This is a genomic window from Bacillus paranthracis (genome assembly GCF_024296885.1).
In the GTDB taxonomy this organism is placed as follows: domain Bacteria; phylum Bacillota; class Bacilli; order Bacillales; family Bacillaceae_G; genus Bacillus_A; species Bacillus_A paranthracis.
Map to the genome: position 1 here is coordinate 565,001 of NZ_CP101135.1, position 57,671 is coordinate 622,671.

At 34.8% G+C, this 57,671-nt stretch carries 43 protein-coding genes, 16 tRNA genes, 2 rRNA genes and 3 pseudogenes (2 of these 64 running past the window's edge); 59 read left to right on the forward strand and 5 right to left on the reverse strand.

Going from position 1 to position 57,671, the window contains the following annotated elements; translation table 11 throughout:
* The 31 genes and pseudogenes from NLJ82_RS02845 to NLJ82_RS02995 form a co-directional block, all read left to right on the forward strand.
* Positions 1-415: ribosomal RNA gene (locus tag NLJ82_RS02845) — 23S ribosomal RNA — on the forward strand; it begins 2,508 nt to the left of the window's first position.
* A 100-nt stretch (positions 416-515) separates the two neighbouring features.
* Positions 516-631: ribosomal RNA gene (rrf, locus tag NLJ82_RS02850) — 5S ribosomal RNA — on the forward strand.
* A gap of 8 nt (positions 632-639) precedes the next feature.
* A tRNA-Asn gene (locus tag NLJ82_RS02855) sits at positions 640-714 on the forward strand.
* 2 nt (positions 715-716) lie between these two features.
* Positions 717-808 (forward strand) — tRNA-Ser (locus tag NLJ82_RS02860).
* 17 nt (positions 809-825) lie between these two features.
* Positions 826-900: transfer RNA gene (locus NLJ82_RS02865), tRNA-Glu, on the forward strand.
* Between the two features lie 5 nt (positions 901-905).
* Positions 906-981 (forward strand) — tRNA-Val (locus NLJ82_RS02870).
* A 24-nt stretch (positions 982-1,005) separates the two neighbouring features.
* Positions 1,006-1,082, forward strand: a tRNA-Met gene (locus tag NLJ82_RS02875).
* Positions 1,083-1,085: 3 nt separating this feature from the next.
* Positions 1,086-1,161 (forward strand) — tRNA-Asp (locus tag NLJ82_RS02880).
* 9 nt (positions 1,162-1,170) lie between these two features.
* Positions 1,171-1,246 (forward strand) — tRNA-Phe (locus NLJ82_RS02885).
* 18 nt (positions 1,247-1,264) lie between these two features.
* Positions 1,265-1,340, forward strand: a tRNA-Thr gene (locus tag NLJ82_RS02890).
* A 10-nt stretch (positions 1,341-1,350) separates the two neighbouring features.
* Positions 1,351-1,434 (forward strand) — tRNA-Tyr (locus tag NLJ82_RS02895).
* A gap of 7 nt (positions 1,435-1,441) precedes the next feature.
* Positions 1,442-1,515: transfer RNA gene (locus NLJ82_RS02900), tRNA-Trp, on the forward strand.
* Between the two features lie 19 nt (positions 1,516-1,534).
* Positions 1,535-1,610: transfer RNA gene (locus NLJ82_RS02905), tRNA-His, on the forward strand.
* Between the two features lie 63 nt (positions 1,611-1,673).
* Positions 1,674-1,748, forward strand: a tRNA-Gln gene (locus tag NLJ82_RS02910).
* A gap of 5 nt (positions 1,749-1,753) precedes the next feature.
* A tRNA-Gly gene (locus tag NLJ82_RS02915) sits at positions 1,754-1,828 on the forward strand.
* Positions 1,829-1,842: 14 nt separating this feature from the next.
* Positions 1,843-1,913, forward strand: a tRNA-Cys gene (locus tag NLJ82_RS02920).
* Positions 1,914-1,923: 10 nt separating this feature from the next.
* Positions 1,924-2,005 (forward strand) — tRNA-Leu (locus NLJ82_RS02925).
* A gap of 333 nt (positions 2,006-2,338) precedes the next feature.
* Positions 2,339-3,058, forward strand: a complete 720-nt coding sequence (locus NLJ82_RS02930; RefSeq protein WP_000532946.1) for a YebC/PmpR family DNA-binding transcriptional regulator — start codon at positions 2,339-2,341, stop codon at positions 3,056-3,058.
* A 120-nt stretch (positions 3,059-3,178) separates the two neighbouring features.
* Entirely contained in the window at positions 3,179-3,640 is a 462-nt protein-coding gene (locus NLJ82_RS02935) for an NUDIX hydrolase (protein ID WP_000436092.1), read from the forward strand.
* Between the two features lie 487 nt (positions 3,641-4,127).
* Entirely contained in the window at positions 4,128-4,904 is a 777-nt protein-coding gene (locus NLJ82_RS02940) for a transglycosylase domain-containing protein (protein ID WP_000664704.1), read from the forward strand.
* Between the two features lie 187 nt (positions 4,905-5,091).
* A complete protein-coding gene (locus NLJ82_RS02945; RefSeq protein ID WP_000841314.1) occupies positions 5,092-5,742 on the forward strand; it encodes a DsbA family protein in 651 nt (216 codons plus the stop codon).
* A gap of 114 nt (positions 5,743-5,856) precedes the next feature.
* Positions 5,857-5,930 (forward strand) — tRNA-Gly (locus NLJ82_RS02950).
* A 301-nt stretch (positions 5,931-6,231) separates the two neighbouring features.
* Positions 6,232-7,779 (forward strand): IS200/IS605 family accessory protein TnpB-related protein, encoded by a 1,548-nt coding sequence (locus NLJ82_RS02955; protein WP_000859069.1) that lies wholly within the window; start codon positions 6,232-6,234, stop codon positions 7,777-7,779.
* 249 nt (positions 7,780-8,028) lie between these two features.
* Entirely contained in the window at positions 8,029-9,171 is a 1,143-nt protein-coding gene (gene queG, locus NLJ82_RS02960; RefSeq protein ID WP_000345218.1) for a tRNA epoxyqueuosine(34) reductase QueG, read from the forward strand.
* A gap of 44 nt (positions 9,172-9,215) precedes the next feature.
* Positions 9,216-10,103 (forward strand): amidase domain-containing protein, encoded by an 888-nt coding sequence (locus NLJ82_RS02965; RefSeq protein WP_000260539.1) that lies wholly within the window; start codon positions 9,216-9,218, stop codon positions 10,101-10,103.
* Positions 10,104-10,161: 58 nt separating this feature from the next.
* Positions 10,162-10,650, forward strand: a complete 489-nt coding sequence (trmL, locus tag NLJ82_RS02970; protein WP_000538147.1) for a tRNA (uridine(34)/cytosine(34)/5-carboxymethylaminomethyluridine(34)-2'-O)-methyltransferase TrmL — start codon at positions 10,162-10,164, stop codon at positions 10,648-10,650.
* Positions 10,651-10,777: 127 nt separating this feature from the next.
* Complete coding sequence (locus tag NLJ82_RS02975) at positions 10,778-12,847, forward strand: sensor domain-containing protein (RefSeq protein ID WP_000664307.1); 2,070 nt, start codon at positions 10,778-10,780, stop codon at positions 12,845-12,847.
* Positions 12,848-13,240: 393 nt separating this feature from the next.
* Positions 13,241-15,136, forward strand: coding sequence for a PrkA family serine protein kinase (locus NLJ82_RS02980; RefSeq protein WP_000353279.1), 1,896 nt, complete (start codon positions 13,241-13,243; stop codon positions 15,134-15,136).
* A gap of 447 nt (positions 15,137-15,583) precedes the next feature.
* Positions 15,584-16,759 carry a sporulation protein YhbH gene (yhbH, locus tag NLJ82_RS02985; RefSeq protein ID WP_000503504.1) on the forward strand — a complete coding sequence of 392 codons (1,176 nt, stop codon included), beginning with the start codon at positions 15,584-15,586 and terminating at the stop codon, positions 16,757-16,759.
* 127 nt (positions 16,760-16,886) lie between these two features.
* Entirely contained in the window at positions 16,887-19,952 is a 3,066-nt protein-coding gene (locus NLJ82_RS02990; RefSeq protein ID WP_000827917.1) for an NEAT domain-containing protein, read from the forward strand.
* A 122-nt stretch (positions 19,953-20,074) separates the two neighbouring features.
* Positions 20,075-20,245, forward strand: a pseudogene (locus NLJ82_RS02995) (GNAT family N-acetyltransferase); the annotation flags it as partial.
* 102 nt (positions 20,246-20,347) lie between these two features.
* Here NLJ82_RS02995 and opuD read toward each other — a convergent pair.
* The gene (gene opuD, locus NLJ82_RS03000) at positions 20,348-21,898 is read right to left on the reverse strand and encodes a glycine betaine transporter OpuD (protein WP_000591583.1); all 1,551 of its coding nucleotides are present in this window, start codon (positions 21,896-21,898) and stop codon (positions 20,348-20,350) included.
* A 268-nt stretch (positions 21,899-22,166) separates the two neighbouring features.
* On the opposite strand from opuD, the gene colA reads away from it, so the two are divergent.
* The 7 genes and pseudogenes from colA to NLJ82_RS03030 all read left to right on the forward strand — a co-directional run bounded on the left by colA (position 22,167) and on the right by NLJ82_RS03030 (position 32,113).
* The gene (gene colA / locus NLJ82_RS03005; RefSeq protein ID WP_001036386.1) at positions 22,167-25,064 is read left to right on the forward strand and encodes a collagenase ColA; all 2,898 of its coding nucleotides are present in this window, start codon (positions 22,167-22,169) and stop codon (positions 25,062-25,064) included.
* A 247-nt stretch (positions 25,065-25,311) separates the two neighbouring features.
* A complete protein-coding gene (locus tag NLJ82_RS03010; RefSeq protein ID WP_000242441.1) occupies positions 25,312-25,860 on the forward strand; it encodes an NfeD family protein in 549 nt (182 codons plus the stop codon).
* A gap of 12 nt (positions 25,861-25,872) precedes the next feature.
* Positions 25,873-27,447, forward strand: coding sequence for a flotillin lipid rafts scaffold protein FloT (gene floT, locus NLJ82_RS03015; protein ID WP_000155027.1), 1,575 nt, complete (start codon positions 25,873-25,875; stop codon positions 27,445-27,447).
* Positions 27,448-27,683: 236 nt separating this feature from the next.
* Positions 27,684-28,718 (forward strand): annotated as a pseudogene (locus tag NLJ82_RS28850) (HAMP domain-containing protein); the annotation flags it as partial.
* Positions 28,719-28,799: 81 nt separating this feature from the next.
* On the forward strand, positions 28,800-29,660 hold the full coding sequence (locus NLJ82_RS28855; RefSeq protein ID WP_372465204.1) for a methyl-accepting chemotaxis protein: 861 nt from the start codon (positions 28,800-28,802) through the stop codon (positions 29,658-29,660).
* A 150-nt stretch (positions 29,661-29,810) separates the two neighbouring features.
* On the forward strand, positions 29,811-31,421 hold the full coding sequence (locus tag NLJ82_RS03025) for an ATP-binding protein (RefSeq protein WP_012644181.1): 1,611 nt from the start codon (positions 29,811-29,813) through the stop codon (positions 31,419-31,421).
* On the forward strand, positions 31,421-32,113 hold the full coding sequence (locus tag NLJ82_RS03030; protein WP_000503455.1) for a response regulator: 693 nt from the start codon (positions 31,421-31,423) through the stop codon (positions 32,111-32,113). The genes NLJ82_RS03025 and NLJ82_RS03030 overlap by 1 nt, the downstream gene beginning before the upstream one ends.
* 43 nt (positions 32,114-32,156) lie before the next feature.
* On the opposite strand, the gene NLJ82_RS03035 is transcribed toward NLJ82_RS03030, so the two are convergent.
* Complete coding sequence (locus NLJ82_RS03035) at positions 32,157-33,461, reverse strand: CitMHS family transporter (protein ID WP_000880454.1); 1,305 nt, start codon at positions 33,459-33,461, stop codon at positions 32,157-32,159.
* A 252-nt stretch (positions 33,462-33,713) separates the two neighbouring features.
* Here NLJ82_RS03035 and NLJ82_RS03040 point away from each other — a divergent pair, with 252 nt between their 5' ends.
* The 20 genes and pseudogenes from NLJ82_RS03040 to NLJ82_RS03130 all read left to right on the forward strand — a co-directional run bounded on the left by NLJ82_RS03040 (position 33,714) and on the right by NLJ82_RS03130 (position 54,083).
* Positions 33,714-33,968, forward strand: coding sequence for a hypothetical protein (locus tag NLJ82_RS03040; RefSeq protein WP_000857644.1), 255 nt, complete (start codon positions 33,714-33,716; stop codon positions 33,966-33,968).
* A gap of 131 nt (positions 33,969-34,099) precedes the next feature.
* The gene (locus NLJ82_RS03045) at positions 34,100-34,603 is read left to right on the forward strand and encodes a nitrous oxide reductase accessory protein NosL (protein ID WP_001259404.1); all 504 of its coding nucleotides are present in this window, start codon (positions 34,100-34,102) and stop codon (positions 34,601-34,603) included.
* 289 nt (positions 34,604-34,892) lie between these two features.
* Positions 34,893-35,765, forward strand: coding sequence for an ankyrin repeat domain-containing protein (locus NLJ82_RS03050; RefSeq protein ID WP_000287348.1), 873 nt, complete (start codon positions 34,893-34,895; stop codon positions 35,763-35,765).
* A 219-nt stretch (positions 35,766-35,984) separates the two neighbouring features.
* Positions 35,985-36,593 carry a GNAT family N-acetyltransferase gene (locus NLJ82_RS03055; RefSeq protein ID WP_000878392.1) on the forward strand — a complete coding sequence of 203 codons (609 nt, stop codon included), beginning with the start codon at positions 35,985-35,987 and terminating at the stop codon, positions 36,591-36,593.
* Positions 36,594-36,900: 307 nt separating this feature from the next.
* Positions 36,901-37,467, forward strand: coding sequence for a glycerol-3-phosphate responsive antiterminator (locus NLJ82_RS03060; protein WP_000472009.1), 567 nt, complete (start codon positions 36,901-36,903; stop codon positions 37,465-37,467).
* Positions 37,464-38,561 carry an ABC transporter ATP-binding protein gene (locus tag NLJ82_RS03065; RefSeq protein WP_000571386.1) on the forward strand — a complete coding sequence of 366 codons (1,098 nt, stop codon included), beginning with the start codon at positions 37,464-37,466 and terminating at the stop codon, positions 38,559-38,561. Before NLJ82_RS03060 ends, NLJ82_RS03065 begins: the two co-directional genes overlap by 4 nt.
* Complete coding sequence (locus NLJ82_RS03070) at positions 38,561-39,493, forward strand: carbohydrate ABC transporter permease (protein ID WP_000573565.1); 933 nt, start codon at positions 38,561-38,563, stop codon at positions 39,491-39,493. Before NLJ82_RS03065 ends, NLJ82_RS03070 begins: the two co-directional genes overlap by 1 nt.
* Complete coding sequence (locus NLJ82_RS03075; protein WP_000635932.1) at positions 39,490-40,311, forward strand: carbohydrate ABC transporter permease; 822 nt, start codon at positions 39,490-39,492, stop codon at positions 40,309-40,311. The genes NLJ82_RS03070 and NLJ82_RS03075 overlap by 4 nt, the downstream gene beginning before the upstream one ends.
* 21 nt (positions 40,312-40,332) lie before the next feature.
* A complete protein-coding gene (locus tag NLJ82_RS03080; protein WP_001055008.1) occupies positions 40,333-41,709 on the forward strand; it encodes an ABC transporter substrate-binding protein in 1,377 nt (458 codons plus the stop codon).
* Positions 41,710-42,109: 400 nt separating this feature from the next.
* Positions 42,110-42,814, forward strand: coding sequence for a metallophosphoesterase family protein (locus NLJ82_RS03085; RefSeq protein WP_000821958.1), 705 nt, complete (start codon positions 42,110-42,112; stop codon positions 42,812-42,814).
* 212 nt (positions 42,815-43,026) lie between these two features.
* Positions 43,027-43,698, forward strand: coding sequence for a response regulator transcription factor (locus NLJ82_RS03090; RefSeq protein WP_001238631.1), 672 nt, complete (start codon positions 43,027-43,029; stop codon positions 43,696-43,698).
* 11 nt (positions 43,699-43,709) lie between these two features.
* Positions 43,710-44,945, forward strand: a complete 1,236-nt coding sequence (locus NLJ82_RS03095) for a sensor histidine kinase (RefSeq protein WP_000486862.1) — start codon at positions 43,710-43,712, stop codon at positions 44,943-44,945.
* Positions 44,946-45,167: 222 nt separating this feature from the next.
* Positions 45,168-45,989 carry a hypothetical protein gene (locus NLJ82_RS03100; protein ID WP_000728571.1) on the forward strand — a complete coding sequence of 274 codons (822 nt, stop codon included), beginning with the start codon at positions 45,168-45,170 and terminating at the stop codon, positions 45,987-45,989.
* A gap of 13 nt (positions 45,990-46,002) precedes the next feature.
* Positions 46,003-46,752: a C39 family peptidase gene (locus tag NLJ82_RS03105; RefSeq protein ID WP_000621158.1), complete on the forward strand. Its 750-nt coding sequence runs from the start codon at positions 46,003-46,005 to the stop codon at positions 46,750-46,752.
* Between the two features lie 266 nt (positions 46,753-47,018).
* Positions 47,019-48,032, forward strand: a pseudogene (locus tag NLJ82_RS28860) (HAMP domain-containing protein); the annotation flags it as partial.
* A 120-nt stretch (positions 48,033-48,152) separates the two neighbouring features.
* Positions 48,153-48,971 (forward strand): methyl-accepting chemotaxis protein, encoded by an 819-nt coding sequence (locus NLJ82_RS28865; RefSeq protein ID WP_434088027.1) that lies wholly within the window; start codon positions 48,153-48,155, stop codon positions 48,969-48,971.
* A 78-nt stretch (positions 48,972-49,049) separates the two neighbouring features.
* Entirely contained in the window at positions 49,050-50,651 is a 1,602-nt protein-coding gene (locus NLJ82_RS03115) for a sensor histidine kinase (RefSeq protein ID WP_000746403.1), read from the forward strand.
* Positions 50,648-51,355, forward strand: a complete 708-nt coding sequence (locus NLJ82_RS03120) for a response regulator (RefSeq protein ID WP_000598677.1) — start codon at positions 50,648-50,650, stop codon at positions 51,353-51,355. Before NLJ82_RS03115 ends, NLJ82_RS03120 begins: the two co-directional genes overlap by 4 nt.
* 122 nt (positions 51,356-51,477) lie before the next feature.
* Positions 51,478-52,824: a 2-hydroxycarboxylate transporter family protein gene (locus tag NLJ82_RS03125; protein ID WP_000512726.1), complete on the forward strand. Its 1,347-nt coding sequence runs from the start codon at positions 51,478-51,480 to the stop codon at positions 52,822-52,824.
* A 59-nt stretch (positions 52,825-52,883) separates the two neighbouring features.
* Complete coding sequence (locus NLJ82_RS03130) at positions 52,884-54,083, forward strand: NAD(P)-dependent malic enzyme (protein WP_000892423.1); 1,200 nt, start codon at positions 52,884-52,886, stop codon at positions 54,081-54,083.
* Between the two features lie 293 nt (positions 54,084-54,376).
* On the opposite strand, the gene NLJ82_RS03135 is transcribed toward NLJ82_RS03130, so the two are convergent.
* Positions 54,377-54,901 carry a DUF4871 domain-containing protein gene (locus NLJ82_RS03135; RefSeq protein ID WP_000719653.1) on the reverse strand — a complete coding sequence of 175 codons (525 nt, stop codon included), beginning with the start codon at positions 54,899-54,901 and terminating at the stop codon, positions 54,377-54,379.
* Between the two features lie 115 nt (positions 54,902-55,016).
* A complete protein-coding gene (locus NLJ82_RS03140) occupies positions 55,017-55,943 on the reverse strand; it encodes a DMT family transporter (RefSeq protein WP_001066053.1) in 927 nt (308 codons plus the stop codon).
* Positions 55,944-56,063: 120 nt separating this feature from the next.
* Here NLJ82_RS03140 and pdxR point away from each other — a divergent pair, with 120 nt between their 5' ends.
* Positions 56,064-57,464, forward strand: coding sequence for a MocR-like pyridoxine biosynthesis transcription factor PdxR (pdxR, locus tag NLJ82_RS03145; RefSeq protein ID WP_000891861.1), 1,401 nt, complete (start codon positions 56,064-56,066; stop codon positions 57,462-57,464).
* A gap of 34 nt (positions 57,465-57,498) precedes the next feature.
* Here the strand turns inward: pdxR and NLJ82_RS03150 are convergent, their stop codons facing one another.
* A protein-coding gene (locus NLJ82_RS03150; RefSeq protein ID WP_000351212.1) for a GNAT family N-acetyltransferase crosses the window boundary here: on the reverse strand, positions 57,499-57,671 show its end. The gene runs 340 nt beyond the window's last position; 173 of the gene's 513 nt are visible here — the last part of the coding sequence; its start codon lies beyond the right edge, outside the window; its stop codon occupies positions 57,499-57,501.

The following is a 57,671-nucleotide window of genomic DNA, read 5'->3' on the forward strand; positions in this document are numbered from 1 at the left end:
GGGAGGTTTGGCACCTCGATGTCGGCTCATCGCATCCTGGGGCTGTAGTCGGTCCCAAGGGTTGGGCTGTTCGCCCATTAAAGCGGTACGCGAGCTGGGTTCAGAACGTCGTGAGACAGTTCGGTCCCTATCCGTCGTGGGCGTAGGAAATTTGAGAGGAGCTGTCCTTAGTACGAGAGGACCGGGATGGACGCACCGCTGGTGTACCAGTTGTTCTGCCAAGGGCATAGCTGGGTAGCTATGTGCGGAAGGGATAAGTGCTGAAAGCATCTAAGCATGAAGCCCCCCTCAAGATGAGATTTCCCATAGCGTAAGCTAGTAAGATCCCTGAAAGATGATCAGGTTGATAGGTTCGAGGTGGAAGCATGGTGACATGTGGAGCTGACGAATACTAATAGATCGAGGACTTAACCATATAATATGTAGCAATGTTATCTAGTTTTGAGAGAACATAAAAAACTTGTTGACTTTTAAAGAAAATAAGTTATAATAATGATTGTCTCAAAAGAATAATGTCTGGTAATGATGGCAGAGAGGTCACACCCGTTCCCATACCGAACACGGAAGTTAAGCTCTCTAGCGCCGATGGTAGTTGGGACCTTGTCCCTGTGAGAGTAGGACGTTGCCAGGCAATATTATTCCGCAGTAGCTCAGCGGTAGAGCTATCGGCTGTTAACCGATCGGTCGTAGGTTCGATTCCTACCTGCGGAGCCATTGGAGAGCTGTCCGAGTTGGCCGAAGGAGCACGATTGGAAATCGTGTATACGTCACAAGCGTATCAAGGGTTCGAATCCCTTGCTCTCCGCCATAGGATTTATAATATTTGGCCCGTTGGTCAAGTGGTTAAGACACCGCCCTTTCACGGCGGTAACACGGGTTCGAATCCCGTACGGGTCACCACTTTTGGAGGATTAGCTCAGCTGGGAGAGCACCTGCCTTACAAGCAGGGGGTCGGCGGTTCGATCCCGTCATCCTCCACCATATAAACTATATGAATAATATTATCGCGGGGTGGAGCAGCACGGTAGCTCGTCGGGCTCATAACCCGAAGGTCGCAGGTTCAAATCCTGTCCCCGCAACCAAATGGTCCCGTGGTGTAGTGGTTAACATGCCTGCCTGTCACGCAGGAGATCGCCGGTTCGACCCCGGTCGGGACCGCCATTTTAATAAGGCTCGGTAGCTCAGTCGGTAGAGCAGAGGACTGAAAATCCTCGTGTCGGCGGTTCGATTCCGTCCCGAGCCACCATTTACTTTAATAAAATACGCCGGCTTAGCTCAATTGGTAGAGCAACTGACTTGTAATCAGTAGGTTGGGGGTTCAAGTCCTCTAGCCGGCACCATGTAAGTTTCGGAGGGGTAGCGAAGTGGCTAAACGCGGCGGACTGTAAATCCGCTCCTTCGGGTTCGGCAGTTCGAATCTGCCCCCCTCCACCATTTACATAGGGGCATAGTTTAAAGGTAGAACTGAGGTCTCCAAAACCTCCAGTGTGGGTTCGATTCCTACTGCCCCTGCCAAATATATTTACACAACATGGCGGTTGTGGCGAAGTGGTTAACGCACCGGATTGTGGCTCCGGCATTCGTGGGTTCGATTCCCATCAGTCGCCCCATTTTTATTTTAAAAATTATAAATAATCTAATGGATACTTACATATAATTAAGTAAGAATTCGATGGGCTATAGCCAAGCGGTAAGGCAACGGACTTTGACTCCGTCATGCGCTGGTTCGAATCCAGCTAGCCCAGCCATTTTTGCGGAAGTAGTTCAGTGGTAGAATACAACCTTGCCAAGGTTGGGGTCGCGGGTTCGAATCCCGTCTTCCGCTCCAGAAAAATTTTATATGGCGGCATAGCCAAGTGGTAAGGCAGAGGTCTGCAAAACCTTTATCACCGGTTCAAATCCGGTTGCCGCCTTTTCTTTTGTGCCGATGTGGCGGAATTGGCAGACGCGCACGACTCAAAATCGTGTTCCTTCGGGAGTGTCGGTTCGACCCCGACCATCGGTATCACGAACGGCGTAATAAAAAGACTCTACACCAAATGTGTAGAGTCTTTTTATATTTTCATCACACTACAAAATAAGCATAAATAGTGTGTTGGTGAAATGGTAGGATTTTTTTTGCTAAATTATGTTATGTGCTTCTAAAATTCGTAATAAATGTAGGAATTCATGTATAATATAACTTGTCGAAAGAACAAAATGATAGTAATTTATATTATGTCTGTAATATGAATCAAAAATGAACTTTTTATATTTCTTTTAAAAATGTGTTGAACACACATGATATTTCATATTAATATTTTTATGTAGATTTAAAACGGGAAAGAGAGTGGAAAGTATGGGTCGTAAATGGAATAATATTAAAGATAAAAAAGCATCAAAAGATGCAAATACTAGCCGTATATACGCGAAATTTGGACGTGAAATTTATGTAGCGGCAAAACAAGGCGAGCCAGATCCGGAATCAAACCAAGCGCTTAGAGTTGTATTAGAACGTGCGAAAACATACAATGTTCCAAGAACAATTATCGATCGTGCAGTTGAAAAAGCAAAAGGTGGTTCAGAAGAAAATTATGACGAGCTTCGTTATGAAGGATTCGGACCAAATGGAGCTATGGTAATTGTAGATACACTTACAAACAACGTAAACCGTACTGCAGCAGATGTACGAGCTGCATTTAGCAAAAACGGTGGTAACATGGGTGTAAACGGTTCTGTAGCTTACATGTTTGATGCAACAGCTGTTATCGGCCTTGAAGGGAAAACATCAGATGAAGTTCTTGAGATTTTAATGGAAGCAGATGTAGATGCACGTGACATCCTTGAAGAAGAAGATGCTGTTATCGTGTATGCTGAACCAGATCAATTCCATGCAGTACAATCTGCTCTTAAAGATGCGGGTGTTGAAGAATTTACAGTTGCCGAATTAACAATGCTTGCACAAAACGATGTAACACTTCCTGAAGATGCACAAGCACAATTTGAAAAAATGGTTGATGCATTAGAAGATTTAGAAGATGTACAACAAGTTTATCACAACGTAGACTTAGGAGAATAATACGATAAAAGCCCCTGTTCGTTTAACGAATAGGGGCTTTTTAATAAAGGTATTTTATTGTAAACAGGGAATATGCTTATAGGGATATATGAAATATTCATTATTACTAGGAGGCTTAACCTGGAACAAAAAACACCAAAACATATCGTTGCTGTAGCAGGCTATTTAACAAATGAAAAAGATGAAGTGTTATTAGCAAAGGTACACTGGCGAGCTGATACGTGGGAGTTACCAGGAGGACAGGTAGAAGAAGGGGAAGCACTCGATCAAGCTGTTTGTAGGGAAATGCTTGAGGAGACGGGTTTAACTGTGAAGCCGCTTGGAGTTACAGGAGTTTATTATAATGCTTCCATGAACATTTTAGCTGTCGTTTTTAAAGTAGCATATGTAAGCGGTGAAATAAAAATTCAACATGAAGAAATACAAGAGGCTAAATTTGTAGCTTTAAACGAAGAGAACATAAATGAGTATATAACGCGTCCTCATATGAAATCCAGAACGCTTGATGCGATGAGAGCAACCCATTTCATTCCGTATGAAACGTGGGAAGTGCAGCCGTATAACTTAATAGGAAGATTGTAAAGAAAAGAGTAGCCGATTTGAGATACAGTCAAATCACTACTCTTTTTTGTATACTGTTTAAGAAAAAGGTCAAAATAATAATAGCGTTAGTATTGATTTAAAGAACATTTGTTCTGTATAATATATGATATATTATGTACATTTAGATTACTAGATACTCAAAAGTATATATATTGGTAGATGATATAATGAAAATAGGGCGCTTTAATAGAGAAAGTATAATAGCCTTAAGATCTAATCTGCTATTGATTTAGCATAATCTATATTCAATATTTCAGATGAATAGTAGATAAAAAAGGACTGTGATACAATACTTTTTTATCCCGCTATTTGCCGGGCAGCCAGATTGGTGGGGGTCTGATGAAAGTTTCAATTTATACCTTACAATGATGTAAGGTACGTGTAAGAGAAATCGATGGGATATTTTTTTACAACAAGGTATTCTTAAAGTAAGAGTTATACGCTATGTGGAAAAGAGGTGTTTAAGATGAAAGAACGAGTATTATCTAGGGTGAACTATCATCAAAAAGTTGCATTAAATCCAATGACTAAGTTTTTTTATAAAGCCATTATTTTATTATTATTGTTAAGTTTTACGTTATTATTCATTGGAAATGTAATGATTGAGAAAAGTGATATTAGTAAATTACATGTACCGGCTAAGTTAGAGGTACCAGAATCATTGACACATGCATTTATTGCGACAGAAGATAAAAGGTTTTATCATCATAACGGTTTAGATTATATAGCGATTGTCAGAGCGTCTGTTGAAAATATAAAAGCTGGTGGTGTTGTGCAAGGCGGAAGCACAATTACACAGCAGTTATCTAAAAATGCTTTTTTAACGAATGAACGTACATTTTCTCGTAAGTGGAAAGAGATTTTCTATACGAAAAAAATTGAACGTACATTTACGAAGGATGAAATTTTAAAATTGTATGTAAGCAATATTTATTACGGAGAAGGAGCATGGGGAATTGAAAAAGCAGCAAACCTATACTTCGGTAAAAAGGTAAGCCAATTAACGTTGGCTGAAAGTGCAATGATGGCTGCTGTAGTAAAGGCACCTGCTTATTACTCACCTGCACAAAATTATGATAAGGCCGTAGAGAGACGAAATGTCGTTTTGAGATTGATGGAGAAAGAAGGCTATATCAATCATGATGAGTATGTGCAAGCAGTTAGTGAGAAGTTAGTAATTCGGCATGATATAAAAACAGAGCAGTCAATGTTAAATAGTGCTCGTGAAAAAGCAGTAAGCTAAAGGAAGTTCCTACATAGGAGCTTCTTTTTTTGAATAAATTGTGACAAATTGTGACACAATATCGTCACAATTATTGTGTTTTTGTAATTTATGTGAGCGTGTTCATTGCGTGATGTATATAAGTGTTGATATTATGTGTATTGTGTACAATGCTGTATACAGAATATGAATTTAAAGAGGAATGTATATGAAATCAAATAAACTCATGGCCCTTGGTATAGTTTTTTCTATTGCAGTATTGATTGTAATCGGAACGATTGCGTATAGCATCATAAATGACAAAAAAGATAAAGGGAATGAGATGTTTGCTTATTCCACACAACAATCTTTAGGGAAAGATGATGCTCCGGTTAAGGTAGTTGAATTTGGAGACTTCAAATGTCCCGCTTGTCGTACTTGGGATGTAACAGTATTGCCACGATTAAAAGAAGAGTATATTGATAAAGGTAAAGTGCAGTTATACTTTATTAATTTTCCGTTTATTGGGAAAGACTCTGATTTAGGTGCAGCAGCTGGTGAAGCAATTTATAAACAAGATAAAGATTCATTCTGGACTTTCTATGATGAGATTTATCAAAGTCAAAAGAAAGATACCGAAGAATGGATTACAGAAGAATTACTTCTTAACATTGTGAAAGAGAAGCTTCCGAAAGTTGATGTAGATCAATTTAAGAAAGATTTACACAGTAAAGAAATAAAAGAAAAAGTACGTAAAGATTCAGATCGTGCCCAAAAATTAAAAGTTCAAGGTGCTCCTTCAGTATATGTAAACGGGAATCTTGCAAACCCTGATTTCGACAGTATGAAGAAAGCCATTGATAAAGAATTGAAAAAGTGATGAGTATCTCATCACTTTTTCGACTTTTTTCGATAAAATTCTTGCTTCCGCTTTTTGTACATGCTATACTACTTTACATAAGTTATTCTAATATCTTATATGTATTTCATATTTGCGGGTGTAGTTTAGTGGTAAAACAAGAGCCTTCCAAGCTCTGGTCGAGAGTTCGATTCTCTTCACCCGCTCCAAATTTTATTAAATGTTTTTCTATAAATTGTGATCAACGCAGTGTTTCGTTTCCGAGATAAACGAGGCATTGCGTTTTTTAATGTTTTAAAAACATCATTGTATGCGAAAATAGAAGTAAAGAATAGTATTCCAAAAGTGAATTGCTAACTAATAGATCGTTACATAAAGGATGGATTCATCTGAGGAGGAAATAACAGTAAATAAGAATCTATAAAAAACTATAAAAATTTACAATTACAGGTTTTATATTTTACAGAATTCAACCTATAATATTTTCAGGTGATGAAAAGGGGGAAAAGGATGAAAACAACACGTACTTGTAAAATCAATTCTATTACAAAAGAACAAACGGAAGCTTTAATTACTTTGATCCGTACGTTCGAAAGTGCAAAACGATATAGTTTTAATCGTTTGATTGAGGGCGAAAATGAGAAAGAATTGATAAAAAAACTACAACCTAAATATTTATTAAATAAACGTTTTTGTGAAGATGCAATTTTACAAGTGCAAACGATCCTTTTCTCTCAAAAAGAACTTCTTCCTGTTTACCTAGAAAACAATCAAAAAAAGTTAGAAAAGACGTTACAAAAAATAGATGATTATGAACGCGGCAAAAAAAGACCTAAACAAGTTTCATTAGAAACTTGTTTAATTGGTTTAAGAAAACGAAAACAAAAATTAGAACAAAGAATTGAAACGTATGCAAAACATATTAAAAATAAAACATTACCTCCTATTATTTTTGGTGGGCGGAAAAATTTCTATGAAAGAATGAAAAACAAGATATCCAATCAAGAATGGAAAGATTTACGTACAAGGCAATTATATTCTCGCGGAGATAAAAGTAAAAAAGGGAATTTGAACATGCGCATTACAGTTGATGATTGTGGGCAAGGATGGTTAGAAATTGCAAATCCATTAGGACGAACAAATGGAAAAACAAAGAGCCCCCGAATCAAAGTTCCGATTATGATTCCATATCGTTTTTATCATCAAATTACAAATGTCGTTATGGGAAAGCAAATCGGTGTAAATTCAAAAGGAAAACCGATTATAGAGCATCAAAAATATAGTGTAGAAATCATTCGTAAACAAAATGAATTTTATGTAAATATTACGTTTGATGAAACAGAAATAGGTCGTGTACTAGATTTCAAGGAAACACCACAATCAGATGTAATTGCAGGAATTGATGTAAATCCGGACCGCATTGCAGTTAGTTTATGTACAAAACAAGGTAATTTTAAAGGTTCAAAAATTTTTTATCTACACAATCTGAATACATTTTCAACAAACAAACGCGCAACGATAATTGGACAAATCGTACAACAAATTAAAACATGGTTATTGGAAAACAATGTAGGTGGAATTGTTTTAGAAGATTTAAAGTTTCAACAATCTCATGATACTGATAAATACAGTAATCGTAATTTCTATCAATTTACGTATAAAAAGATGTTGAACAGTTTAATTCGTATGGCTCTTCGTAACGGATTTTCTGTTAAAACAGTAAACCCCGCTTATACAAGTGTGATCGGAAAATTAAAATATAGTAAAAATTTCGGTATTAGCGTTCATGAAGCAGCCGCATTCACGATCGCAAGACGTGGATTAGAATTGCAAGAACAATTACCACAAGAAATTATATTATTATTAAAAAACCAAATTACAACAAAACTGCGTATTCTTGTTGCTTCCATGGAAGAAAGTAAAAAGAATACGCAAAAAGTATATAAAAAATGGTTACAAACAATTCAAACGTGGAAAGAATATCATAATTGGAAATTGTGGAGCATTCTTCACAAAACTGTTTATATGAACAATCAACAATTCGTATTTAAAATTTAAATGAGAAGGGGGGGGACTGGTTTATTTCTTATAACCTCTTGCATACTACTGACTTGGATGAATGGTAGTATGCAAGGACAGATCGTTCCTAACAGGAACCTGCCGTCATTCTTTCACAATAGGTGGATGAAAAGGTCACAACCCTTACGGACAGGAAAAAGGTGAGATTCCTTTTCGGTAGTTGGCATTTGACTTGGTTCGCCAACAATTTATAGATTTTTATAAGAATTTCAAACCAGGCGATTAGGAATGGATTTTGAACAATTAAAGCAAGATGTAATTGCGTATAGTAAAACAATTGGTATAGATAAAATAGGCTTTGCTAGTGCTTCACCATTTGAGGAATTAAAGCAGCGCTTAATCCAGCAGCAACAATTAAATTATCAATCTGGATTTGAAGAGCCTGATATAGAAAAGAGAACGAACCCACAGCTTCTATTACCTGGTGCAAAATCAATTATTGCGATTGCATTAGCGTATCCTTCAAAATTAAAAAATGCACCATTAAGTAAGCGTGGAGAACGCCGCGGGATTTTTTGTCGTGCTTCTTGGGGACAAGATTATCATCTCGTTTTACGAGATCGTTTGCAGAAATTAGAAGCATATTTAATCGAAAAACTTCCCGATATAGAAGTTAAGTCAATGGTTGATACGGGTGAATTAAGTGATCGAGCTGTTTCAGAGCGTGCTGGTATTGGATGGAGCGGTAAGAACTGCTCTATTATTACACCTGAATTTGGTTCGTATGTATATTTAGGAGAAATGATTACAAACGTTCCATTCCCACCAGATCAGCCGATAGAAGATCAATGCGGGAGCTGTACAAAGTGTATTGATATTTGTCCTACAGGTGCTTTAATACAAGGAGGACAGTTAGATTCGAAGAAGTGTATAGCATTTTTAACACAGACGAAAGGATTCCTACCAGAAGAGTATCGCGACAAAATAGGTAATCGTATTTATGGATGTGATACGTGTCAGACAGTTTGTCCGAAAAATAAAGGAATGGATTTTCATAATCACCCTGAGATGGAACCAGATCCTGAGTTAGTTAAACCGTTATTAACACCGCTTTTAACAATTAGCAATCGTGATTTTAAAGAGAAATATGGAATTATGTCTGGTTCATGGAGAGGTAAAAAACCGTTGCAACGAAATGCGATTTTGGCACTTGCACATTTTAAAGAAGCATCAGCAATTCCAGATTTAATAGGTGTTATGAAAGATGATCCAAGACCAGTGCTTCGCGGGACGGCAGCGTGGGCGCTTGGGAAAATTGGTGGAGACGGTGTGGGCGAAGCTATTGAAAAAGCGATGCAACGTGAGAAAGACGAAGAGGTTCTTCATGAAATGAATCGCGGACTTGAACTGTTAGCGCAGAAAAAAGAGTAGATAATATCTCCCTTTTTCATATTGTAATATGGGAGGGAGACGAAATGGTTGTAAAAATAAATATTGAAAAGCAAGTCCAACACTTTTTAGCATATATAACAGAGAAACGAACAAATGTAGATGGTATTGCTGAAGATTTATTACAAATAGCAAAGAGAAAGAAACAATTATTTCAAAAGCGTAATGCAGAGATAGTAAAAGCAACTGCGGATGTTTCTTTTATGAGGCAATTAAATAATAGCAATCATCAAGAAATTGATTATCAAATACATTTTAAATATTTAATTAAGCATAAAGAATTATTTTATATTGAAGAGGAACAATTAAAACGAAGAGTTTGTTTAAATAATAGCCGGATAATAGGTGATTATGCTATTGAAGTGCCAGAAGCAGTTGGAATGAGTGAGACATTAGAAAGGGAAGTTACAAAAGAGAAGTACGGTTCCTATCAGTACAACCGTTTAGAGGCAGTTAAATATGCAGAGCGTTGGTGGGATGATCGAAACCCTGCATATCGTAATTTCCCTGATAATTGTACGAATTTTATTTCTCAATGTCTTCATACTGGAGAAGTACCAATGAATGGATATCCTAATATTCGTAAAGGATGGTGGCAAAGGGAGAATCAGTGGAGTTGGAGCTGGGCTGTTGCACACTCTTTTTATTGGTATTTGTCAGGTGCTACATCAGGACTTCGAGCTGAAGCTGTAGAAAGGCCAGAGGACCTTATTCTTGGTGATGTCATCGCTTATGATTTCGAGGATGATGGTAGGTGGAACCATACGACGATTGTAGTAGCAAAAGACGCAGATGGTATGCCACTTGTAAATGCACATTCAGCGAATAGCCGTCGGCGTTATTGGAACTATGAAGATTCTAGTAAATATACACCACAAATGAAATATAAATTCTTTCATATTATTAATGGGTAGAGATTTTTCGCTCAAGTGGTATAATACGTAGTAGACAAAAAACAGAGGTGAATATCGCGTGGGAGTACATGTTGTTTTATATCAACCAGAAATTCCAGCAAATACAGGGAATATTGCTCGTACTTGTGCAGCAACTGGAACAGAATTACATTTGATTAGACCGCTTGGATTTTCAACGGATGATAAAATGTTAAAGCGTGCAGGATTAGATTATTGGCAGCACGTGAAAATTACGTATTATGATTCAATTGAAGAGTTTTATGAGAAAAATAAAGACGGTGAATTCTTCTATTTAACAAAGTATGGCGAGAAAGCTCATACAGCGTTTGATTATAGCAAACGTGAGAAGGATTACTATTTTGTATTTGGAAGAGAAACGAACGGCTTACCAGCTAATGTAATCGAAGAAAATTTCGATCATTGTTTACGTATTCCAATGACTGATAAAGTGCGTTCATTAAATTTATCTAATACAGCAGCTATTTTAATTTATGAAGCATTCCGTCAACAAAATTATCCAGGATTAGATTTAGAAATTGTTTATTAAAAGTCGCCATATGGCGACTTTTTTTCTAAAAATAAAAATAATATGTAATCATACATTTAAAAAAGGATACATATTCATATAAAATGGGATATATGAATAAAAATAGATCAGACGGGTTGAGATAAATATGAAGGAACAATATAGTAATCAAAATACCTTTTTAAGTATGATAGATATGGATTTAATAAGAAGAGGATTATTACATGCTATTCAAGATTTAGTATTTATTGTTAAAGTTATTGATGATGAAACATTTACATATATTTATGTAAATAAGTTAGGTATGGATTATGCGAAGCTAAGTGAAGAATGTTATGGAAAAACTTTTGCAGAAGTATTACCGGAAGATACGGCGGAAATATTGCAAGTGCAATATGCAAAAGTAGCGAGCGAAGCGAAAGCACATACCTTTTGTGATGTAGTTAGTTTACCAACTGGTAATTTACATTATGAATCTTCACTTAATCCTGTATTTGATGAAGAAGGAGTATGTCAGTTTATTATTTGTATTACAAGGGATATCACAGCTCAAATAGAGGAGAAGATGGAGATAGAGGAAAAACAAATGCTGTTTAAGTCATTACTAGAATATAATAATGACTCCATCATATCTATAGATTCTATAGGAAGAATTACATATGCAAATCCAGCAACGTATGAAATATTTGGATACCGATTTGAAGAATTAAATAATAAGTTTATTTTTGAATTTATTAATAAAGAATATGAAAAAGATTTTCAAATTATATTTAAAGAAGCCATGCAAGGAAGGGCAAAGCAAATTGTTTCAAAGAAATATGTTCATAAAGAAGGGTACGAGCTCTATATTTCCTTGAGAACTATCCCGATTATTGTAAATGGTGAAATTGTTGGAGTATATATTGTTACAAGGGATGTTACAAAGCAAATATTAAATGAAATGAGAACGGAATATTTAGCTTATTATGATCAGCTAACAGGATTAATGAATAGAATTTCATGTACAAATAAGTTAAATGATTTTTTAAATGAGAAGGTAGCTTTTGCGTTTATCTTTATAGATTTAGATGAATTTCACCTTATTAATGATACGTTTGGTCATAAAGAAGGAGATAAAGTGTTACAAAAAGTTACAGAATGTTTAAGCAGTTTTCAAATACCCGGTATACACTTATTTAGAGAACACGATGATCAATTTGTTATGTTAATAGAAAATATAACGAAAGAACGTGTAGAGGGAGTTTCCAAAAACATACTGAAAAGGATTAGTGAACATTTTGTAATCGAAGAAGAGGACGTGTATTTAAGTGCTTCAATCGGAATTGTAATGGCTCCAACAGATGGAGAAGATGAAAAGATATTATTCCAAAGAGTTGATGCTGCTTTGGAAAAAGCAAAAGAAAAAGGAAAAGGGCATTATCATTTTTATTGCAGTGGGTTAGATTGTGAGCGTGAACAAAGATTTATAATAGAAAATCAATTACATCGTGCTATAGAAAAAAATGAATTCTTCTTATATTATCAGCCGCAAATTAATATTGAAACGAAAAAAATAGCTAGTATGGAGGCTTTAATAAGGTGGGAGAATAAAGAATTAGGATTTGTCTCTCCCAATCAATTTATTCCGCTAGCAGAAAGAACAGGATTTATTATTAAGCTTGATGAATGGGTAGTAAATGAAGTGTGTCGACAAATACGCGAATGGTTAAATAAAGGATATGAAGTTGTCCCAATTGCAGTTAATATTTCAGCCAGGCATTTTCGCTCTATTACATTAATAGAGATGATTACAAGAGCTTTACATAAGTACAATGTACCAGCTCATTTATTAGCGATAGAGGTTACAGAAGGAGCCCTTATACATAAAGATATATCGAAAAGAGTATTGCTACAATTAAAAGAACAAAATTTAAAGATTCATTTAGATGATTTTGGTACAGGGTATTCATCTTTGAGTTATTTAAAAACGTATCCAATTGATACTTTGAAAATTGATCGTTCTTTTATGGAAGGTATACATGTAGATGAACGCGATACGAATATTACGGCTGCAATTATTCATCTAGCTCATACGTTGGAATTGAATGTAATTGCAGAAGGGGTAGAAAAAGCGGAACAAATACAATTTTTGAAGGAAAAGAATGTGAAGTTTGTACAAGGTTATTATTATAGCCGCCCTTTATCAAAATATGATGTGGAAAATGTGTATTATAAATAATCGATAAAAAAAGTGATGTGCTAAGAAGCACATCACTTTTTATGTGTACCGGGTTTATCATTGTAACCAGATGTAAAAATAGCTGTAAGAAATGTGAGTGATACACCTAAAATTAATAATAATTTCATACTAATATCCCTCCTATTTTTTCAGTTTACGAATCTGAAATATGAATCGAAATGTATGTAATGTTCTTGGAAGAAAAGAATTTATTTAGAATGAATAGAGGTGTAAAAACTTTAATACCTATATTATACAGAATTTTCTTTGAATTTTGGAGAGAATTTTATAACACTACTGTATATTTCATTTTGATTTAAAGAATGTTTAAGGACATCCTAGCATACCTTTTATAATAATCCGATTGAACAAGGAGATGGGGGAGGAGCTATAATGGATATTCTAAAAAAAATTGAACAGCATCGAGAAGCAGAAGAACGCTTACAATGGGAAGGTACGTTTGCGGAGTATTTGGAGCTTGTGAAGGAAAGACCATGGGTGGCTCAAACAGCACACTCTCGCATTTACAATATGATAAAAGATGCTGGAATTGAAGAAGTTGATGGTAGAAGAAAGTATAACTTCTTTAGTAATCAGCTATTTGGGTTAGAGGATGCTTTAGAACGTCTTGTAGAGGAATATTTTCATCCGTCTGCAAAACGATTAGATGTTAGAAAACGTATTTTATTATTAATGGGTCCTGTTAGTGGAGGTAAATCAACATTAGTTACGATGTTGAAACGAGGATTAGAAACATATTCAAGAACAGATCGAGGAGCAATTTTTGCAATTAAAGGGTGCCCAATGCATGAAGATCCACTTCATTTAATTCCGCATCATTTACGAGATGATTTCTTTGATGAGTATGGAGTAAGAATTGAAGGGAATTTATCACCACTCAACGTTATGCGCCTAGAGCAAGAATATGGTGGGAGAATTGAAGATGTAGTTGTGGAGCGTATTTTCTTCTCTGAAGATCGCCGAACTGGTATTGGTACATTTAGCCCTTCTGATCCTAAATCACAAGATATTGCAGATTTAACAGGTAGCTTGGACTTTTCTACAATTGCAGAATATGGTTCAGAATCAGATCCACGAGCGTATCGCTTCGATGGAGAATTGAATAAGGCAAACCGTGGGATGATGGAATTCCAAGAGATGTTAAAATGCGACGAGAAGTTCTTATGGCATTTATTATCGCTTACACAAGAAGGGAATTTTAAAGCGGGAAGATTTGCGCTTATTTCAGCAGATGAATTAATTGTAGCGCATACGAATGAAACAGAGTATCGCTCTTTCATAGCAAATAAGAAAAATGAAGCATTACACTCAAGAATTATTGTAATGCCAGTTCCATATAATTTACGAGTGAGTGAAGAAGAACATATTTATGAAAAAATGATTCGTGAAAGTGACGTGTCCGATGTGCACATTGCACCGCATACACTTCGGGTTGCAGCAATGTTTACGATTTTAACTCGTTTAAAAGATCCGAAGCGTCCAGATATTGATTTAATTAAAAAGATGCGTTTGTATGATGGAGAAACGGTAGAAGGTTATAATGCGATTGATGTAGAGGAGTTGCAACGCGAATATCAAGATGAAGGTATGAAAGGTATTGATCCTCGTTACGTTATTAACCGCATTTCTTCTACAATTATTCGAAAAGAGGTACCATCTATTAATGCTCTAGATGTGCTTAGATCTTTAAAAGATGGATTGGATCAGCATCCATCGATTAGTAATGAAGACCGAGAGCGCTATATGAACTTCATTTCATTAGCAAGAAAAGAATATGATGAAATTGCTAAAAAAGAAGTACAAAAAGCGTTTGTTTATTCGTATGAAGAATCCGCTAAGACACTTATGGATAATTACTTAGACAACGTTGAGGCGTACTGCAATAAGTCGAAATTACGTGATCCGTTAACAGGTGAAGAAATGAGCCCAGATGAAAAGTTAATGCGCTCGATTGAGGAGCAAATTGGAATTTCAGAAAATGCTAAAAAAGCATTCCGGGAAGAAATATTAATTCGCATCTCTGCTTATGCACGTAAAGGAAAACGCTTCGACTATAATTCGCACGAACGTCTTCGTGAAGCGATTCAGAAGAAGCTATTTGCTGATTTAAAAGATATAGTGAAAATTACAACATCAACGAAAACACCAGACGAAAATCAGCTGAAGAAAATTAATGATGTTGTTGCACGTTTAATTGATGAGCACGGCTATAATTCTTCTTCAGCAAATGAATTATTACGCTATGTAGGTAGTCTGCTAAACCGATAGTTTGATAACAAAACGCTGTCTCTTGTATTTTGCGGGACAGCGTTTTATTATCCAGTCATATGTGTAAAGTGTCATACCTTGTCCAAATGTAATAAATTAAGATGCAATTTTATGAATTTATTGTCAATTATTTTTACAATATGCATATGATAGAGTAACCAACCATTCATACGAAAAAAGCCAACACAATACAATATGTTGCAAAGTGTAAATGTGTGCAACTATGCATTGTGTTTCTTTCTTATCAAAGGCTGAATGATTCTTTTCTAGTATGTGAGTGGCAAAATTTTGTTTAGGATGCTCGGAGTATTATATGAAAAACGTTATATATGTTTATGGGATGATTTTCGATGGGCAGTTACCTTTCATTCTAGCTGGTACAGTATAAAACAAAATTTCTAGCTTGCTGTTCATATAGGAAGACAATTACAGTAAGGAGGGAAAGAAATGGGTGAAGAAAACCAACCAAATTATACGATTTCACAGGAAAACTGGTCCCTCCATCGCAAAGGATATGACGACCAACAACGCCATCAAGAGAAAGTACAAGAGGCAATTAAGAATAATTTACCCGATCTTGTAACAGAAGAAAGCATTGTTATGTCTAATGGTAAGGACGTTGTAAAAATACCGATTCGTTCTTTAGATGAATATAAGATTAGGTACAATTATGATAAAAACAAACACGTTGGGCAAGGAAATGGTGACAGCAAAGTTGGTGATGTCGTTGCGAGAGATGGATCAGGTGGTCAAAAGCAAAAAGGACCAGGAAAAGGGCAAGGAGCAGGGGATGCGGCTGGAGAAGATTATTATGAAGCTGAAGTCTCTATTTTGGAATTAGAGCAAGCATTTTTCAAAGAATTAGAATTACCTAATTTAAAGAGAAAAGAAATGGATGAAAACAAGATTGAACATGTTGAATTTAATGATATTAGAAAAACGGGATTATGGGGCAACATCGATAAGAAAAGAACGATGATATCCGCATATAAACGAAATGCGATGCGTGGTAAAGCATCTTTTCATCCAATTCATCAAGAAGATTTAAAGTTCCGTACTTGGAATGAAGTATTAAAGCCAGATTCAAAAGCTGTTGTATTAGCGATGATGGATACGAGTGGATCGATGGGAATATGGGAGAAATATATGGCACGGAGCTTCTTTTTCTGGATGACGAGATTTCTACGTACAAAGTATGAAACAGTAGATATTGAATTTATTGCCCATCATACAGAGGCAAAAGTAGTTCCAGAAGAAGAGTTTTTCTCAAAAGGAGAAAGTGGTGGAACAATTTGTTCTTCTGTATACAAAAAAGCACTCGAGCTAATTGATAATAAATACTCACCAGACCGCTATAATATTTATCCATTCCATTTTTCAGACGGTGATAATTTAACATCAGATAATGCTAGATGTGTAAAACTTGTTGAAGAATTAATGAAGAAGTGTAATATGTTTGGATATGGGGAAGTGAATCAGTACAACCGCCACAGTACCCTCATGTCAGCCTATAAAAATATTAAAGATGAAAACTTCAGATATTATATTTTAAAGCAAAAAGCAGACGTATTTCATGCGATGAAGAGCTTCTTTAAAGAAGAATCAGGAGAGAAAATGGCATAACCCCTTTTTGAGGGGTTATTTTTTGTAAACTTTTTATTTTTTTAGTTGACAATGATAATGAAAATCATTATCATTTATTCGAGAAATGATTACATTTTAATTTATATATTTTGGAGGAGATGTCAAGTTGAAAAGAAATAAAAGAAAACATATAAATGCAATGATTATAGCGGCGACGTTATCACTTCCGTTTGCTGTTTATTCAACACCTGCTTTAGCGGCAGTAGCAATTGAGGCGAATAAAACGGGACAAGGTTTAGAAGATGGTACATATGACGCTGTTATTAAAGCGTATAAAGATAAAACAAATGAAGAGTCTATGGCAGCTGTTTATATAAAAAATCCGAAATTAACAGTTGAGAACGGAAAGAAAATTGTAACAGCAACGTTAAGTGATAGTGATTTCTTTCAATACTTGAAAACAGAGGATATACATACTCCAGGTGTGTTTCATGATGTGAAAGTAATATCAGAAGATAAAAAGAAAAATGGAACGAAAGTGATTCAGTTTGAAGTAGGGGAATTAGGGAAGAGATATAATATGCAGATGCATATTTATATTCCGACAATGGCTTATGACAATAAGTATCAAGTACAGTTTGAAGTAAACACATTAAATTTAGAAAATAATGTTCCAGAAGAACAAAAGGAAAATGAAGAGGATAAATTGGATCAACAAGATAAAAACGGAAATGTAGTATTAGATAAGCAATTACAAAAGCATATTAATAAATATAACTTGAATAGAGAAAATTTAGATACCCCAATAACTAAGGAAGATTTATTAAAAGTTAAATCTTTAATAGTCGTTGAAGCCAAAAGTAAAGGAATAAAAGACGTAAGCGGTCTAGAATATATGAAGAACTTAGAAAACTTAACGTTGGAAGAAGTTAAGTTAGAAAATATAAAATTTATCTCGAATTTGAGGCAATTGAAATCATTAAGTATAACCTATGGCGAACTTGAAGATATTGGACCTTTGGCTGAGTTAGAACATATTGAGAGTTTAAGCTTGAGAAATAATAAAATTTCAGATTTAAGCCCACTAAGTCAAATGAAGAAGATTAAATTGCTAGATTTAAATAGTAATTATATAAAAGATATTAAACCATTATTTACAGCGAAATCTTTAAGGACTTTGACTGTAGCAAATAATCAAATTAGTAATGCTAATCTTGCTGGGATTGAGCAACTGAAGAATGTGAAGAGTTTATCTTTAAGTAACAATGGACTTACTAATATTGAACATATTACACCAATGAAAAAATTAGTAGAGTTAGACCTTTCTAAAAATGAATTAGAAAACATCGAACCTTTATCAAGAATGTCTACTGTACAATCACTTAATTTAGAAGAAAACTATATTTCAGATATAACACCACTTAGTCAATTAACAGGTTTATATGATTTAAAGCTAGCGTCAAATGAAATTCGTGATGTTAGACCGGTTCAAGAGTTAGGAAAAAGAATGTACATTGACGTTCAAAGACAAAAAATCTTTTTAGATGATGTAGAAAAAGATAAGGAAGTTAAAATACCTATCTATAATTTACAAGGAGAGCCACTCGATACTATTCAATTAAAGAATGGAGATGGAATAGTTAATAATGGTTCTGTTAAATGGAGTACTACCGGTGAAAAAACATACGAATTTATATTAGATATAAAGCCAGAAGAAAATCGTATTAAGTTTAATGGAATAGTAATTCAAAATGTTGTTGAAAGGTTAGATGAAATAAAAGAGGATAATGAACAAAAGGAAAATGTAATTCTCGATAAAACTTTACAACAACATATTAATAAAGAGAATTTAGGTAGAGAGAATTTAAACACTCCCATCACCAAAGAAGATTTATTACAGATTAAAAAATTAGAGATCCTTAAAGAAAAAGGAAATGAGATAAAAGATATAACAGGTTTAGAGTACATGACGAACTTAGAAAATCTCACTTTAGAAGGAGTAGGTCTGAAAAATATTGAGTTCATCTCAAACTTGAAACAATTGAATAATGTGAATGTATCTCATAATCAAATTGAAGATATAACACCACTATCTTCATTGGAAAATTTACAGTGGTTAAATCTTGAAGACAATCATATTAAAGATGTAACGGTTATTGGTTCCATGCTAAACCTATTTAGCTTAAATCTAGCTGGGAATGAGATTCGTGATGTAAGGCCGTTAATACAATTAGGCCAGTGGGGAACAATTGATGTTAGAAGGCAAAAGGTCATTTTGGATGATGCAGAAATAAATAAAGAAGTGAAGATACCTGTATATGATTTAGAAGGGGAACGAATTGAAAAGATTACGTTAAAGAGTGCAGGTGGAATGCTTACTGATGAGGGAATCATTTGGAGTACTCTAGGAGAAAAAATATATGAATTTGACTTGGATGCAGATCATTATGAGACGGGCATATTATATAGTGGCATCGTCATGCAGAATATAGTAGAAAAATTAATACCGAAAGAAGAAGTAAAAGAGCCGGAAAAAGAAGTTGAAGAAACAAAAGAAGAAGTGAAAGAAACGATAAAAGAAGTTGAAGAAGAGCAAGAAGAAGTAAAAGAGCCGGAAAAAGAAGTTGAAGAAACAAAAGAAGAAGTGAAAGAAACGATAAAAGAAGTTGAAGAAGAGCAAGAAGAAGTAAAAGAGCCGGAAAAAGAAGTTGAAGAAACAAAAGAAGAAGTGAAAGAAACGATAAAAGAAGTTGAAGAAGAGCAAGAAGAAGTAAAAGAGCCGGAAAAAGAAGTTGAAGAAACAAAAGAAGAAGTGAAAGAAACGATAAAAGAAGTTGAAGAAGAGCAAGAGGAAGTAAAAGAGTCAATAAAAGAAGTTGAAGAAGAGCAAGAGGAAGTAAAAGAGCCAATAAAAGAAGTTGAAGAGGTAAAAGAAGAAGTGGACGAGCCAACAACAGGAGTTGAAGAGGCGAAAGCTGAGATAAAAGGAACAGGAAAAGAAATTGAAGGTTTAAAAGACGCAGTAAATCAATCCACAGTAGTCCAAGAACAAAACGTGAATAATCAAGTTGTGAAAGAAAATAAACCAGTTGTTAATAAGCAAGAAGAAAGTAAGAAATCATTAGGAGCAACAGGTGGACAAGAGAATACATCAACATTACTTTCAGGCATAGCGTTAGTTCTTTCAGCGATGAGTATGTTTGTATTTAGAAAGAGATTATTTAAGAAATAAAAAAACGTTTTATCTTATTATAACGTAAGATGATTATATGAGTTTTTGAGAAGACATTATCATGGCGATTTCATTTTGAAATATGCTTATGGTGATGTCTTTTTTAGAAGGAGATAAATGGAAAAGGTGTCGGAGAGCGGTTATTACAAGCTGCAATTCAATATATTTTCTCGTTCCAAGGGATGAGAGAGATAGAACTATGTTTGAATACGAATAATGATCGTGCGATGAAGTTGTACAAGAAAGTAGGTTTTGAAGAGAAGGCATGTTTACAACACTATATAATAGAGTAAAAACCCATTCATATGAAAATGATATTTCATATGAATGGGTTTTATTCATTTACTTTTTTCCGCATTCATCACAGATTTAGAAGTAATTTGAGGCGCTAATTGTTACATAACTTTTTTTATTTTTTTCGGAACTTCTTTCGTTTGCGAATTAATATCTTCTTTTCGTAGCTCTTTAAAGAGTGAAGTAACCATAAGGACGACTACGATAGAAAATGGTAGTGCTGCGATGATCGCTGCAATTTGCAGTGCATTTAATCCTCCAGCTTGTAATAAAATAGCTGCGATGATCGCGATTGTTAATCCCCATATAAGTTTTAAACTATTTTTTGGTGATAAGCTTCCGTTACTCGTTTGCATAGAAACGACAAATGTTGCCGAGTCAGCAGAAGTAACGAAAAATGTGGCTACTAAAATTAACCCGATAATTGTTAAAAATGTAGAGAACGGTAGATGTGAAATAACAGCAAATAATCCAATCTCTGTACCATTTTTTGCGATTTCATCAGCTATACCAAGCGATTGGAACATTTCCATATGGATAGCGGTACCGCCAAATACTGCAAACCAAAATGTGCAGATGAGAGTTGGGACTAATACAACTCCAAAAATAAATTCTTTTATTGTGCGTCCTTTAGAAATACGGGCGATGAATGTACCGACGAATGGAGACCAAGAGATCCACCATCCCCAATAGAAAATAGTCCAGTTTTCAATCCAAGAAGAAGATTTTTCATTAAATGCTCCTAAATTTAATCCCATACTAGGTAAAGCTCCAATATAAGAACCGAGTGTAGATGTGAAATATTTCATAATAAATACAGTTGGTCCTAAAAGTAAAAAGGAAATGAGTAAAATACCTGCAAGAGAGAAATTTAAGTTACTCAAATATTTAATCCCACGATCTAAGCCAGTTTGTGCACTTGTTAAATATAAAACAGCGAAGATGGCGATAAGTATGAGCTGTGTAAATAAAGTGTTATGAATAGAAGGGAATAAATAGCTTAATCCTCCGGCGATTTGTTGAGCACCAATCCCAACAGATGGTACAATACCGAATACTGTGGCTAAAACAGCTAAAATATCGACTGTTTTTCCGATAGGAGAATTTTTCGATCGATTAAATAATGGAGTAACTGTAGCCCCAATTGTGCTACCTTTTTGTTTGCGGAATGTGAAATATGCAATTGTTAAAGCAACCATTGCGTATAGTGACCATGGAAAGAGACCCCAGTGGAAAAATGAATATTGCATAGCGAGCTTGGCGCTTTCCTCTGTACCTGCTTTTCCTGTTAGTGGATCTGTAAAGTGTGAAATCGGTTCAGCGATTCCATAAAAGAGGAGTCCAATTCCCATTCCTGCCCCAAATAACATGGATAGCCAAGATGGATAACTATACTTTGGTTTTTCTCCATCTTTACCAAGACGAATAGAACCGTACTTAGAAAATGCTAAATAAGCGGCTAAAATAATCATTGCGGTCATAAGTAGAGAGTAAAACCATCCAAATTTATTGAGGATAAATGAATTTAAGGAAGATGTAACGCTTTGTAAATCATAGCCTTGTATCCAACTTGCCGGGGTAATTCCCCATATGATGAATAATGTTGTTAGCAAGATGGAGATATAAAATACACTGTTCTCTTTTTTTATCATAGAATCCCACCCTTGTTTAATAAAGTTAACAATTATATTAATCATAACAATTAAAGGGTTAATTGTCAAAAAATTCGATTTTTAACGTGTGTAAAAGGACTGTTTAATCGCTAAAGATTCATAACTATTGGCGGCTAGATAGTGGGGAGATTGTTCACGATATGTACAAAATGTAAGAAGAAATAATATGAAATATTGCATTTTATATTGTTGTATCTAGATTTTATGTTAAATTCTTGGATGGAATATTAAAATAGGGGGCAAGGATATGAACAAGAAATCAAAGATTAATAAAGTTATGCTTAGCATTAGTACAATGGCTCTATCATTAGGGGCGCTTCAAGCTCCTGCATCAGCAGAAGAAAAAGTACCGTATAACGTGTTGAAAACGAAACCAGTTGGAATTGAAAAACCAGTAGATGAGATTGGGCACGTTTCTAAAGCGGAGGAAACATTATCGTTTCAAGAACGTTTAAAAGTAGGAGACTTTTCACAGCGACCAGCATCTATTCCGAACAAAGCGGCAGTAAAGCAAGTTAAGGAAAGTTATTCAATGGCTGATTTAAACAAAATGAATGATCAAGAATTAGTTGAAACGTTAGGCTGTATTAAGTGGCACCAAATTACAGATTTATTCCAGTTTAATGAAGATGCAAAAGCTTTTTATAAAGATAAGGGGAAAATGCAAGTCATTATAGATGAATTAGCTCATCGAGGTAGTACGTTTACGAGAGATGATTCAAAAGGAATTCAAACATTTACGGAAGTGTTACGTTCAGCTTTTTATCTGGCATTTTATAATAACGAATTAAGTGAATTAAATGAAAGAAGCTTTCAGGACAAATGTTTACCTGCTTTAAAAGCAATCGCAAAAAATCCAAACTTTAAGCTTGGTACAGCTGAACAAGATACAGTCGTATCTGCATACGGTAAATTAATTAGTAATGCGTCAAGTGATGTTGAAACAGTTCAATACGCATCGAATATTTTAAAGCAATACAATGATAATTTTAATACGTATGTAAATGATCGAATGAAGGGACAAGCAATATACGATATTATGCAAGGGATTGACTATGATATACAGTCTTACTTAATTGAGGCTCGTAAAGAAGCGAATGAAACGATGTGGTATGGAAAAGTAGATGGGTTTATTAATGAAATAAATCGTATTGCTCTTCTAAATGAAGTAACACCAGAAAATAAGTGGCTCGTTAATAATGGAATTTACTTTGCTAGTCGTTTAGGGAAGTTTCATAGCAATCCAAATAAAGGATTAGAAGTTGTGACACAGGCAATGCATATGTATCCACGTTTAAGTGAGCCGTATTTTGTCGCAGTAGAACAAATTACAACAAATTATAACGGAAAAGATTATAGCGGGAATACAGTAGATTTAGAGAAAATACGTAAAGAAGGAAAAGAGCAGTACTTACCAAAAACGTATACATTTGATGATGGATCTATCGTATTTAAAACAGGAGATAAAGTATCGGAAGAAAAAATTAAGAGACTATACTGGGCTGCAAAGGAAGTAAAAGCGCAGTATCATCGTGTAATTGGGAATGATAAAGCGTTAGAGCCGGGCAATGCAGATGATATATTAACGATCGTAATTTATAACAGTCCAGAAGAGTACCAATTAAATAGACAACTGTATGGATATGAAACGAACAACGGTGGAATTTATATTGAAGAAACAGGAACATTCTTTACATATGAACGCACGCCAGAACAAAGTATTTATAGTTTAGAAGAATTATTCCGCCATGAGTTTACCCATTATCTTCAAGGGAGATATGAAGTGCCAGGTTTATTCGGAAGAGGAGATATGTATCAAAATGAAAGGTTAACTTGGTTCCAAGAAGGAAATGCAGAGTTTTTCGCAGGGTCTACTCGAACAAATAATGTAGTACCGAGAAAGAGCATCATTAGTGGATTATCATCTGATCCTGCAAGTCGTTATACAGCAGAGCGTACATTATTTGCTAAATACGGTTCTTGGGATTTCTATAATTACTCGTTCGCATTGCAGTCTTACTTATATACGCATCAGTTTGAAACATTTGATAAAATTCAAGATTTGATTCGTGCGAATGACGTGAAAAATTATGATGCATATCGTGAAAATCTAAGTAAAGATCCTAAGTTAAATAAAGAGTATCAAGAGTATATGCAGCAGCTAATCGATAATCAAGATAAATATAATGTACCGGCAGTAGCGGATGATTATTTAGCTGAACATGCCCCAAAATCATTAACAGCAGTAGAGAAAGAAATGACTGAAACGTTGCCGATGAAAGATGCAAAAATGACAAAACATAGCTCCCAATTCTTTAATACATTTACATTAGAAGGTACGTATACAGGTAGTGTAACAAAAGGTGAGTCAGAAGATTGGAACGCAATGAGTAAGAAAGTAAATGAAGTTTTGGAACAACTTGCGCAAAAAGAATGGAGTGGCTACAAAACTGTTACAGCATATTTCGTCAATTATCGTGTAAATAGCTCAAATGAATTTGAATATGATGTAGTCTTCCACGGTATCGCAAAAGATGACGGAGAAAATAAAGCTCCAACGGTTAATATAAATGGCCCTTATAATGGACTTGTAAAAGAAGGTATTCAATTTAAAAGTGACGGCTCAAAAGATGAAGATGGAAAAATCGTTTCATATTTATGGGATTTTGGAGATGGAAGAACAAGTACAGAAGTAAATCCAGTACATGTATATGAAAGAGAAGGTTCATATAAAGTAGCGTTAATAGTAAAAGATGATAAAGGGAAAGAGAGCAAAAGCGAAACAACGGTTACGGTTAAAGATGGAAGTTTAACAGAATCAGAACCAAATAATCGCCCGGAGGAAGCAAATCGTATTGGACTAAACACTACGATAAAAGGTAGCCTTATCGGCGGGGATCACACTGATGTTTATACATTTAATGTAGCATCAGCGAAAGATATCGATATTTCCGTTTTAAATGAGTATGGAATCGGGATGACATGGGTACTTCACCATGAATCAGATATGCAAAATTATGCTGCTTACGGTCAAGCAAATGGCAATCATATAGAGGCAAACTTTAATGCAAAACCAGGTGAATATTACTTGTATGTATATAAATATGATAATGGCGATGGAACTTACAAATTATCAGTAAAATAAGTGCTTTTCCAATGTATGTTTAACTTTACTTTTTGTGGAAAATAGTATATTATATAGATATATAATATATCGGTTATTTACTAGGAGGAGCCTGTCACAATAGGCTTCTCCTGTTCTTTTTTAGGGGGCCTGTCTTACAGGCTTTTCTTTAAAATTTAAATAACTGAAAATTAAGAACAATAATCTTTGAAAGAGGTGGGGCATACACATAACAAAAAAGGGATTGTTTAAGAGAGGGGGATAAGAAATGGTTTTGTTTGGTTATCCACTTGAGACAATTTATTTATACGGATTTATTATTGCTACTATACTCACTGTGATTTATATCTTTTTTGGGGATATATTTGAATCCATATTTAGTTTTGGAGGCGGATCTGTATCCGTTGTTACTTTATTACTTAGTTTTTTCGCTATGTTATGTGGACTTAGTTATATAGGAGAATATTTATTTTCCTTTAATAGTATTCTTATTTTCGTGGCTGCATTTGCTATATCCTTTATTGGTGTATTCATAATGAAAATATTAATTTTAAAACCGATTGCAGAAGCAGAACAAAATACTGTGCAACGTATGGATGAATTCATTGGTTGCAAGGGAGAAGTCATTACGACAATTCCTACAGAAGGATTTGGTGAAGTATTAATATCCTCTCAATTTGGAAGTAATGCAATTCCAGCTAAAACAATTGGGAAAAAAGATATTTCACAAGGAACTGAAGTTATTATTGAGGGAGTCCAAGATGGTGTTTTGCTTGTACAAAACATCGCTTATTCTTTAAAAAAACCAAAATTATAAGGGGGAATTCACATGACGATTCCATTAATTATTGGTGGAGTTTTACTCGCAATTTTAATTCTACTCATTTTAGTATTCATTACGAAGTATCGAACAGTTGGACCAGATGAAGCGTTAATTGTTACAGGGAACTGGCTTGGTGGTGGGAAAAATGTAGTGACCACTGATGATGGAAAGAAGATTAAGATTATTCGCGGTGGCGGTACATTCGTAGTGCCAATCATGCAAAGAGCAGAACCTTTAAGCTTACTAAACTACAAGTTAGAAGTGGGCACACGCGATACGTATACGAAGCAAGGTGTTCCAGTTACAGTAAATGGTGTTTCTATTATTAAAGTAGGTTCTACAATTGAAGAAGTATCGACAGCAGCTGAGCAATATTTAGGAAAAGAAACAGAAGAGTTAAAAGTAGAAGCGAAAGAAGTTTTAGAAGGTCATTTACGTGCGATTTTATCTTCTATGACAGTAGAAGATGCGTATAGTAATAGAGAGCAATTTGCTCAAAAAGTGCATGAAGTAGCTTCTACAGATTTAAAGAAAATGGGTCTTCGCATCGTTTCCTTTACAATTAAAGAAATCATGGATAAGAACGGTTACTTAGATGCACTTGGTCAGCCACAAATTGCGACGGTTAAGCGTGATGCAACAATTGCAAATGCAGAGCGTGAAAAGGAAGCTCGTATTGAAAAAGCTCGTGCTGAGAAAGAAGCGAAAGAAGCTGAATACCAACGTGATGCCCAAATCGCTGAAGCTGAAAAACATAAAGAATTAAAAGTACAATCTTATAAGAGAGAGCAAGAACAAGCTCGTGCAGATGCGGATCTTTCTTACGAATTACAACAAGCGAAAGCGCAACAAGGTGTTACAGAAGAGCAAATGCGCGTTAAAATCATTGAGCGTGAGAAACAAATTGAATTAGAAGAAAAAGAGATTGCGCGTCGTGAAAAGCAATACGATGCAGAAGTAAAGAAAAAAGCAGATGCAGATCGCTATGCTGTTGAGCAATCAGCGGAAGCAGAAAAAGTAAAACAAATGAAAAAGGCAGATGCGGATCAATATAAGATTGAAGCTGAAGCGAGAGCACGTGCGGAAGAAGTACGTGTGGAAGGTTTAGCGAAGGCGGAAATCGAAAAAGCGCAAGGTCAAGCGAAAGCGGAAGTACAAAAAGCACAAGGTACGGCGGAAGCCGATGTTATTAGGTTAAAAGGTTTAGCAGAAGCAGAAGCGAAACAAAAAATTGCAGAGGCATTTGAGTTATATGGCCAAGCGGCAATTATGGATATGGTACTTAAAATGCTTCCAAGTTATGCGAAGGAAGTTGCAAGCCCACTTAGTAACATTGATAAAATTACAGTTGTCGATACAGGCGGCGGTGGTAAAAATAGCGGCGCCGGAAAAGTTGCAGGTTATGCGACTGATTTAATGGCAACGATGCAAGAAACATTAAAAGCTTCTTCTGGCATTGATTTAAAAGAGTTATTAGAAGGATTTGCTGGAAAAGGAGCAGTACAACAATTATCAAACGATAAACCGGTTGTATCAGTAGTAGAAGATGAGAAAAAAGAAGTAGAAAAAGATAAAGAATAGTATAGTGGGTGGAACCTCTAGTAAGTGAGATACTAGAGGTTCTTCTGTGAATTGTTCGAATAATTTACATTTTAATATATTGTTTTAATTATTTAATTTATATAGAATGAAAAAGGTATGTATTAATTCTTTAATAGAAAAAGAGATAAAGAGTTGATACGTTTTAATCGTATAATTTATATAAAGAAATTAAATGTAAAACAATTACATTTAAAACGGTATGGAGGGGTAGAGATATGTTTCAAGGGAAATTAAGAAGAAGTAGTTTAAAAGCAAAGTTACTTGTGTCATTTGTTATTGTTTTAATTCTTCCAAGTATTGTAATTGGTTGGACGTCTTATCAGCAAGCAAAGACAAATTTTAATGAAACAATTTTACAATCAGCGGAAGATAACGTAAAGGTTTTAAATAATGTTATTAACAAAGAGATAGACAGTAAAAAGGTAGACGCAGTATATTTTACAAAGTTATTTAATGGAGTAAGTTACGGAACTGATCAGCTTCAAAATGTGCAAAATAAATTAGAAGAATATAATAAGTTACATCCAGAAATAGAAGCAATTTATACGGGGTCTAGTACGGGACAATTTATTCAATCACCGTCTATTCAAATGCCAGATGGGTATAATCCTACCGAAAGAGATTGGTATAAAGAAGCAGCGAAAAAAAGCGGAGAAGTGGTTATCACAGCCCCATATAAGTCAAGTACAACAGGGAATATTGTTATTACAATAGCAAAACAAAATGAGGATAAGAGCGGTGTTCTCGGTATTGATTTAATTATTAATGATATTGTAAATACTTCAAAAATGGTCAATATCGGCAAAAAAGGATATGTAGCAATCTTCGACCAATCTAAACATGTAATAGCACATCCGACGATGAAACCAGGTGACAAAATAGAAGAAAAACTTGAGAAGGAATTGTACAAACAGGAAACAGGTGAATTTAAATTCAAACTCGATGGTGATGATCGCAATATTACCTTTATAACAAATAAGCAGACGGGATGGAAAATAGCAGGAATTATGCCTTCAAAAGAAATTATTGAAGCAGCTAATCCTATTTTCTATAAAACGCTAACTGTTATTGGTATTTCATTAATAATTGGTGGGATTTTAATTTACTTCATAATTGCTTCTATTATTAGTCCGTTAAAACAACTTGTCATATCATCGAAAAAGATTAGTGAAGGCGATTTAACAGAAACAATTACAGTTCATTCTAAAGATGAAATTGGACAGCTAGGAGAAAGTTTTAATGAGATGGCGGCATCATTACATCATGTCATTTCTAATATAAATACTTCAGCAAGTCACGTGGCGGCATCTTCAGAAGAATTAACAGCTAGTATGAAGCAGACAAGTGAAGCGACGGAACAAATTACACAAGCAATAGAGCAAGTGTCGAGCGGGGCTGAAATACAAACGAAAGAAGTTGAAGAAGGCGCAACTTTATTGGAAGAAGTTACAGAAGGAATTCAGCGTGTTGCAGACAGTTCTTCATTAGTATCCACAGCATCGATGTATACGAAGAAAAAGGCTGAAGATGGTGGGAAGTTAGTTGAACAAACTGTGAATCAAATGCAATTAATCCATGAGTCTGTTTCACAATCAGACAAAGTTATTGTTTTGTTAGATGATAAATCAAAACAAATTGGAGCAATTCTTGAGGTGATTCAACATATTGCAGAGCAGACCAATTTATTAGCGTTAAATGCGGCAATTGAGGCTGCAAGAGCTGGAGAGCAAGGAAGAGGATTTGCAATTGTAGCAGATGAAGTACGAAAATTAGCTGAGCAATCAGGACAGTCTTCTACGGAAATTGGAAAACTAGTGAAAGAAATCCAATTTGATATCAAGGAAACGGTAAGTTCTATGAAGCTAGTTGGGACAGAAGTACAATCAGGGCTTGTAGTTGCAAATGAAACGAAGCAAAGCTTTGCTGAAATACTGAAATCTACGGATGATACAGTTGTACAAATTGATAACATGGTAGAAGTAGCGAAGCAAATGACAGTAGATGCAAAACAAGTTAGTGCATCAATTAATGAAATTGCAGCTACGATTGAAGAAAATGCAGCAAGCGTTCAAAATATTGCTGGTTCTTCAGAAGAACAATTAGCTTCAGTAGATGAAATCAATGCAGCAGCAGTTCATTTATCACAAATGGCAGAAGAATTACAGGAGATGATTGGTAAGTTTAAAGTGTAATAATGATTGTTAAGAAACGAGGTAATAATTTTACTTCGTTTCTTTTTTATGAAGAGAAAAAGAAAGAAATATAGAGTAACCGTGTTATGATTAAGTATAATTAAAGAGACTGTATATTCTTTAAATTCTATCTTTAATCATGTTAGGGGAATGGTTTTGAAATTTAAAAAATTAAAACTCCAACCGAGAATCACATTAACTATTAGTACACTTATTCTTGTTGTACTTATGCTAACGAGTTATTTATTTTATTACATATTATCTGAAACGGTAGAAGAGCAAATTGGCAAAAGAGCTTTGCATGTTGCGAAAACAGTTGCTGCTATACCAGAAATCAAGGAAGCTTTTCAAACAGAAAATCCAGCTTCTATTATTCAACCGATTGCGGAAAAAATTCGAATTGATACAGATGCTGATTTTATTGTAGTTGGAAATAAAGAAGGGATTCGTTATGCACATCCTAGGAAAGATAAAATAGGAGAAGCAATGGTTGGCGGAGATAACAAAGGAGTTTTATTAGAAGGGAAATCTTACGTTTCGAAAGCAACTGGATCATTAGGCCCTTCATTACGCGGAAAAGTTCCAATCCATAATCAGGAAAATGAAATCATTGGTGTGGTATCTGTTGGATTTTCAATGGATGATATTCATGGAGCGGTAGAAGTGTATGGAAAGCGTGTGTTTTGGATTACAATAATAGGTCTATTAATTGGAGTAATAGGCTCTATATATTTAGCTGGCAGTATAAAAAGAATGATGTTTGGGATGGAGCCAGAAGAAATTTCATCTTTATATGAAGAGCATAGTACAGTGATTCAATCTGTACGTGAGGGGATTATTGTCATTGATCAACATGGCATAATTAGTTTAGTTAATCAAGCAGCCTATGATATTCTTTCGCTAGATGAACAACGAAATATTATTGGAGAATTTATTTTAGATATAATTCCTAATTCAACGATATTAGATGTACTTCAAACTGGTGAAGAACAGTTTGACCGCCAATTAAATATAAAAGGGCAGGCTGTTATTGCGAACCGTCTACCCATTAAAGTAAAGAATAAAGTAACTGGCGTTGTATCGAGCTTACGTTTGAAATCTGAAATGGATCAGTTAACAGCAGAATTATCTCAGACGAAGCAATATACAGAGGCATTACGAGCGCAAACGCATGAATATAACAATTTGTTGTATACGCTTTCAGGTCTTATCCAGCTAGAATTATATGAAGATGCTTTGGAGCTTATTCATAAGGAAACAGCGGTATATCAAGATTTTGTTCAATTTATTATGAAACGAATTCAAAATCCATGGTTAGGAGGGATTTTAATTGGATTCTATAATAGAGCAAGAGAGTTGAAGATTGAGTTTATGCTAGATAGAGAGAGTAGCTTAGACAAATTAAGCCCGCATATTGAGAGTAATTATGTCGTTTCTATTTTAGGAAATTTAATTACGAATGCATTTGAAGCGATTGAAAGAAATGAAGAACATGATAAGAAAGTAAGAATGTTTGTAACTGATATCGGAGAAGAAATAGTCATTGAAGTGGAAGACTCAGGACAAGGGATTCATGATGAGGTCATTGCTAGCATATTCTATAAAGGCTTCTCGACGAAAGAAGGCGAGAAGCGAGGATATGGATTAGCAAAGGTGAAAGAGTTAGTAGAAGATTTAAATGGAAGTATCGCAATCGAAAAAGGGGATTTAGGTGGTGCATTGTTTATTATTGCATTACCAAAAGAGAGAGGCGAATTGTAATGGGTGAGGAGATTGAAGTATTGATTGTAGAAGATGATATTCGAATTGCAGACATTCATCGTCGTTTTACTGAAAAGATTGAGGGATTTAAAGTAATTGGAACAGCGACGACTGGGGAACAAGCGAAAGAATGGCTAGATCTTGTGAAACCACAGCTCGTTTTATTAGACGTGTACTTACCTGATATGCAAGGAACGGAACTTGTCACATATATTAGACATAATTTACATGATACAGATATTATTATGATTACAGCTGCATCGGAAACAGATGTAGTGAGGCACGCCCTGCGAGGTGGAGTAACAGATTATATCGTAAAGCCACTTATGTTTGATCGATTTAAAACAAGTTTGGAAAATTACCAAAAAAAGCTTGTGCAGTTAAAGAAAAATAACCAATTATCTATCGAACAAATAGAACATTTATGGTCTCAAAGAGGCGTAAAGGGAAATGAAATAGAATATGCCCCGAAAGGTATAGACCCCTTAACTTTAGCAAAAATAAAAAAGCATATGTTAACAGTGAATGAAGAAGGTATTACTGCGGAAGTGCTAAGCTCAATGGTCGGAGTAAGCAGATCGACAGCGAGGCGTTATTTAGAATATTTAATATCAGGAAAGAAAGTTCATGCGGAGCTTATATATGGGAGTGTTGGGAGACCAGAAAGAAGATATTTTCTTATTCCTTCATAATAAAAAACAGTAGAGGATATATGTCCGCTACTGTTTTTTTATTTTATATTGGAATAACCCCAATTAAAATTCCAGTAATCAACATTACCATTGTCGTTCCAACTGCCCACAATAAAGTGAAGCGTTGATGTTCACCAAAATCAACTTTGGCCATGCCGACTAATAAATAAGTGGATGCGACAAGAGGACTTAATAAGTGAACAGGTTGCCCGAGTAAGGAAGCACGTCCCATTTCAGCCGCACTAATTCCATAAGTAGCAGCAGCTTTCGTTAAAATAGGTAGTACACCGAAATAAAATGCATCATTGGACATGAAAAATGTGAATGGCATGCTAAGAAGGGCTGTAATAATTGGTAGTTGTGGTCCAAGAGCGTCTGGTATAAGAGTTACTACACTTTTAGCCATTGCATCTACCATTTTTGTTCCTGATAAAATCCCGGTGAAAATCCCAGCGGCAAATACGAGAGAAACAACTGCTAATACGTTTCCTGCGTGAGAAGCAATACGCTCTTTCTGTTGCTCTAAGTTCGGATAGTTAATCATAACAGCAATAGCGAAAGCGATTGTAAATAAAACAGGTAATGGCATAACTTCTAGTATAAGACAGACAAGTAAGGTAGCAGTTAATAAAAAGTTAATCCATAGAAGTTTAGGGCGCTTATGAACAGCAGCTTCTACTGTTGCAGCTTGCTCATCTGTTGTTTGCATTTGTTTTAAATATTGTATATCCATAATTCCTAAACGTTTTCTTTCTTTTTTTCCAAGATAGTAAGCAACGAAAACTACCCAAAGTGCACCAGCAATCATTCCTGGTATAAGTGGTGTAAAGAGCTCTGATGCGTCTAGTCCAAGTGCACTCATAACACGAGCTGTCGGTCCACCCCACGGTGTAAGATTTGTCACGCCTGCACCTAACATAACAACCCCAGCTAATATAAGTGGATTCATTCCAAGGCGTTTATATAGTGGGTACATTGCGGAAACAGTAATCATATACGTTGTCGTTCCATCCCCATCTAATGAAACGATAATTGTAAGAATCGCTGTACCAACAACAATTTTTAAAGGATCTCCTTTTACAAATTTCAAAATCCTACTAATGACAGGATCAAATAAACCGCTATCAATCATAATTCCAAAATATAAAATAGCAAACATAAGCATAATACCAGTAGGTGCTAGTTTTTGAATGCCCTCTAACATCATAGGTCCCATGTTTGCATAAAAGCCTCCAATTAATGCGAACGTAATTGGAATTAATATTAATGCTACTAGTGCTGACATACGTTTTGTCATAATTAAAAACATAAAGACAAATACCATTGCAAATCCAAGTAGTGCTAACATGTAATCTCCCCCTCAAAAATGATTGCGCTTTCAAAATAAAATAAAAATTCAGAAAAAGGTTTTTTGTTTATCATAAAAGCATCTATCTGAATGGTAAATAATTTGAAAAATAACATCATTAGAAGCATAATTTTTATTTTGGTCATTTTGTTCACGGGAGTTAATTTGAATTTTTAAAAAGTAAGCTGCTCTCCATAAGAATGGTAGAATAAGATGACAATATTGAAGTGTGAAATAGGGAGTAGATTTTATATGAAAACAAGAATGGAAGAGATTTGTAGTTCTTATGAAGGAAAAGTAGAAGAGATTTTTGTTAATGAATCTTCTTACGTATATGAGTGGGAAAAATTAATGATGATCCGAAAAAATAACGGTGAACTTGAAAAGGTTGCAGTCGGCATCAGTGGAAATATAAGATTAGTAAATGTAGTTGTTGGGCAGCAAATTCATACAGATACATTATTAATTAAAATAGAAGATGATTTAGTAATTACAGGTTGTGAATGATGAGAGGTGTGTAGAGAGGACTACACATCTTTTTTGTTCCATATATTACAAAAGACACATCATTTTTTCACAAATCGCACACAAGTTTTTGATATGCTCCTTGTAGAAGATACGGTTAGGGAGGAAATACAATGAGAACAAAGTATGTGATGCTTGCTATATGCTTATTCTTTGTGTTTACAATTGTAGGATGTGGTAAGAAACAAGCGGAGGCTGTGGCAATTGATGAGAAGCATGATAAGTGTGATATTTGCCAAATTGGGGTAATGGATAATCAATTTGCAACAGAAATCATTTTAGAAAATGGAAAAGCATTAAAGTTTGATGATATCGGTTGTATGTATAAATGGATGGAGATTAATCCAGGTGAAAAGACGAAAGAAAAATTTGTTCGAGATTATGATTCGAAAGATTGGGTTTCGTTAGAAGACGCTACTTATGTATATGATAAAACAATTACAACACCAATGGCTTATAATGTCATTTCATTTAAAAACAAAAAAGATGCAGAGAGCTTTGTATCTAACTATAAGGGGAAAGTTCTCTCGTATAAAGAGCTAGCAGAGCATAAATGGGAAATGAATAAAGAAATGATGGGGAACACGAAAAAGGGAAATCACGGTGGGCATCATTAATACTAGAAAAAGACAACTGCATAGTTGTCTTTTTCTAGTATTATTCAGGTGCAAATATAGAAAAGGTGTAAAATTTTTAGAAGAACGGTTACAATGGAATGTAGTGACCTAAAGCAATCATCTATGTACTTTTTAGAAATGTATACAAATGCGGTAAAATCGTGCTAAACTAATTGCTTCATAATGTTAATGATGAGGCCAGCAGGCGTATCATGCCAATAGGTTGAGAAACATAGTATAAGTTTAAGATAATCCGATTAAAGAAGGAATATAAAGGGCTTATGGATAAATGTACTCAAGAAGAGTTATTGTATGTGATGGAGGAATGGTTAAGAAAACATTATCTTTCATAGGAGCTGTAGTTGTGAGAAAACAAAAAATTTTATTATGTATGTTATTAGGACTTTTAATGACGGTAGTAGCTTGCGATAAGCAAGAAGAGCCAGAATCGAAACCGGTTCATGTGAAAAATGAAAAGAAAAAAGAGAAGCATAAAGAACAGGAAGAATCTAAAGAAGAAAAAAGTATAAATTTAATGGACAAACAGTTGCTACTTTCTGCCACTCTTGGAGATACAGAAACAGCTATGAAGTTGATCCAAGATGGAGCGAATATAAATGTAGAAGGTGACAACGGAGAAACACCTGTCCTTGCAGCAACGTACCAAAATCATGTAGAGACAGTGAAAGCATTAATTGGTGCAGGTGCTAATATTGAAATTAAAGATGAGAAACAAAGTAATCCACTTCTTTATGCGAGTAGAGAAGGCTATACGGATATTGTAAAAGTATTAATTAATGCAGGAGTTAATACGAAAGAAACGACTAAGTCAGGTGGAACAGCACTTATTTCTGCATCTGAGCGTGGCCATGTAGAGGTCGTAAAAGAATTGTTAGAGCATACAGATATTGATGTCAATTATAAAAATGCTCGTGGTGGAACAGCTTTAGTAGAAGCAATTGTATTAGGAAATGGTAGTGAAAATCATAAGAAAGTAATTCAAATGCTTATTGACCACGGGGCAGATGTAAATATGGCCAATAAGGAAAATATTACGCCACTGCAATATGCTGAAAAAAGAGGTTTTAAAGATATTGCAAATATGTTGAGGGTAGCTGGAGCGAATGAAGTAGTACAGCCACAACCGCAACCGGTAGAATAACAAGTATGAAATAATCCCATTTAGATAGACAGAATGAAGAAGTCATTGAGTATGATGGATTCAGTAATGTGTATGTAAATGGGATTTTTGTTTTGGACATGAAAAATAGATTATGAATGGTATATGGAGTAACTAAGGAGAATATAAATGAGGCTCTCAGAACTTGATTTACTAGCAATTCAGGTAGAGGTTTTATTTGTTCATAATTAAGTAGGAAAAATGAAATATGTAAATGAACAAGGAAATCCGAAAGCACCACGCTGTTTTCTTGGCAGAACTCGTGAAGGGAGTATAACGAGATATCATTGTGATCTGGATGATGAAACGGTAGGTAAGATTGAGAAATTAATTCGAGAACCTTCAAATCATATAGAGATAGCAAAGATTATCCATGTATTAAATGAAGAAAGAACAGTAAAAAATATTTGGATGGGCCCTGCTTTCATGTTCTCTAATAATTTACATAAGCCAACTAGAACAATACAGATAACAGAGAAGAATAAAGAGCTTTTGCGAGAAAATTTTCCTAATCTAATAGAACAGATGGAGTGGAGGCAACCTTACTTTGCAATTGTAAAAAATGAAAAGGTAGTTTCTATATGTTGCAGTGCTAGGAGTACACCTGTAGCTGCTGAGGCGAGTGTGGAAACTTTAGCGGAGTTTCAAGGGAATGGGTATGGTACTGATGTTGTTACAGCCTGGGCGATATCAATACAAGAAGAAAACCGCATTTCACTTTATAGTACTTCTTGGGATAATTATGCCTCACAAGAAGTTGCGAGAAAACTAAAATTGATTAACTATGGAATGAATTTGCATATTACTTAAATTTTAAAGATAGTTGTTTGCTGTTGGGGGTTATTCGTATATCTAGATTAATGTTAAGAAAATATGGTGAATATTAACATTCGATTAACAGCTAATTAACAATCTATCAAAACTGACTTAATAAATGCATACTATAGTAAAGGTAACAAAATAACTAGGGTAGAGAACATTTGAGAACACCCGCTTACATATAACGTGCCACTTTCTTAGGTGTGCTCTATTCCCTAGAGTTCAAATAAGGAGAAAGGTGTTCTATGTAAGTAGGTGTTTTTAGTTTGGATAAAAACAGAAAAGCTAGGTGGAATGAATGTTTAAAGAACCTTATATTGCGATGATAAAGGATTGGAAAGGATACAACACATACAAAAAATTACCGAAAACAGTTTTTCTTATGACGGGTTCAATGCTGGAGTTACCAGAGCGTGTATATGAATTACAGAAACATGGACATGATGTCTTTCTTCATTGTGATTTTATACAAGGTTTAAATACGAATACAGAGGAAGCACTTTTGTATATTCAAGACGTTATCGGAGCACAAGGTATTATTTCAACAAAAGGATCGACAATTCGAAATGCCAATAAAATTGGATTAAAAACGATCCAACGTATTTTTATTGTCGATACTTTATCTCTTACAAAATCAATTGAAAATTGTAAAACGACTAAACCGAATGCAGTAGAGATTATGCCTGGTATTATGCCTTCCATTATTAAGCAGTTAGCGGAGGAAATAGAATTTCCTATCATTGCAGGCGGACTGATTCAAACACGAGAAGATGCGGAAATTGCTATTCGTGCAGGTGCAAGTGCAATTTCAACGAGTCATTATGAAGTATGGATACAAGAAGAAAAAAGGAGTGCAACTTTGTGATTGAATTGAAAAATGTTTCAAAGGTATATAAAAATGCAGAAGAGACAGCGGTTAAGGGGGTATCGGTTCACATTAAAAAGGGTGAGTTTTTTGTTTTAGTTGGGCCTTCAGGATGTGGGAAAAGCACATTATTACGAATGATCGCTGGCCTAGAAGAAATTTCTTCGGGGGATTTAATTATTAATGAACGTGTTGCAAATGATTTAGAGCCGAAAGATCGTAATCTATCAATGGTATTTCAAAATTATGCACTATACCCACACTTATCTGTAGAAGAAAATATTTTATTTGGACTTAAGGTAAGGAAAGTACAAAAAGAAGAGCGGCAAAAGAGATTAATGGAAGCTATTGAAATGGTAGGGCTGAAAGAGTATGTGAAAATGAAACCAGGTCAATTATCAGGTGGACAAAGACAGCGTGTTGCGCTTGCTAGAGCGATTGTGAGCCAAGCACCGATTTGTTTAATGGATGAACCACTTTCGAATTTAGACGCGAAATTACGTGCGCAAATGAGAATTGAAATTAGAGAAATTCAGCAGCGTTTAGGAATTACAATGATTTACGTTACTCATGATCAAATAGAGGCGATGACTATGGGAGATCGCATCATGGTTTTAAATAAAGGAAGCATACAGCAAGTTGGAACACCGCTTGACATCTATAACGAACCAGCAAATGAATTTGTTGCAAGTTTTATAGGGTCTCCTTCGATGAATATAAATGATGGAGAAGTAAACAAAGAAAAAGGTGTATTACATATAGGGCAATTGCAAATTCCGTTATCTATTGGACAGTTAAAGCAATTACCAGAAGGAATAATTCGCATAGGCATGCGTCCTGAGCATATTGCCCTGTCTGAGGAAGGACAAGAAGTTACATTGCAATCTGTAGAAGTATTAGGCAACGAATCTATATTAAACTTCGCAATAAATGGAACAACTTGGAGTGCAAAAGTCATTGGACAGCTAATCCTGAACAAAGGTGACAAAGTAAAATTATTATTCTCACAAGATAAGTTATGCTTCTTTCATCAAAATACGAATGAACGATTAAAAGTGGTAGCTGAAGAAGAGTTGAAAGTGGTGGCGAAATAATGATTGAAGTAGGCAAGTTACCAGCCCAAGCAAAGGTGGCAAAAAAGAAGAATTTATGGAGTAGAACGAAAGATTTAAGAATAGGATTATTATTTTTAGCGCCATCTATTTTATTGTTCTCGATTTTTCTTTTTTATCCATTATTTAGGACGATTTACTATAGCTTTTATTTAACAGATATACACGGAGAAGCTAATCTTTTCGTTGGCTTAGAAAATTATCAATACTTATTTTCTGATCCTGCTTTCTACAAAAGCATAAAGTCAACTTTATTATTTGTTGTATATACAGTGCCTACGAGTATTATACTCGCTTTATTTCTTGCATTGATTGCAAATGGAAAAGTAAGAGGTATTGGGGTATTCCGTGTGTTATTTTCTTCCACAATGGGAATATCAGTAGCTGCTAGTGCAGTGATTTGGTTATTTTTATTTCATCCAAGTGTCGGGTTATTCAATAATATATTAGCTTCTATGAATCTTCCTGCAATTGCATGGTTAACGAGTCCGGACTGGGCACTATTCTCTGTATCAGTTACAACGGTTTGGGTGAATACAGGATTTGCATTTTTAGTTATATTAGGTGGTTTACAAAACATTGATACGTCTTTATATGAGAGTGCATCTATAGATGGTGCTAGCTATTTATATAAGCTTCGTCGTGTTACATTACCGATGTTATCACCAACTTTATTCTTTATCGTGACAGTAACGTTAATTAGTGCGTTCCAAAGCTTTGGACAGATTGATATTTTAACGCACGGTGGACCGAATGATGCAACAAATTTAATTGTATATTCGATTTATAAAGAGGCATTTGTGAATCATCAATTTGGGACAGCAAGTGCACAAGCGATGGTACTATTTGTTTTCATTTTCATTGCTACATTACTTCAATTTAAGTTTGCTGAGAGAAAGGTGCATTATAAATGATCGTTAAACAGTGGAAACAAAATTTCCTGCTATACATGCTGCTCATAATTAGTGCAGTAATGGTATTTTTTCCTGTGCTGTATGCGTTTTTAATAAGCTTTATGACACCAGACGATATTCAAATGAGAAGGATATTTCCAACTCAATTTACTTTTGATAATTTCATTAATATTTTTCAGAAAGTACCACTTTTTACATATTTATATAACAGCTTAGTTGTATCGACAGTTGTTATGATTGGACAACTTATCGTGTCAAGCTTAGCGGCGTATGCTTTCGTCTTTCTTCAGTTTAAGGGAAGAAATCTTATTTTTTTCCTGTTTATTTCAACGATGCTTATTCCGTGGGAAGCGACGATGGTACCTAACTTTTTAACGATTCAAAACTTTGGCTGGATCAATAGTTTCGCTGGGATGACAGTGCCGTTTTTTGCAACAGCTTTCGGTATTTTCTTGTTACGCCAACATTTTATGACACTTCCGAATGAACTGAAAGAAGCTGCTTTTATTGAAGGGATTGGAAATGTAAGATTTTTGTTCAGCGTTGTAATTCCGTATTGTAAAACGAGTTTTATTACGCTTGGCGTATATAGTTTTTTAACAACATGGAATATGTACTTATGGCCACTTTTAGTGACCACTGATGAAAAGGTAAGAACAGTCCAAATTGGTGTGAAGCAGCTTCAGTCTCAAGAAGTTGCAACTGATTGGGGAAGCGTAATGGCAGGTGTTACGGTTATTGTAATTCCAACATTAATTTTACTATTTGTAGGGCAAAAGCAATTACAACAAGGGTTAACAAAAGGTGCAATTAAATAACGAAAAGAAGGTGAATGTAAAATGAATTTAGTTAAAAAAGGTGCTGCTCTATTAATGGCAGCAACAATGGCATTATCTAGTGCCGCTTGTTCAACTAGTAAAACGGAGGAGAAACCTGAAGCACAGGCAAAAGTAGCGCCAGTTGAAAAGAATGGTGATAAAACGGTAATTCGTTTTTGGCACGCGATGGGTGGAAAAACACAAGGGGTATTAGAGGGACTTGTTGCGGACTATAATAAGTCACAAAATAAATACGAGATAAAGCCAGAGTTCCAAGGGACATATGAAGAGTCTTTAACGAAATTTAGAACGATGTCTGCTACGAAAGAAGCGCCAGCTCTTGTTCAGTCGAGTGAAATTACAACAAAATATATGATTGATAGTAAAAAGATTACGCCAATTGATAGTTGGATAAAAAAAGATAAGTACGATACTTCAAAGCTGGAAAAAGCAATTACAAATTATTATTCAGTTGATGGAAAAATGTATTCTATGCCATTTAATTCATCTACACCAGTATTAATTTATAATAAAGATGCTTTCGCAAAGGCGGGCTTAGATCCAGAGAAAGCTCCAAAAACATATGCGGAATTGCAAGAAGCAGCGAAAAAGTTAACGATTAAAGAAGGCGGAAATGTAAAACAATATGGATTTTCAATGCTGAATTATGGTTGGTTCTTTGAAGAATTGTTAGCGACACAAGGCGCTTTATATGTAGATAATGAAAATGGTCGTAAAGATGCTGCAAAGAAAGCTGTATTTAACGGTAAAGAAGGACAGAAAGTATTTGGGATGCTAGATGAGTTAAATAAAGCTGGTGCACTAGGAAAGTATGGAGCAAGTTGGGATGATATTCGTGCCGCGTTCCAGTCTGGACAAGTTGCTATGTATTTAGATTCTTCAGCTGGTGTTCGCGACTTAATTGATGCATCTAAGTTTAATGTAGGCGTGTCATATATTCCATATCCAGAGGATTCGAAACAAAATGGTGTTGTTATTGGAGGAGCATCATTATGGATGACGAATATGGTTTCAGAAGAAACACAACAAGGTGCTTGGGACTTTATGAAATATTTAACGAAGTCAGACGTACAAGCAAAATGGCATACTGCAACAGGTTATTTCTCTATTAATCCAGATGCATATAATGAACCATTAGTAAAAGAGCAATATGAAAAATATCCACAGTTAAAAGTAACAGTAGATCAATTGCAAGCGACGAAACAATCTCCAGCAACACAAGGTGCTTTAATTAGTGTATTCCCAGAATCACGAGATGCAGTTGTAAAAGCATTAGAAGCAATGTATGACGGAAAGAATAGTAAAGAAGCGTTAGATGAAGCTGCCAAAGCGACAGATAGAGCAATTAGCATTTCAGCTCGTACGAGTCAAAAATAAGAGAAAGCCGTATCCGAAAAAGGATACGGCTTTCTTTAGGAGATAAGGGATCAAAAAAATGAAGAAGTCTTATCTCTTTTATATGAGTAAAGGGTCTAGAATGAATCTTGTCCTTTTCATTATTTGTTTAACTCCATTGCAACTTGTTTACCATTTACGAAAACCTCTGCCACTGCTACTAAAACTTCCATCACTTTTTTCATTTCTCATCTCTCCTTGTTTTTTGTTTCATTTCTTACTTTTAGTATAAGGAAATATAGCAATTGCAACTATCGAATTGAATGACAAGAGACTTACATTGTTGTAAGGATAATCGTTGTATCTGTAATAAATACGGTTTTAAAATACAATTCTGAAGTTTCTGTCGTTTTGAATTATAATTAGAAAGAGGGGTGATAATATGAAAAGAATTCTTGTTATTAGTGATATTCATGGCGAAATAGAAAAGTTCGAACAGTTATTAGAAGAAGCTCAATACGATGCAAAAAAGGATCAACTAATTTTATTAGGGGATTATGTAGATCGTGGTCCAAATGCACGTGCAGTAATTGAAAGGGTAAAAGAGTTAAAAGAAGATGGAGCCCTCGTTCTAAAGGGAAATCATGAAGATATGATGATTAAGGCGTTAACGACTGATGAGGAACGTTCATGGAACCATTGGGTAAAAAGAAACGGTGGAGATAAGACTTTATACAGCTATGGATTTGTAGAAGAAGATATTGTAGTTAATGAGGAAGACTTCCAAAAACCGATTTTACAATCGCATGTTTTAGAAGAACATGTAAAGTTTATTCAAGAATTAGATCATTACATTGAAACAGAAAAGTATATATTTGTACATGCTGGTGTTGAGCCATTGAAACGGGTTTCTGAATGTGAACCATATACGTTAATGTGGATCCGTAATGAGTTTCATAATGGATATAGCGGTGAAAAGGTTGTTGTATTTGGTCATACGGAAACAAAAACGCTTCACGGTAGTGAGAATTGCGGCGTGTATTTTGGTAGTAATCGAATTATTGGAATTGATGGCGGTGCTGTATATGGCGGCCAGCTAAATTGTTTAGAATTGCCGAGTAAAAAGGTGTACGTAATAAAAAGTTGAAAGAGATAAGGAGAATCTTATTTCTTTCAACTTTTTATTAAGCAAAATTTAAGGAAGAGTTTTTATAATTAATCTTTAAAATTCTATATCAAGAAAAAGTGTAGAAAGAACGAATTAAAAATGAAGTTACAAAATATGATTATATTCTTTTGTTAGGAAAAGCAGGAATGTGATTATAAATAGAATTGAATGATATGGTGGAAGGTGAGAATATGCGCTTACTCGTAGTAGAAGATAATGCTTCCTTATTAGAGTCTATTGTCCAAATATTACGCGACGAATTTGAAGTAGATACAGCATTGAATGGAGAAGAGGGGTTATTTCTAGCGTTACAAAATATATATGATGCAATTTTGCTTGATGTGATGATGCCAGAGATGGATGGTTTTGAAGTAATTCAAAGAATACGTGATGAAAAGATTGAAACACCAATCCTGTTTTTAACAGCGAGAGATTCTTTAGAAGATCGGGTGAAGGGATTGGACTTTGGTGGAGATGACTATATCGTTAAGCCATTTCAGGCTCCAGAGTTAAAAGCGAGAATTCGTGCTTTACTACGCAGAAGTGGTAATTTAACAACAAAGCAGACTATTCGATATAAAGGGATTGAACTGTTCGGAAAAGATAAAGATGTTCAAGTAGATGGACAAAGTATGAAGCTAACATTAAAACAATATGAGCTTCTAGAGTACCTTGTTCAAAATAGCGGAAAGATTTTAATGAGGGAACAAATTTTTGATCGTGTTTGGGGATTTGATTCAGATACGACAGTGGCAATTGTAGAAGTGTATGTACATCATTTACGTAAAAAATTAGAGCCATTCGGTTATCAGAAAGATATTCAAACCGTTCGAGGTATTGGATATATATTAAAAGAACAATGAAAAAGGGAAGTATGTTTCAGAAGACGCGCATTCGATTGACTATATTGAATTCATTAGTATTTATCATTTTGATAGGCGTATTAGGTAGTATCATTTATTCTTACACATATAAGCGTATTTATAGTGGAGTAAATGAATCGATAGAAAAAGCCGTTCAACATAGAAAGAATGCAGATGATAAAAAACTACCTAAAAAAATTAGGGGATATCCTCCAATTGGGGATCCAAGGATAATGGAGTTAACTTGGATAGGAAACACAGTGGAGATAGGTGTTGAAAACGGTAAACGTCGTATTATCTTTGAAGACAATTTGGAAAAGTTTTCGCCAAAGAAATTAGGGATTTTGCAAGATATAGAAGTGCAAGGACTATATTTTAGGACGTTTGTATTTCAACAAGATGGAAAAATAGTTCAAATCGTACGCGATATAACAGCTGAAGAAGAAATGTTAAATACTTTATTTCTAATTCTTACTATAGGTTGTAGCATAGGAAGCCTCTGTGCAATCGGTATCGGCTTTTTCCTAGCTGGTAGGGCACTCGTACCTATTCAAAATTCATGGGAAAAACAGCAGCAATTCGTTTCTGATGCGTCACATGAACTAAGGACACCGCTTGCAGTTATTCAATCAAAAACGGATGTTTTATTCCAGTCACCATCCGCTACGATAGAAGAAAAAGCGATGGATATTTCTACAATTTCAAAAGAATGTAGGCGGTTATCAAAACTCGTTAGTAATTTATTATTGCTAGCACGCTCTGATTCTAATCAAATTGAGATGGATAAGAAAACATTTGAACTCGATAAATTGTTAGAAGAAATAGTAGCTCCATATAAGGAGATTGCTTCTTATCAAGAAAAAGAAATGATATTAAAAGTAGAACGTGGCGTATCTTTTATGGGTGATAGAGAGCGGATTCATCAAATGATGGTCATACTGTTAGATAATGCGATGAAGTATACGAACGAAGGCGGTCATATTCAAATCAATTGCACGCAAACGAGTAGTTCAATTCGTATACAGGTGAAAGATGACGGGATAGGAGTGAAAGAAGAAGATATTCCGAAATTATTTGATCGTTTTTATCAAGGGGATAAAGCAAGAAGTACGTCAGAAGGAGCTGGATTAGGTCTTTCAATCGCAAATTGGATTGTAGAGAAACATTACGGAAAAATATCAGTAGAGAGCAAATGGGAAGAGGGCACTTGTTTTGAAGTGATTTTCCCTAAACACCAAAGAATATAAGTGAGAAGACGATCTTGTTTTTACAAGGTCGTCTTTTTTTAAGGGAAAGTTAAGAAACTATTTTTAACATGTATTCTATACGGAAAGTTCGCCGCATGAAGAAGCGATTATAAAAAGGTGTTTGAGCAGATTATATCAATCAGAATGTTATTTCGATTATGTATAGTATTAAAAAATTTATGGGCATGATGGAAAAGAAGTTGTAAGAGGGAGGAATTAATTTTGAAAAAGAAAATGATGATGGTATTCACTATTGGAGTAATGAGTTTAAGTATATTAGGGGGTGCCTCTCCTTCTGAAACATCAAAAGGAAAGACAGATTACACACAGCGCAGCAAAGAACAATTAAACAATGGAAAGATACATGCTGTGCATACAGAAGAAAAGGCGGAGAATTTAGGGATTGAAACGGCAGGGAAAGAACAAATTACGCTAGAAAAAGAAATCCATGAGACGGAAGTAGGAAGGGAAGCAGAACAGTTAGGAATTTCGATTGAAGGAAAAGACGTTGGAACTCTTTCAGAAGAAATCTATGAAACAAAAGTGAAGCAAGAAGCGTTAAAGCTAGGCCTATCAATAGAAAACACATCAATTGTAAATTTGATTACTCAAATTAATACGATTAAAATTAGCGATGAAGCGGATAAATTAGGTATTTCAACAAATGGAAAAGAAATAGAGGACATTGCGGAAGAAATCTATGGAACGAAAGTAAGAGAGGAAGCAGGGAAGTTAGGTATTTCACAAAAAGGAAAAGAGATAGAAGAGTTAGCACAAGAAGTATACGAACAAAAAGTGCAAGAAGAGGCAAAAAAATATCATATTGATTTATATGGTAAAGATATATATCAAGTATTAAGTGAAATTAATGAACAAAAGGTGTTACAAATGGCAGATGAGCTTAATATCGATAAAACGAATAGGAACGTTCAAGAACTAGCAGAAAAAATAAAAAAAGATCAGCCTGAAAAAGGAAAAGAACTAAATTTTGTACCGGTGATTCGCACGGATGCTGACGCGTTTTATTCTTATTTAACGAACTAAGAAAGGCGTGAGAGTGATACGAAGGTTTAAGTGGTATATATGTATAGCATTACTAGCTATAGCAGTATGGAATGTATATACAAATGGAATTACAAAGTATATGGAAAAGTTAACATTCTTCAATATACAAAGTGAAAAAGAAGCGGAGTTTAGTAATAATGGTGAAAAGGTCATCTTATCAAATGTACCTTTCATTCAGCAGTTACCAGAGTTAGATAGAGGCTGTGAAGTGACGAGCTTAGCGATGGTGTTACAATACGCAGGTATTACAGTGGATAAGATGAAATTAGCAAACGAAATAAAGAAAGTTGATTTTATGAACGATGGTGTACGTGGGAATCCGAATGAAGGATTTGTAGGAAATATTTATACCTTTTCTGAATCAGGATATGGTGTATATCATGGACCACTTTTTCAATTAGCGAAAAAGTATTTACCTAACAAAGCTGTGGACTTAACAGGGAAGAGTATAGAAGAGCTTTATAAGAGTGTAAAATCAGGACAACCGGTAGTCATGATTACGAATGCAACATTTGCGCCATTAGATAAAGATGAATTTACTACATGGGAAACAAATAGTGGAGATGTTTCTATTACGTATAATGAACATTGTGTAGTACTTATTGGATATGATAAGGAGTTTGTATATATTCGAGATCCTCTTAATGAAAGTTTAGATGTAAAAGTACCGAGAGAAAGTTTTGAAAAGGCATGGGTGCAAATGGGGAGTCAGGCGATTAGCTATGTGAAAAGCTCTAAATGAATTAGTAAGGAATTATAAGAGGAGTGTTGGTGGTTTTTTTATTAAGAAATAAGAGAACTTTAGCCTATTATATAAGCTGAAGTTCTCTTATTTTTTATGATTACATCTTTAGAAGTAGTGAATATGTAAAAATGCATAATTGACGAAAATATTACATGTTATCATTATATATTGTTTTATATATTTTACTTGTATAAAATTACACAAGTATCCACATTCCATAAAGGAGGCTTATTATGCAAAAAATATTTAACTGGGTTAAATGTATGAGTATCAAGAAAAAATTAATTATTTCATTTTTTCTAATTTTAACTATACCAGGACTTATTATCGGTGGTGTTTCATATCAAACTGCCAAAACAAATTTTGAACAACAAATCACAGGTAAAGCAAAGGAAAACATTTCGATTTTAAATACTGTTATTTCTCAAAATATAGAAGAGAAATTTGTTGATGCAGCATACTTTGCAGACATCTTAACAGAGGATACATATCCAAACGGACAAGAAGAAATAGTAAGAACAAAGTTAGCGCAATATATAAAACTTCATCCAGAAGTAGAAGGTATTTATATTGGAACGCAGACAGGAAAGTTTATAAGAGAACCATTTATCAAAATGGATGATGGGTATAATCCAACAGATAGATCTTGGTATAAAGAAGCACATGAAAATAAAGGGAAAGTAATTGTTACTGCACCATATCAATCAGCATCTACAAAAAATATGGTAGTGACAATTGCAAAAGAAGTAAAAGATGGTAAAGGTGTTATAGGAATTAACTTAAATCTAGATAACATCTTGAAAATTTCCAAAATGATTAACATTGGTGAAAAAGGTTATGCAGTTATTTTAGATCAAAATAAGCAAATTGTTAGTCATCCATCTAGAAAACCAGGTGCAAAAGTTACTGACCCTTGGATTAAACCGATTTATGAAGAAAAACAAGGAAATGTCTCTTATACAGAACAAGATGATAAAAAGAATTTAATCTTTGCAACAAATGAGAAAACGGGCTGGAAAGTAGTTGGAGTTATGTTTGATGAAGAAATTACCCAAGCTGCGAATCCAGTATTTTATAAGACTTTTATTGTTATTGCTATCGCTATTGTATTTGGTAGTGTATTAATTTATTTCATTACAAAGTCTATTACAAGACCATTAAGAAAAATAGCTGACTCGGCACACAAAATTAGTAAGGGAGATTTAACAGAGAAAATTACAATCCATTCCAAGGATGACATAGGGAAATTAGGGAATTCCTTTAATGAAATGTCTGCCTCTTTACAAGATGTGATTACTCAAATTAGTTTTTCAGCAGAACATGTCGCTGCATCGGCTGAAGAGTTAACAGCGAGCGTACAGCAAGCAAATGATGCGACAGATCAAATTACAATTGCAATGGAACAAGTATCAGGTGGGGCTGAATCACAAAGTCAAGGTGTTGAAGAAGGTGCGGCTACATTACAACAAGTAAATATAGCAATTCAAGATGTAACTGGAAGTGCAGAATCAATTTCTATTTCCTCATTGCATGCGAGAGAAAGAGCTGAAGAAGGGGAAGAATTGGTTGAGCAGACAGCAAAACAAATGCAGTCTATTTCTAGGTCGGTATCCGAGTCAGATGCCATTATTAAACTTCTTGATGAGAAATCCAAGCAGGTAGGGGCTATTTCTGAAGCAATTCAAAATATCGCTACTCAAACGAACCTTTTAGCTTTAAATGCGGCTATTGAAGCAGCAAGAGCAGGTGAACAGGGCCGAGGGTTTGCTATTGTAGCAGATGAGGTTAGAAAACTAGCGGAGCAATCAGGAGAATCATCTGGAGAAATCGCGAATTTAATTGCAGAAATTAAGGCCGATATTGAACATACTGTTAAGGCGATGGATAATGTGAATGGGGAAGTTCAACAAGGACTTGATGTTGTAACAAAAACGAAAGTAAGTTTTACGGAAATTTTAAGTTCTACTACACACATTGTTTCTCAAGTTAATCAAATGGTAGAAACAACGAAGAGAATTGCTGGAGATGCAAATGAAGTGACAAATGCTATTGATGAAATTGCAGCGGCTGCAGAAGAAAATACAGCTAGTATGCAAAGTGTTGCTGCTTCAACAGAAGAACAAGTGAATTCAATGGAAGAAATTAGTTCAGCTTCACACAACTTAGCTGAGATGGCCGAAGAACTACAAGCGATGACTAGTAAATTTAAAGTATAATAACAGCAGATAAGTAAGGTGAAAATAATATCACCTTACTTATTTTTCTATTCAGCAATTAGGGGAGTCATTAACGGGATGAAAAAAAGAAAAAGACTATGGAATTTATGGAAAACGATTACATTGTTAGTTTGTACTGTTGTAATTTTTTCTTTACTTGTGACAGATATATTAATTAGTCATAATGTAGAACGGACAACGGAGGATAGCCAAGCAGAGAAAGCAAAAACAATTGCACACATTGTGGCGAATGATTCGATTGTAATCGATGGTTTAATTGGGAAAGCGGATACTGCTGCAATCCAAACGTATACAAATAGAATATTAAAAAACACAGGTGTTCAATTTATTGTAGTTATGGACATGAATGGAATAAGAAAATCACATCCAAATCCTCAAAAAATAGGTCATCATTTTATTGGGGGAGATGAAGGGCCTGCATTGAAAGGAAAGGAACATGTATCGCTGGCAGAAGGAACTTTAGGTATTTCAATGCGAGTGTTTGTACCTGTATTTTCTGAAACAGGTGAACAGCTTGGAGCGGTGGCCGTTGGTATTTCAGCAGATAATGTAAAAGAGAGAGTTAAGGAAAGTAGACATATCATTTATATTGGTGTCGGAGTTGGAGTACTAGTCGGAATTATAGGAGCAATATTGCTAGCTAGACATATAAAGAAAAGTTTATTCGGTCTTGAACCTCACAGGATAGCGAAAATTCTTGAAGAAAGAAATACGATGTTACAATCTGTAAAGGAAGGTATTATTGCTGTAGATAAAGAGGCCAATGTAACTTTAATAAATAATGAGGCAAAACGATTGTTTAAGAAAAGTGGATTAGAAGAAGATTTTATCGGTAAAGATGTTGAGTTATATATGCCTAATTCACGTATAAAAGAAGTATTACAAACGGGAGAAGTACAATTAAACGAAGAACAAAATATTTATGGAATTACAATTGTGACGAATCGTGTTCCTTTATATGTAAAAGGAGAAATAGTTGGCGCAATTGCAACATTTCGTGATAAAACAGAGATTAGAAAATTAGCAGAAGAATTAACTGGTATTAGATTATATGCGGAAGCATTACGGGCACAATCGCATGAATTTATGAATAAAATGCATGTCGTATTAGGGCTTACACATATGAAGCAGTATGAAGAATTACAGAAATATATAAGCGGTATGGTATCAGAGCATCAATATGAAATTGGTGGGATTATGAAAAGAATAAAAAGTCCAGTATTTGCTGGTTTTTTACTTGGGAAACTTAGCTATGCTAGAGAGAAAAATATAAAATTAATTATAAGTGAAGATTCTTATATGCCAGAAATAGCGGATGAAAGTATTACTCATGAACTAATTACGATTGTCGGAAATTTAATTGATAATGCATTAGAGGCAGTGACGAATTGTGAAAAGAAGCAAGTTGAAGTTGAGATACAATATGGGGATACACTAATCATTACAGTACAAGATACGGGAAAAGGTATACAAGAAGAAATAGGGGCATTATTTACGAAAGGTTATTCCACAAAGGGGGATAACCGTGGTTATGGTTTGTATCTTGTAAAAGAAAGTATACAGCGAATAAATGGGGAAATTCATGTGTATTCATTAGTAGGAAAGGGAACAACGATAACAATTGAAATACCTAAAGGTAGGGATGAGAGGCAAATATGATTAAAGTTTTAATTGTAGAAGATGACCCGATGGTAGCGATGTTAAATACGCATTATTTAGAGCAAGTAGGAGGGTTTGAACTTGTTCAAGCAGTGAATTCGGTAAAATCGGCGATAGAAGTATTAGAGGAATCACGAGTAGATTTAGTATTACTTGATATTTTTATGCCTGAAGAGACTGGATTTGAGCTTTTAATGTATATTCGGAACCAAGAAAAAGAAATCGATATTATGATGATTTCAGCTGTACATGATATGGGGAGTATTAAAAAAGCATTACAATATGGCGTAGTAGATTATTTAATTAAACCATTTACATTTGAACGATTTAAAGAAGCATTAACTATATATCGAGAAAAACTTACTTTCATGAAAGAACAACAAAAAATTAGTCAATCGGAATTAGATTCGTTAATTTTGCAAAAAGAAAAAAGAGAACCTACTGTCATGAAAGAGCTTCCGAAAGGATTAACGAAGCAAACGATGCAATTAATTTGGAAGAAGATCGAGTCGTTGAATGGACGAGCGTTTACAACAGATGAAATGGCGCAATTAGTTGGTGTTTCAAGAGTTTCTATTCGAAAGTATGTAATGTTTTTGACAGAAATTGGAGTGTTAGAAAACGAAATGGTGTATCAACATGTAGGGAGACCGGTGAGTAAATTAAGATGTATTGACCAAAATAAAATAGAGTTTTACGTATAAGCGACTTATTATAAGTCGCTTATACTTTTTTTAATTACAAAATCAATTACAAAACTTACAAAAACTATTTTTACTATTGAAAGCGTTTTAATATTGTTATTAAGAAAACAAGGGGGTGCCATATGGGAATTCAAAAGAATGTGGAAGCGGTATCATTTTCTGAAGGAAATGAAGTACAAAGAGAATCTTTCGCTTCTAAAATTATGAATGTGAAAATCGGTGTTATACCTTTACCGTTATATGTAGTATTGGCTGCTATTATTTATGGGGCATCTGTATATAATAAATTGCCAGCAGATATGATTGGTGGATTTGCAGTTATTATGATTATGGGTATTTTCTTAGGAGACATTGGGATGAGAATTCCAATTTTAAAAAATATCGGTGGTCCAGCAATACTTTCGTTGTTTATTCCATCATTACTTGTATTTTTTAACTGGATGAATCCAGCTTCAATGGAAGCTGCGACTATGTTAATGAAAAAATCGAACTTTTTATATTTATATATTTCTTGTTTAGTAGTCGGAAGTATTTTAGGAATGAATCGTAAAGTATTAGTGCAAGGTTTCGTTCGTATGTTTATACCTTTAGTGGTAGGGACGTTAGCTTCTGTAGTAGTAGGATTATTGGTCGGTTCACTATTTGGATTTGAAATGAAGCAAACATTCTTCTTTATCATCGTACCAATTGTGAGTGGTGGTATCGGGGAAGGGATTTTACCATTGTCGCTAGCTTATAGTGATATTTTAAATGAATCATCAGCAACATTTGTATCACAGCTTATTCCAGCGGCTATTATTGGAAATATGTTCGCTATCGTGAGTGCAGGGTATATGAAGCGTTTAGGTGAGAAGAAACCGGAGCTTAGTGGTAACGGTGTATTAGTAAAAACAGACAATCAAGCCGAGTTATTAAAAGAACAAAATACAGAGAAGCCAATTGACTTCTCATTAATGGGAGCAGGTTTATTAATTGCGTGTACGTTCTTCATCTTCGGAGGATTTGCTTCTAAGTTCATCGGTATTCCTGGGGCAATCATTATGATCTTCTCAGCAGCACTTGTGAAATACTTTAAATTAATGCCAGCAAAAATGGAGCAAGGAGCATTCCATCTATATAAATTCATTTCGAAGAATTTAACTTGGCCTTTAATGGTTGGACTAGGATTACTATATATTCCGCTAAAAGACGTAGCAGCAGTTCTTTCAGTGGGATATGTTGTCGTGTGCGCATCAGTTGTTCTTACAATGGTAGCATCAGGTTTCCTTGTAGGGAAAGTGATGAAGATGTATCCGGTTGAATCAGCAATTGTAACTGGATGCCATAGTGGTTTAGGTGGAACTGGAGATGTTGCTATTTTATCGGCTTCAAATCGTATGGAATTAATGCCGTTCGCGCAAATTTCGACTCGTTTAGGCGGAGCGGCAATGGTTGTAACGGCGACAATATTATTAAAAATGTTTTCATGATCAAACAAGCTAGCTATATTCATATAGCTAGCTTGTCAAATTAAGGGGAGATTATAAGTATGTTAGAGAATCAAATTAATGAAAGATCATTGTTATTGCATAAAGAATTAGTAGGGAAAATTGAAATTACAAGTAAAGTAGAAGTAAATTCAGCGGATGATTTAAGCCTGACGTATACACCAGGTGTAGCGGAGTCTTGTAAAGCAATTGCGGCAGATGAAGAAACGGTGTATGACTATACAGCACGTGGTAATATGGTGGCAGTTGTCTCAGATGGAACAGCGGTACTCGGTTTAGGAAACATTGGACCGAAAGCAGCTATGCCTGTTATGGAAGGAAAAAGTATTTTGTTTAAGAAGTTTGCGAATGTAGATGCTTTCCCATTATGTTTAGGCACAACGGATGTAGATGAAATCGTTACCCTTGTAAAAAATTTAGAGCCTACATTTGCAGGGATTAATTTAGAAGATATTGCAGCACCGCGTTGTTTTGAAATTGAAAAACGATTAAAAGAAGAAACGAATATTCCTGTATTCCATGATGATCAACATGGAACAGCTATTGTCGTTTTAGCAGCTGTTATTAATGCATTAAAAGTTGTTAGCAAACAAATGGATAATGTGAAAATCGTTATTAACGGTGCGGGTTCGGCAGGAATTGCAATTGGAAAATTATTATTAAAGGCTGGTGCAAAGCACATTACGCTAGTTAGCCTAGAAGGTATTGTTTGTGAAGGTGAAACATGGATGAACGAAGCACAAATTGAGGTTTCAAAGAAGACAAATCGAGAACATGTGCGTGGAACGTTAAAAGAAGCAATTCATCAAGCTGATATCTTTATCGGTGTATCTGCTCCTAACGTATTAACGAAAGAACTTGTACAGACGATGAATGAGAAAGCAATTGTGTTCGCTATGGCGAATCCAATTCCAGAAATTTTCCCTGAGGATGCATTAGAGGCTGGGGCAGCTGTTGTTGGAACTGGGCGTTCGGATTATGCGAATCAAGTAAATAATGTATTGGCGTTTCCAGGAATATTCCGCGGTGCGTTAGATGTGCGCGCGACTGATATTACAGAAGAAATGAAATTAGCGGCAGCATATGGGATCGCTAACATCATTACGGACGAAGAACGTAATGCGAATTATGTAATCCCGAATCCATTAGATAAAAGAGTTGTTCCAAGTGTTGCTGAAGCTGTGGCGAAGGCAGCTATTGATTCAGGCGTGACGCAAATTACGAAAATACCAAGTTATTAATAGCTAAAAGCAGTGCCTAAAAAGGCACTGCTTTTTTGAGATAAGAAATCAAAATAATGGAGAAGTGTAACATTATTTATGTTTCCTTATTATTTATTTAATTCCATTGCAACTTGTTTACCATTTACTAAAACCTCAGTTACTGCTACGATCACTTCTATCACTTTTTTCATCTCTCATCTCTCCTCGTTTCATTTCTTACTTTAAGTATAAGAGAAGAGAGATACTTAAACTATCGAAGTATATGACGTAGAAATTACATTGTTGTAAGAAAGTGTTTTAGTTTTGTCACTTTACTCAGCGGTGATTACAAACTGATCATAATATTTTTCATTTACATATATGTTTAATACCCATAATCCAGATGAAGGTAGTGACATAGTGAGAGGGAGTTCGTGTGTAGTGGAATCAATTGTATTTGAAGTAGTCCAATTTGGTTTGGAAGTTTCTTTTTGAAAGAGTACGGGTGTTGGCGTTACTGATCCTTGCTTTAGTGCGATAATAGATAGTTTTCCAGCTGGCATTTCAGAATCTAAAAAGTACCACATGATTTCATTTTTTTCATTTGCGATAATAGGGCTATCAGCCATTGCGATTTTTTCTTCGATACCTTTTAAAGGTGTTTTTTCTTGTATGAAGGAGGGTGTTTCTTCCCAATTTACATCTTTTAAAACGCTAAGATGAAAGAAGGAAGGTGCATTAACTTGGGTGGATGACGTGGCGATAGCTTCTTTTTTAGGTGCTTCTGAATCAGGCTGCAATTGCGAGCATCCAGCGATGAGAAAGGAGAAAAGTAGCATAGTTCCAATTTTTTTCATGGTGTCACACTCCTAATTTTTACTGTTAGTGTAATTGTATTTGCCAGAAAGAGGGACAATTCCTTTAAAGTATAAAAAGAGGTCGTAAGTTTTGTACGACCTCTTTTGACATTTTTTATATTTGTTCAGTTGAAAAGGTTGGTTCTCGTTCTTTTTGAGGCATCGTTAAGAAAATAACAGAAAGAACGATACATACGCCGCCTAGTAATTGATACGCTCCAAATGATTCATTTAGCCAAGCGATTGAAACGATAGCTGCTACAAGTGGTTCAATGCTAGATAAAATGCTCGTTTCTGTTGCTGCTAAATATTTCAGACTACCGATATAAAGAAGAAAAGAAAGGGTGCCACTTATGATGATAAGAATAAGTATAGAAAAAGTTTTTAGTGTAAAAGTTTGTGAAAGCTGATCCCATTCAAACGAGCGATTACAAATAAGCAGGGCAATGCCGCCAATTAACATTCCCCAGCCAATTACTACAGTTGTTCCGCATTCTTTAATAAGGGAAGCTGGATGGAGGGTATAAAATGCAAATCCAATTGCTGTTAATAGGCCAAAAATAATGGCTTCTTTCGATAAAACAATATTTTCAATTGAACCGTTTGTAATAATAAAGTACGTTCCCGTGAGTGCAGTTATAATGGCGAGTAGTTGCATATAAGCAGGGAATTTTCGTTGTTCAAATGCGACATAAATGGTAATAAGAACAGGACCTAGAAATTGAAATAATGTCGCTGTGACCGCATTACTAATATGAACTGTTTCGATAAAGGCGTATTGTGCACCGAGCATGCCGAGAATAGAGAAAATAATAAGTTGTATAGAATGTCTAGTGTGTTTCCAAATTTGAAAAATGTTTTGTTTCTTTATCAGTAAAAAAGATAAAATAAATATTCCCGCAAGCAGCAATCGAATTGTTAAAAAATCAATTGATGATACGTTAGTATGTTGAAATAGCCACTGAATCATCGGGCCAGATAATCCCCATAAGGTAGCTCCTGTAATAATCATAATGAGTCCAATCCGTCTACTATTGTTCATAATCATGCATCTCCTCTCGAGTATTTGATTTTTTATGTGTGACATGATAAAAGGAATTATATATAACTTCTGGTACTCTAAAAAGTATCAGATTTAAGTTTTATCAAGGGGTCAGATGTTATGTTAGAATTAACGCCTAATTTAAATGCGAAAAGCAAAATAGCATTGTATGTGCAATTGTATGAGTATATAAAAAAAGAGATTAAAGATGGAACGATTCCGGCTTTTACAAAATTACCTGCAAAAAGAAAACTGGCGAGTTATTTACAAGTGAGTAAGAATACAGTAGAAGCGGCTTACGAACAATTACTTGCAGAAGGTTATATTGAGTCGGCATCGAGAAAAGGTTATTTTGTATGTAAAGTTGAACAAATGATTTATGTAGAAGGAAGCGATGCGAAAGTAGAAGAAGTACCGTTTCGGGAGGGGAACTATAAATTTGATTTCACCCAAACAGGGGTTGATACAAAAAGTTTTCCGTTCACTATGTACCGCAAGCTTATAAATGATGTATGGCAGCCACATAATAATGAGTTACTTTTTCTTGGACACCCTCAAGGGGAATGGAGCTTAAGGGAGGAAATTGCAAAATATTTGTATGAATCTAGAGGTGTGCGTTGTTCAGCTAGTCAAATTGTATTAGGAGCGGGAACACAAATATTAGTGAAATTACTTTTTCAATTGTTGAAGGGAAGTAATTATGCAGTCGAAAACCCAGGTTATCATAGGAAAATGGTTGTTTTTGAACAGGGAGAAGAGAAGGTTCAAATGTTGTCTTTAGACAGGGACGGAATTTGTATGGCAGATTTAGAAAATAGCGATGCAAATGTTGTATTTGTAACTCCATCTCATCAATTCCCATATGGAATGATTATGCCTATTACGAGGAGGACGCAGCTTTTACAATGGGCGAAGAAAGAGGAAGACAGGTATATTATTGAAGATGATTACGATAGTGAATTCCGTTATTCAGGAAAGCCAATTCCGGCACTACAAGGGTTAGATACAGATGGGAAAGTTATTTATATGGGGACGTTATCAAAAGCTTTGTTGCCCTCACTACGGATGAGCTATATAGTATTACCGAAGAATTTAATTAAAAAGTATCAAAAGGAATATTTGTTTTATACACAAAGTGTTTCAAGAATGGATCAAGAAGTGATTAGAAAGTTTTTAAATGAAGGTTATTGGGAAAAACATATTCATAAAATGCGTGTCGTCTATCGGAAAAAGAGGGATCGACTCGTTTTTGAAATAGGAAAGTATTTCTCTAATCGTGTTGAGGTAATAGGGGAAGATTCGGGATTACACATTTTATTAAAAGTGCATAATGGAATGCGAGAAGAAGAACTAATTAAAGAAGCTGCAAAATATAGTATTAAAATATATCCTGTTTCTACGTACTACAAAGACGATACTGCACCTGAAAATGTAGTTTTACTTGGTTTTGCGATTTTATCAGAAGAAGAAATTGCGCAAGCGATTCAACTATTAAATACAGCGTGGTTTCGAAAAAAATAAAAAAACATCCTCATACACGAGAGGATGTTTTTTATTATTTATTTTCATCTAAGAATAAGACCATATGCTCTTCGTCCCAATATTGTCCGTTATATTTTAATGAACGTTCTTGCACACCGAATGTTTTAAATCCTAATGATTCATAAAGTTTTTTTGCTCCATCGTTGCCAACAACAACATCAAGCATAACTTGTTCTACTTCTAAAG

Bases quoted from the DNA above. Each gene is read 5' to 3' on its own strand.
- NLJ82_RS03055 (WP_000878392.1), top strand. From the start codon at position 35,985: ATGAAATATGTAAATGAACAAGGAAATCCGAAAGCACCACGCTGTTTT.
- pdxR (WP_000891861.1), top strand. From the start codon at position 56,064: ATGTTAGAATTAACGCCTAATTTAAATGCGAAAAGCAAAATAGCATTG.
- yhbH (WP_000503504.1), top strand. From the start codon at position 15,584: ATGGGTGAAGAAAACCAACCAAATTATACGATTTCACAGGAAAACTGG.
- NLJ82_RS03035 (WP_000880454.1), bottom strand. From the start codon at position 33,461: ATGTTAGCACTACTTGGATTTGCAATGGTATTTGTCTTTATGTTTTTA.
- NLJ82_RS03115 (WP_000746403.1), top strand. From the start codon at position 49,050: ATGAAAAAAAGAAAAAGACTATGGAATTTATGGAAAACGATTACATTG.
- NLJ82_RS03120 (WP_000598677.1), top strand. From the start codon at position 50,648: ATGATTAAAGTTTTAATTGTAGAAGATGACCCGATGGTAGCGATGTTA.
- NLJ82_RS28865 (WP_434088027.1), top strand. From the start codon at position 48,153: ATGGAACAAGTATCAGGTGGGGCTGAATCACAAAGTCAAGGTGTTGAA.
- NLJ82_RS03130 (WP_000892423.1), top strand. From the start codon at position 52,884: ATGTTAGAGAATCAAATTAATGAAAGATCATTGTTATTGCATAAAGAA.
- NLJ82_RS02980 (WP_000353279.1), top strand. From the start codon at position 13,241: ATGGATATTCTAAAAAAAATTGAACAGCATCGAGAAGCAGAAGAACGC.
- opuD (WP_000591583.1), bottom strand. From the start codon at position 21,898: ATGATAAAAAAAGAGAACAGTGTATTTTATATCTCCATCTTGCTAACA.
- NLJ82_RS03080 (WP_001055008.1), top strand. From the start codon at position 40,333: ATGAATTTAGTTAAAAAAGGTGCTGCTCTATTAATGGCAGCAACAATG.
- NLJ82_RS03140 (WP_001066053.1), bottom strand. From the start codon at position 55,943: ATGAACAATAGTAGACGGATTGGACTCATTATGATTATTACAGGAGCT.
- NLJ82_RS03030 (WP_000503455.1), top strand. From the start codon at position 31,421: ATGGGTGAGGAGATTGAAGTATTGATTGTAGAAGATGATATTCGAATT.
- NLJ82_RS02940 (WP_000664704.1), top strand. From the start codon at position 4,128: ATGAAAGAACGAGTATTATCTAGGGTGAACTATCATCAAAAAGTTGCA.
- colA (WP_001036386.1), top strand. From the start codon at position 22,167: ATGAACAAGAAATCAAAGATTAATAAAGTTATGCTTAGCATTAGTACA.
- NLJ82_RS02965 (WP_000260539.1), top strand. From the start codon at position 9,216: ATGGTTGTAAAAATAAATATTGAAAAGCAAGTCCAACACTTTTTAGCA.
- NLJ82_RS03045 (WP_001259404.1), top strand. From the start codon at position 34,100: ATGAGAACAAAGTATGTGATGCTTGCTATATGCTTATTCTTTGTGTTT.
- NLJ82_RS03025 (WP_012644181.1), top strand. From the start codon at position 29,811: ATGGTTTTGAAATTTAAAAAATTAAAACTCCAACCGAGAATCACATTA.
- NLJ82_RS03040 (WP_000857644.1), top strand. From the start codon at position 33,714: ATGAAAACAAGAATGGAAGAGATTTGTAGTTCTTATGAAGGAAAAGTA.
- NLJ82_RS03090 (WP_001238631.1), top strand. From the start codon at position 43,027: ATGCGCTTACTCGTAGTAGAAGATAATGCTTCCTTATTAGAGTCTATT.
- floT (WP_000155027.1), top strand. From the start codon at position 25,873: ATGACGATTCCATTAATTATTGGTGGAGTTTTACTCGCAATTTTAATT.
- NLJ82_RS03135 (WP_000719653.1), bottom strand. From the start codon at position 54,901: ATGAAAAAAATTGGAACTATGCTACTTTTCTCCTTTCTCATCGCTGGA.
- NLJ82_RS02975 (WP_000664307.1), top strand. From the start codon at position 10,778: ATGAAGGAACAATATAGTAATCAAAATACCTTTTTAAGTATGATAGAT.
- NLJ82_RS03125 (WP_000512726.1), top strand. From the start codon at position 51,478: ATGGGAATTCAAAAGAATGTGGAAGCGGTATCATTTTCTGAAGGAAAT.
- NLJ82_RS03075 (WP_000635932.1), top strand. From the start codon at position 39,490: ATGATCGTTAAACAGTGGAAACAAAATTTCCTGCTATACATGCTGCTC.
- NLJ82_RS03010 (WP_000242441.1), top strand. From the start codon at position 25,312: ATGGTTTTGTTTGGTTATCCACTTGAGACAATTTATTTATACGGATTT.
- NLJ82_RS03095 (WP_000486862.1), top strand. From the start codon at position 43,710: ATGTTTCAGAAGACGCGCATTCGATTGACTATATTGAATTCATTAGTA.
- NLJ82_RS02955 (WP_000859069.1), top strand. From the start codon at position 6,232: ATGAAAACAACACGTACTTGTAAAATCAATTCTATTACAAAAGAACAA.
- NLJ82_RS28855 (WP_372465204.1), top strand. From the start codon at position 28,800: ATGAAGCAGACAAGTGAAGCGACGGAACAAATTACACAAGCAATAGAG.
- NLJ82_RS03070 (WP_000573565.1), top strand. From the start codon at position 38,561: ATGATTGAAGTAGGCAAGTTACCAGCCCAAGCAAAGGTGGCAAAAAAG.
- NLJ82_RS02945 (WP_000841314.1), top strand. From the start codon at position 5,092: ATGAAATCAAATAAACTCATGGCCCTTGGTATAGTTTTTTCTATTGCA.
- NLJ82_RS03060 (WP_000472009.1), top strand. From the start codon at position 36,901: ATGTTTAAAGAACCTTATATTGCGATGATAAAGGATTGGAAAGGATAC.
- NLJ82_RS02930 (WP_000532946.1), top strand. From the start codon at position 2,339: ATGGGTCGTAAATGGAATAATATTAAAGATAAAAAAGCATCAAAAGAT.
- queG (WP_000345218.1), top strand. From the start codon at position 8,029: ATGGATTTTGAACAATTAAAGCAAGATGTAATTGCGTATAGTAAAACA.
- NLJ82_RS03085 (WP_000821958.1), top strand. From the start codon at position 42,110: ATGAAAAGAATTCTTGTTATTAGTGATATTCATGGCGAAATAGAAAAG.
- NLJ82_RS03050 (WP_000287348.1), top strand. From the start codon at position 34,893: ATGTACTCAAGAAGAGTTATTGTATGTGATGGAGGAATGGTTAAGAAA.